Annotated in this window: 48 protein-coding genes (2 of these 48 running past the window's edge); 23 read left to right on the top strand and 25 right to left on the bottom strand. The window is 56.9% G+C overall.

What is annotated here, in order from left to right; genetic code table 11:
- Positions 1–301 carry the beginning of an MFS transporter gene (locus tag OXR61_RS19730; protein ID WP_031280082.1) on the bottom strand. It extends 1,043 nt beyond the left edge of the window, so the window shows 301 of its 1,344 coding nt (coding positions 1–301); it begins with the start codon at positions 299–301; its stop codon lies beyond the left edge, outside the window.
- 317 nt (positions 302–618) lie between these two features.
- On the opposite strand from OXR61_RS19730, the gene OXR61_RS19725 reads away from it, so the two are divergent.
- The 4 genes from OXR61_RS19725 to OXR61_RS19710 all read left to right on the top strand — a co-directional run bounded on the left by OXR61_RS19725 (position 619) and on the right by OXR61_RS19710 (position 5,472).
- Entirely contained in the window at positions 619–2,064 is a 1,446-nt protein-coding gene (locus OXR61_RS19725) for a sugar porter family MFS transporter (RefSeq protein WP_021509386.1), read from the top strand.
- A gap of 147 nt (positions 2,065–2,211) precedes the next feature.
- Positions 2,212–3,033 (top strand): TIM barrel protein, encoded by an 822-nt coding sequence (locus tag OXR61_RS19720; RefSeq protein WP_021509387.1) that lies wholly within the window; start codon positions 2,212–2,214, stop codon positions 3,031–3,033.
- A 31-nt stretch (positions 3,034–3,064) separates the two neighbouring features.
- Complete coding sequence (locus OXR61_RS19715; protein WP_021509388.1) at positions 3,065–4,075, top strand: Gfo/Idh/MocA family oxidoreductase; 1,011 nt, start codon at positions 3,065–3,067, stop codon at positions 4,073–4,075.
- Between the two features lie 158 nt (positions 4,076–4,233).
- Positions 4,234–5,472 (top strand): aromatic amino acid transporter, encoded by a 1,239-nt coding sequence (locus OXR61_RS19710; protein WP_021509389.1) that lies wholly within the window; start codon positions 4,234–4,236, stop codon positions 5,470–5,472.
- A gap of 131 nt (positions 5,473–5,603) precedes the next feature.
- Here OXR61_RS19710 and OXR61_RS19705 read toward each other — a convergent pair whose 3' ends face one another.
- Positions 5,604–6,500 carry an SDR family oxidoreductase gene (locus OXR61_RS19705; protein ID WP_021509390.1) on the bottom strand — a complete coding sequence of 299 codons (897 nt, stop codon included), beginning with the start codon at positions 6,498–6,500 and terminating at the stop codon, positions 5,604–5,606.
- A gap of 99 nt (positions 6,501–6,599) precedes the next feature.
- On the opposite strand from OXR61_RS19705, the gene OXR61_RS19700 reads away from it, so the two are divergent.
- Positions 6,600–7,439, top strand: a complete 840-nt coding sequence (locus OXR61_RS19700) for a helix-turn-helix transcriptional regulator (protein ID WP_021509391.1) — start codon at positions 6,600–6,602, stop codon at positions 7,437–7,439.
- A gap of 187 nt (positions 7,440–7,626) precedes the next feature.
- Here the strand turns inward: OXR61_RS19700 and uraH are convergent, their stop codons facing one another.
- Both uraH and OXR61_RS19690 read right to left on the bottom strand, forming a co-directional pair.
- Positions 7,627–8,040 (bottom strand): hydroxyisourate hydrolase, encoded by a 414-nt coding sequence (uraH, locus tag OXR61_RS19695; protein ID WP_021509392.1) that lies wholly within the window; start codon positions 8,038–8,040, stop codon positions 7,627–7,629.
- Positions 8,041–8,169: 129 nt separating this feature from the next.
- Positions 8,170–9,270, bottom strand: coding sequence for an NADH:flavin oxidoreductase/NADH oxidase (locus OXR61_RS19690; protein WP_021509393.1), 1,101 nt, complete (start codon positions 9,268–9,270; stop codon positions 8,170–8,172).
- A gap of 326 nt (positions 9,271–9,596) precedes the next feature.
- Between OXR61_RS19690 and OXR61_RS19685 the strand changes: the two genes are divergently transcribed.
- Entirely contained in the window at positions 9,597–10,409 is an 813-nt protein-coding gene (locus tag OXR61_RS19685) for a DUF4225 domain-containing protein (RefSeq protein WP_021509394.1), read from the top strand.
- On the opposite strand, the gene OXR61_RS19680 is transcribed toward OXR61_RS19685, so the two are convergent.
- From OXR61_RS19680 to OXR61_RS19665, 4 genes are all read right to left on the bottom strand, one after another.
- Positions 10,393–10,722 (bottom strand): hypothetical protein, encoded by a 330-nt coding sequence (locus OXR61_RS19680; protein WP_021313845.1) that lies wholly within the window; start codon positions 10,720–10,722, stop codon positions 10,393–10,395. The two genes, OXR61_RS19685 and OXR61_RS19680, sit on opposite strands and share 17 nt — an antisense overlap.
- A gap of 158 nt (positions 10,723–10,880) precedes the next feature.
- Entirely contained in the window at positions 10,881–11,141 is a 261-nt protein-coding gene (locus OXR61_RS19675) for a hypothetical protein (protein ID WP_021509395.1), read from the bottom strand.
- Between the two features lie 56 nt (positions 11,142–11,197).
- The gene (locus OXR61_RS19670; RefSeq protein ID WP_021509396.1) at positions 11,198–12,112 is read right to left on the bottom strand and encodes an SDR family oxidoreductase; all 915 of its coding nucleotides are present in this window, start codon (positions 12,110–12,112) and stop codon (positions 11,198–11,200) included.
- Between the two features lie 36 nt (positions 12,113–12,148).
- Positions 12,149–12,886, bottom strand: a complete 738-nt coding sequence (locus OXR61_RS19665; RefSeq protein WP_021509397.1) for an SDR family oxidoreductase — start codon at positions 12,884–12,886, stop codon at positions 12,149–12,151.
- A gap of 119 nt (positions 12,887–13,005) precedes the next feature.
- On the opposite strand from OXR61_RS19665, the gene OXR61_RS19660 reads away from it, so the two are divergent.
- The gene (locus tag OXR61_RS19660) at positions 13,006–13,920 is read left to right on the top strand and encodes a LysR family transcriptional regulator (protein ID WP_021509398.1); all 915 of its coding nucleotides are present in this window, start codon (positions 13,006–13,008) and stop codon (positions 13,918–13,920) included.
- A gap of 42 nt (positions 13,921–13,962) precedes the next feature.
- Here the strand turns inward: OXR61_RS19660 and OXR61_RS19655 are convergent, their stop codons facing one another.
- Positions 13,963–14,610: a hypothetical protein gene (locus OXR61_RS19655; RefSeq protein WP_155519933.1), complete on the bottom strand. Its 648-nt coding sequence runs from the start codon at positions 14,608–14,610 to the stop codon at positions 13,963–13,965.
- A gap of 385 nt (positions 14,611–14,995) precedes the next feature.
- A complete protein-coding gene (locus tag OXR61_RS19650) occupies positions 14,996–15,901 on the bottom strand; it encodes a LysR family transcriptional regulator (RefSeq protein ID WP_021509400.1) in 906 nt (301 codons plus the stop codon).
- 110 nt (positions 15,902–16,011) lie between these two features.
- Here OXR61_RS19650 and OXR61_RS19645 point away from each other — a divergent pair, with 110 nt between their 5' ends.
- Together OXR61_RS19645 and OXR61_RS19640 are read left to right on the top strand one after the other, a co-directional pair.
- On the top strand, positions 16,012–17,040 hold the full coding sequence (locus OXR61_RS19645) for an NAD(P)-dependent alcohol dehydrogenase (RefSeq protein WP_267412523.1): 1,029 nt from the start codon (positions 16,012–16,014) through the stop codon (positions 17,038–17,040).
- A 149-nt stretch (positions 17,041–17,189) separates the two neighbouring features.
- Positions 17,190–18,743 (top strand): sensor domain-containing diguanylate cyclase, encoded by a 1,554-nt coding sequence (locus tag OXR61_RS19640; protein WP_021509402.1) that lies wholly within the window; start codon positions 17,190–17,192, stop codon positions 18,741–18,743.
- Here the strand turns inward: OXR61_RS19640 and OXR61_RS19635 are convergent.
- Both OXR61_RS19635 and OXR61_RS19630 read right to left on the bottom strand, forming a co-directional pair.
- Complete coding sequence (locus tag OXR61_RS19635) at positions 18,740–20,239, bottom strand: UbiD family decarboxylase (RefSeq protein WP_021509403.1); 1,500 nt, start codon at positions 20,237–20,239, stop codon at positions 18,740–18,742. The genes OXR61_RS19640 and OXR61_RS19635 overlap by 4 nt on opposite strands.
- A gap of 10 nt (positions 20,240–20,249) precedes the next feature.
- Positions 20,250–20,843, bottom strand: a complete 594-nt coding sequence (locus tag OXR61_RS19630; protein ID WP_021509404.1) for a UbiX family flavin prenyltransferase — start codon at positions 20,841–20,843, stop codon at positions 20,250–20,252.
- 137 nt (positions 20,844–20,980) lie between these two features.
- Between OXR61_RS19630 and OXR61_RS19625 the strand changes: the two genes are divergently transcribed.
- Positions 20,981–21,883, top strand: a complete 903-nt coding sequence (locus OXR61_RS19625; protein ID WP_021509405.1) for a LysR family transcriptional regulator — start codon at positions 20,981–20,983, stop codon at positions 21,881–21,883.
- A gap of 124 nt (positions 21,884–22,007) precedes the next feature.
- The gene (locus OXR61_RS19620) at positions 22,008–22,928 is read left to right on the top strand and encodes a LysR family transcriptional regulator (RefSeq protein ID WP_021509406.1); all 921 of its coding nucleotides are present in this window, start codon (positions 22,008–22,010) and stop codon (positions 22,926–22,928) included.
- On the opposite strand, the gene OXR61_RS19615 is transcribed toward OXR61_RS19620, so the two are convergent.
- Complete coding sequence (locus OXR61_RS19615) at positions 22,918–24,612, bottom strand: thiamine pyrophosphate-binding protein (protein WP_021509407.1); 1,695 nt, start codon at positions 24,610–24,612, stop codon at positions 22,918–22,920. The two genes, OXR61_RS19620 and OXR61_RS19615, sit on opposite strands and share 11 nt — an antisense overlap.
- A 144-nt stretch (positions 24,613–24,756) precedes the next feature.
- Positions 24,757–25,749: a tyrosine-type recombinase/integrase gene (locus OXR61_RS19610; protein WP_021509408.1), complete on the bottom strand. Its 993-nt coding sequence runs from the start codon at positions 25,747–25,749 to the stop codon at positions 24,757–24,759.
- 622 nt (positions 25,750–26,371) lie between these two features.
- Here OXR61_RS19610 and OXR61_RS19605 point away from each other — a divergent pair.
- From OXR61_RS19605 to OXR61_RS19590, 4 genes are all read left to right on the top strand, one after another.
- Positions 26,372–27,355, top strand: a complete 984-nt coding sequence (locus tag OXR61_RS19605; protein ID WP_267412522.1) for a DUF1852 domain-containing protein — start codon at positions 26,372–26,374, stop codon at positions 27,353–27,355.
- Positions 27,356–27,382: 27 nt separating this feature from the next.
- The gene (locus tag OXR61_RS19600) at positions 27,383–28,411 is read left to right on the top strand and encodes a methionine synthase (protein ID WP_021509410.1); all 1,029 of its coding nucleotides are present in this window, start codon (positions 27,383–27,385) and stop codon (positions 28,409–28,411) included.
- 353 nt (positions 28,412–28,764) lie between these two features.
- Positions 28,765–29,148: a hypothetical protein gene (locus tag OXR61_RS19595; RefSeq protein ID WP_031280087.1), complete on the top strand. Its 384-nt coding sequence runs from the start codon at positions 28,765–28,767 to the stop codon at positions 29,146–29,148.
- Entirely contained in the window at positions 29,141–31,237 is a 2,097-nt protein-coding gene (locus tag OXR61_RS19590; protein WP_021509412.1) for a pyrroloquinoline quinone-dependent dehydrogenase, read from the top strand. The genes OXR61_RS19595 and OXR61_RS19590 overlap by 8 nt, the downstream gene beginning before the upstream one ends.
- A gap of 133 nt (positions 31,238–31,370) precedes the next feature.
- On the opposite strand, the gene malG is transcribed toward OXR61_RS19590, so the two are convergent.
- The 3 genes from malG to malE are packed head-to-tail and all read right to left on the bottom strand — an operon-like array spanning position 31,371 to position 35,052.
- Entirely contained in the window at positions 31,371–32,261 is an 891-nt protein-coding gene (malG, locus tag OXR61_RS19585; RefSeq protein ID WP_021509413.1) for a maltose ABC transporter permease MalG, read from the bottom strand.
- 9 nt (positions 32,262–32,270) lie between these two features.
- Positions 32,271–33,803 carry a maltose ABC transporter permease MalF gene (gene malF / locus OXR61_RS19580; protein ID WP_031280088.1) on the bottom strand — a complete coding sequence of 511 codons (1,533 nt, stop codon included), beginning with the start codon at positions 33,801–33,803 and terminating at the stop codon, positions 32,271–32,273.
- A 58-nt stretch (positions 33,804–33,861) separates the two neighbouring features.
- Positions 33,862–35,052: a maltose/maltodextrin ABC transporter substrate-binding protein MalE gene (gene malE, locus OXR61_RS19575; RefSeq protein ID WP_031280090.1), complete on the bottom strand. Its 1,191-nt coding sequence runs from the start codon at positions 35,050–35,052 to the stop codon at positions 33,862–33,864.
- 361 nt (positions 35,053–35,413) lie between these two features.
- On the opposite strand from malE, the gene malK reads away from it, so the two are divergent.
- From malK to malM, 3 genes are all read left to right on the top strand, one after another.
- The gene (malK, locus tag OXR61_RS19570; protein WP_021509417.1) at positions 35,414–36,523 is read left to right on the top strand and encodes a maltose/maltodextrin ABC transporter ATP-binding protein MalK; all 1,110 of its coding nucleotides are present in this window, start codon (positions 35,414–35,416) and stop codon (positions 36,521–36,523) included.
- Between the two features lie 41 nt (positions 36,524–36,564).
- Entirely contained in the window at positions 36,565–37,866 is a 1,302-nt protein-coding gene (locus OXR61_RS19565) for a maltoporin (RefSeq protein WP_021509418.1), read from the top strand.
- Between the two features lie 106 nt (positions 37,867–37,972).
- Complete coding sequence (gene malM / locus OXR61_RS19560) at positions 37,973–38,890, top strand: maltose operon protein MalM (RefSeq protein ID WP_230857113.1); 918 nt, start codon at positions 37,973–37,975, stop codon at positions 38,888–38,890.
- A gap of 94 nt (positions 38,891–38,984) precedes the next feature.
- On the opposite strand, the gene malQ is transcribed toward malM, so the two are convergent.
- Together malQ and malP are read right to left on the bottom strand one after the other, a co-directional pair.
- Entirely contained in the window at positions 38,985–41,054 is a 2,070-nt protein-coding gene (gene malQ / locus OXR61_RS19555) for a 4-alpha-glucanotransferase (RefSeq protein WP_021509420.1), read from the bottom strand.
- A gap of 8 nt (positions 41,055–41,062) precedes the next feature.
- Positions 41,063–43,465 (bottom strand): maltodextrin phosphorylase, encoded by a 2,403-nt coding sequence (gene malP / locus OXR61_RS19550; protein WP_021509421.1) that lies wholly within the window; start codon positions 43,463–43,465, stop codon positions 41,063–41,065.
- Between the two features lie 276 nt (positions 43,466–43,741).
- Here malP and malT point away from each other — a divergent pair, with 276 nt between their 5' ends.
- The 3 genes from malT (at position 43,742) to OXR61_RS19535 (ending at position 47,098) form a co-directional block, all read left to right on the top strand.
- Positions 43,742–46,444 (top strand): HTH-type transcriptional regulator MalT, encoded by a 2,703-nt coding sequence (malT, locus tag OXR61_RS19545; protein ID WP_021509422.1) that lies wholly within the window; start codon positions 43,742–43,744, stop codon positions 46,442–46,444.
- A 127-nt stretch (positions 46,445–46,571) separates the two neighbouring features.
- Complete coding sequence (gene relB / locus OXR61_RS19540; RefSeq protein WP_021509423.1) at positions 46,572–46,811, top strand: type II toxin-antitoxin system antitoxin RelB; 240 nt, start codon at positions 46,572–46,574, stop codon at positions 46,809–46,811.
- Positions 46,811–47,098 (top strand): type II toxin-antitoxin system RelE/ParE family toxin, encoded by a 288-nt coding sequence (locus tag OXR61_RS19535; protein ID WP_021509424.1) that lies wholly within the window; start codon positions 46,811–46,813, stop codon positions 47,096–47,098. The genes relB and OXR61_RS19535 overlap by 1 nt, the downstream gene beginning before the upstream one ends.
- 118 nt (positions 47,099–47,216) lie before the next feature.
- Here OXR61_RS19535 and OXR61_RS19530 read toward each other — a convergent pair whose 3' ends face one another.
- Together OXR61_RS19530 and OXR61_RS19525 are read right to left on the bottom strand one after the other, a co-directional pair.
- Positions 47,217–48,998, bottom strand: a complete 1,782-nt coding sequence (locus OXR61_RS19530) for a sensor domain-containing phosphodiesterase (protein ID WP_021509425.1) — start codon at positions 48,996–48,998, stop codon at positions 47,217–47,219.
- A 498-nt stretch (positions 48,999–49,496) separates the two neighbouring features.
- A complete protein-coding gene (locus OXR61_RS19525) occupies positions 49,497–50,378 on the bottom strand; it encodes a LysR family transcriptional regulator (RefSeq protein ID WP_021509426.1) in 882 nt (293 codons plus the stop codon).
- A gap of 104 nt (positions 50,379–50,482) precedes the next feature.
- Here OXR61_RS19525 and budA point away from each other — a divergent pair, with 104 nt between their 5' ends.
- A complete protein-coding gene (gene budA, locus OXR61_RS19520) occupies positions 50,483–51,265 on the top strand; it encodes an acetolactate decarboxylase (protein WP_031280091.1) in 783 nt (260 codons plus the stop codon).
- Between the two features lie 14 nt (positions 51,266–51,279).
- Positions 51,280–52,959: an acetolactate synthase AlsS gene (alsS, locus tag OXR61_RS19515; protein ID WP_021509428.1), complete on the top strand. Its 1,680-nt coding sequence runs from the start codon at positions 51,280–51,282 to the stop codon at positions 52,957–52,959.
- Between the two features lie 83 nt (positions 52,960–53,042).
- Here the strand turns inward: alsS and OXR61_RS19510 are convergent, their stop codons facing one another.
- The 4 genes from OXR61_RS19510 to OXR61_RS19495 all read right to left on the bottom strand — a co-directional run.
- Positions 53,043–54,692, bottom strand: a complete 1,650-nt coding sequence (locus OXR61_RS19510; protein WP_031280092.1) for a methyl-accepting chemotaxis protein — start codon at positions 54,690–54,692, stop codon at positions 53,043–53,045.
- 158 nt (positions 54,693–54,850) lie between these two features.
- On the bottom strand, positions 54,851–55,861 hold the full coding sequence (locus OXR61_RS19505) for a helix-turn-helix domain-containing protein (RefSeq protein ID WP_021509430.1): 1,011 nt from the start codon (positions 55,859–55,861) through the stop codon (positions 54,851–54,853).
- A 271-nt stretch (positions 55,862–56,132) separates the two neighbouring features.
- Positions 56,133–57,251 carry an FAD-binding oxidoreductase gene (locus OXR61_RS19500; RefSeq protein ID WP_021509431.1) on the bottom strand — a complete coding sequence of 373 codons (1,119 nt, stop codon included), beginning with the start codon at positions 57,249–57,251 and terminating at the stop codon, positions 56,133–56,135.
- A 33-nt stretch (positions 57,252–57,284) separates the two neighbouring features.
- On the bottom strand, positions 57,285–57,671 hold the end of the coding sequence (locus OXR61_RS19495) for a Gfo/Idh/MocA family oxidoreductase (protein ID WP_021509432.1). It continues 687 nt past the right edge of the window; the window shows 387 of its 1,074 coding nt (coding positions 688–1,074); its start codon lies off the right edge, out of view; its stop codon occupies positions 57,285–57,287.

The following is a 57,671-nucleotide window of genomic DNA, read 5'->3' as shown; positions in this document are numbered from 1 at the left end:
TGGTCGCCACCAGCGCTTTTTTGCGTCCCACTTTGTCGCCGATGTGCCCAAACACCATGCCGCCAATAGGACGTGCGAGGAAGCCAACCGCATAAGTGGCGAAGGCAGCGAGTGTGCTGACCAGCGGATCGTGGCTGGGAAAGAACAGATGGCCAAAGAATAGTACCGCTGCCGTACCGTAAGCGAAAAAGTCGTAATACTCTGCCGCCGTGCCTATCGCCGAGGCGCTGGCGACGCGGCGAATCAATGATTTAGGGTGAGCTTCAGCGGTATCAGATTGAGCAACAGTTGAAGAGGCCATGACAAATCCTGAAGAGGTGAAAGAGCGACTACCATACAAGAAGGTTTGTGCAGTTGTTGCGCGATTGATCACAAAGCGTGGCGACTCCCGGCGTAAAGGGGCCGATCTGCTGTGCTTCCATAACCACCTCGCCCAATCTCCATTCTCCTTATTTCGGCTGATGTAAATCCATCAAAATAAACCGGTCAAAAGGCTTGAACTCACAATTTGAAAAGCAGGTTTCAAATATAAATTAACATGAAATAAAAATGCCGATAGCCTGGACGCGCTGCTTTGTTCTGACGCTTTTCCTAACGCATTTTTTACCAGGAGGTATTATGGAAAAAGAACTTTATCTCTCCACCAACACCGCGTCCGGCCCCAACAGCACAACAAAAACCGAACCCTTCGTAAAAGTCATCGCGCTGGTGGCGACACTCGGCGGGCTGCTGTTTGGTTACGATACCGGCGTGGTATCCGGTGCGCTGCTCTTCATGCGGAGTGATTTGCATCTCACGCCGTTCACTACCGGGCTGGTGACCAGTTCACTGTTGTTCGGCGCTGCCTTTGGCGCGCTGCTGGCAGGGCACTTCGCGGATGCCCTCGGGCGCCGCAAAATCATCATCACGCTGGCCTTTATTTTTGCCCTCGGCGCGGTCGGCTCTGCCTTCGCACCTGATGTGGTGACGATGATTGCGTCACGCCTGTTTCTTGGTATTGCCATTGGCGGGGCGGCTGCCACCGTGCCGGTGTATATCGCGGAAATTGCCCCGGCGAATAAACGCGGTCAACTGGTGACGCTGCAGGAGCTGATGATTGTCTCTGGCCAGCTGCTGGCCTATGTCTCCAATGCGACCTTCAATGAAATCTGGGGTGGCGAACATACCTGGCGCTGGATGCTGGCCATCTCCACCGTACCCGCCGTGCTGTTGTGGATCGGGATGATCTTTATGCCGGAAAGTCCACGCTGGCACGTCATGCGCGGCAACACCGCTGGCGCGCGCAGGGTGCTGGAGAAAACCCGGGCGGCGGAGGACGTAGAGTGGGAACTGGAGGAGATCGAAGAGACCATCGAAGAGCATCGCCAGCAAGGCAAAGGTCGCCTGCGTGACCTGCGCACGCCATGGTTGCGCAAAGTGTTTTTACTGGGAATTGGCATTGCCGCCATCCAGCAGCTGACCGGTGTGAACACCATCATGTACTACGCGCCAACCATGCTCACTGCTACCGGCCTGAGCAACGATGCGGCGTTGTTCGCCACCATCGCCAACGGCGTGATCTCGGTAATCATGACGCTGGTGGGGATCGTGATAATCGGTAAGGTTGGTCGTCGTCCGCTGGTTCTGATAGGGCAGATGGGCTGTACCGCCTGCCTGTTCTTTATCGCCACGGTGTGCCTGCTAATGCCGGAGTATCACGCCGGTGGTGCGGTTAATCTGCTGCGTGCCTATCTGGTACTGGCCGGAATGCTGATGTTTTTATGTTTTCAGCAGGGCGCGCTGTCACCGGTCACCTGGTTGCTGCTGTCGGAAATCTTCCCGGCGCGCATGCGCGGCATTTGCATGGGCGGTGCCGTTTTTGCCTTGTGGATTGCCAACTTCGCCATTTCCATGGCCTTCCCGCTGTTGCTGGCCGCCTTTGGCCTGGCTGGCGCTTTCCTGACTTTCGCTGTGATCGGGATCGGCGGCGCCCTGTTTGTACTGCGCGCTATCCCGGAAACCAAAGGGCGCAGCCTGGAACAGGTCGAACACTATTTCTATGAACTGTATGACGGCAAAGGCTAAATGTGAGGGCGATCAGATTGCGCTCAGGCTGATGTAAATCACTCAAAGAAGCCGCAGAGCGGGCAAAAAAGATAACTTACTATCAGGGCATGTCAGTACCTTGCAGCAAACAGAACCTTACCCAGTGATTATTATCCAGGAAAGATCATGACCTACAAAATAAGCAGTGACCGATTCTGTGTTAACCGTAAAATTGCCCCTCATCTCAGCATGGCGGAATTCTTCGCGCTGGTGGAACAGCTGGGATTAAATAAAGTTGAAATACGCAATGATATGAAAAGCGGCAGCGTGACCGACGGCGCAGGCGGTGAGGAAGTGCGTCGCCTGGCAGCGCAGCATCAGCTTGAGATCGAAACCATCAACGCGGTGTATCCCTTCAACCAGTTAGATGATGCGGTGCTGGAAAAAACGCGCGCGCTGTTAGCCGATGCGCGCGCCACCGGGGCGAAAGCGCTGGTGCTCTGTCCGCTCAATGATGGGACGCCGGTGAGTAATGAGCAAACCGTACAGGCGCTGCAAATCCTGGCGCCGCTGTTTGCCGAATATGGTGTTGCCGGGCTGGTTGAACCGCTCGGTTTTCCGCAGAGCTCACTGCGCTCCGCCGCGCTGGCGCAGCAGCTTATCGCTCAGGCCGGCGTGCCGTTTAACATCGTGCTGGATACCTTCCATCATCACCTGTACGAAGGCGCCGAACAGGATTTTGCCGGTGGCGTAGACGTGAATCACATCGGCCTGGTGCATCTCTCTGGCGTAACGGATGCGCGCCCGACTCATCAACTCACCGACGAAGAGCGCATCATGCTGAGCGCGGATGACCTGCTGAAATCCCGCGAGCAGGTGCAGCGCCTGGAAGAGATGGGCTATCGCGGTGTTTATGCTTTCGAGCCGTTTTCTTCGGTGATGGAGAGCTGGAGTGCCGAGGATATTGCGCGTGAAATCCGCAGCAGCATTGACTATCTCAATCACTAACCAATCCGGCATTTTGCTGAAGGAACCTCGCATGACACTCAATATTGGTGTAATCGGCACTGGCGCTATCGGCCGTGAACACATTCGTCGTTGCAGCCAGGTGCTGCAGCATGCGCGCGTGGTCGCGCTTAATGATATCAATCGCAGCAGCTGTGAGCAGGTGATTAGCGAGCTCGGCTTGCAGGCGGAGATTTACGACAACGCGCACGATTTAATCGCCGCGCCGGAGGTGCAGGCCATTCTGGTTACCTCGTGGGGCCCGACGCATGAAGAGTTTGTGCTGGCAGCCATCAAAGCCGGCAAAGCGGTATTCTGCGAGAAGCCACTGGCAGTGACCGCGCAGGGCTGTATGAATATTGTCGAAGCGGAAATTGCCGCAGGCAAAAAACTGGTGCAGGTGGGTTTTATGCGACCGTACGACAGCGGCTATCGCGCGCTGAAAGCAGTTATCGACGGCGGCACCCTGGGTGAGCCACTGATGCTGCACTGCGCGCATCGCAATCCGGCGGTCGGCGATGCTTACACCACCGATATGGCGATCACCGATACGCTGATCCATGAACTCGACGTGCTGCGCTGGCTGCTGAACGATGATTATGTCAGCGCGCAGGTGATTTACCCACGCAAGACCCGCCACGCGTCATCGCACCTGAAAGATCCGCAGATTGTGCTGCTGGAAACCGCGAAGGGTATCCGCATTGATGTCGAGATCTTCGTGAACTGTGCCTATGGTTACGACATTCAGTGTGAGGTGGTTGGCGAGAGCGGCATTGCCCGCCTGCCTGAACCGATGTCGGTGCAAACCCGCCATGCGGCGCAGCTCTCCACCGGCATTCTGACCGACTGGAAAAAGCGTTTTATCGCTGCGTATGACGTTGAGCTGCAGGATTTCATTAACAACGTGCTGTCGGGCAAAATGACAGGCCCGTCGGCGTGGGACGGCTATGCCGCCGCCGTGGCGGCCGATGCCTGTGTTGCGGCACAGAACAACGGTGACATTGTCCCGATTACCATGCCGCCACGTCCGGCTTTTTATCGTTAATCCCGCCACATCGCGGCTGGCGCACCCTAACCGGTGCGCCTTTATGTGACATTGTCACCTGTTGACAGCTGTCTTCCCGTCAGTGACCGCCCGCGCCTCACATTTGTTAGCAATCCCGTGTATCATCGCCGCCTTTATGCTGTGCAAGGAAAAGTGTAATGACGGAGAGCGTAATGGCGCGCCGCCAGCCCTCGGTATGGTGGGGCGCCATGATCATCTGTGGGACGGTAGTGGGCGCCGGTATGTTTACGTTGCCGATCGTGATGGCCGGAGCGTGGTTTGGCTGGGCGCTGCTGATGCTGGGCATAAGCTGGGGCGCAATGCTGCTCTCCGGGCTGCTGTTTATGCGTGTCAGCCTGCATTATCCGCCAGGCGCGGGCTACGATACGCTGACGCGCGATTTGCTTGGGCGCGGCTGGGCCAGCATCAATGGCCTTAGCATCCTGTTTGTGCTGGGCATTCTCACCTACGCTTATATTTCAGCCAGCGGTCCGGTTTACCAGCACTCGCTGAATCAGCTTGGCGTGCCGCTCTCAACCGCCGGGGCCAAAGTCGCGCTGACGTTGTGTGTCGCCGCCGTGGTGTGGCTCGGCACCACCGGCGTCAGTCGTTTGATGACGTTCTGCGTGCTGGCAAAAATCCTGCTATTGATTTTGCTGTTCGGCGGACTGTTAACCCAGGTTGACGTGCCCTCGCTGTTCGCCGCCGCCGCGCCGGGAGACAGCTACTGGCCTTACGCACTGGGCGTGCTGCCGTTCTGTCTGGCCTCTTTTGGCTATCACGGTAACATCACCGGGCTGGTGAGTTATTATCAGCGCCGCGAGTCGCCGGTGACACGCGCGCTGGTGCTGGGCACGCTGATGTCGCTGGCGCTGTACCTGTTTTGGATTGTCTGCACCATGGGGAATTTGCCGCGCGCCGCGTTTCCTGACATCGTGCAGCAGGGTGGAGATATTGCCGCGCTGATGGCCGCGCTGCGCGATCATCTGCACGTGCGCGCGTTGTCGCTGATGATGTCGGTGTTCTCTCATTTTGCGGTGATAGCCTCGTTTCTCGGCGTGACGGCAGGCCTGTTTGATTTCATCGCCGACCGCCTCGGCTGGGGGCATTCCCCGCGCGCGCGGCTGCAAACCGCCTGCCTGACATTTTTGCCGCCGCTGCTCGCTTCGCTGTGGTGGCCACATGGCTTCGTCGCCGCCATCGGTTTTGCCGGCCTGTTTGCCACGCTGTGGGCGGTGATTATTCCGGCGCTGCTGGCGCGGCGTGCGCAACAGCGCTTTGCCGATCGGCCGCGTACGTCACTGGCGATTGGTCTGGTGCTGCTTTTCGGCGCGCTGAATGTACTGGCATGGACGCTGAGCTGGCTGGGTGTATTACCGCAATTTGCTGCGGCCTGAGTGGCGTGAGCCATGGGGTTCAGAGGTGAGGCTGCACTATTCGTATCGTAGCGGCGCGATTTATCGCGCTAATCTGGCCACCGCGCCGTTGTAAATTGCGCGTTGAATTGCGCCGCTACCTGGCGCTGGGGCTACGACTGGGTTGAATAATTCACTCTGCTTAAATCAGCGATAAGACCCGGTCCGTTGGGCTGCCAGTTGAGCTGCTGCCGCGTCCAGGCACCGCTGGCACGCAGATCCAGCCTGGCGAAAGCGGCGAACCAGCCGAAATGCTCCGCGGCCTGATCGGCTTTCAGCGAAACGGCAGGAATACCCAGCCCTGCTGCCACGGTTTCAGCAATCAGCCGTGAGGCAATGCTTTCCTCTGCTACCGCATGATACCGTTTGCCGCGTTCGCCTTGCTCAAGCACTTTTACGTACAGCCCGGCGACGTCATCAACGTGTGCCGCGCACCAGGCGTTTTCACCTCCGCCGATATAAGCTGCCGCGCCTTTCTCCCTGGCAAGAGCGATGTAATAGCTGATTAATCCCTGACGTTCGGTGTTGTGAACCTGAGGTAAACGCACCACACGTAGATCGATTCCCGATTCAAGGAGCTTAGTACCTTCCAGCTCCGAGGCGACGCGTGGGTTAGGGTGTGCCGGGTTGAAATTCTGCTCAAGAGCGGGCTGGCCGCTGCCGTCATCACCCATTCCAGTACCAGAAGTGATGAGCAGCGGACGCTGACTGCCCTGCAACACAGAGCCAATCGCGCGAATAACGCGGCGGTCTTTTTCGCAATTATCGACAAAACGACTGAAATCATGATCGAAAGCGGTATGGATCACCGCATCACATTGGTCAATGCCAGCAATCCACGCCTGGGGATCTTCCAGCGTACCGCGCTGGGCTGTCGCGCCCTTATCGTTTAACTGCTGAGCTGCTTCTTCTGAACGTACAAGACCGGTCACCTGATGGCCGCGAGCCAGCAGGGCCGATACAACGCGTGAGCCGATAAAGCCCGTCGCACCCGTTATAAAAATACGCATAGCCTGTCTCCTGAGTGATTTAGTGCGACAGCGTAAGCGCGGATCTTTTACTATTAAAGTAGTGAGGTTATCAGGGTATAAACATTAACAGGGTGATTTATGACGCTGCTTTCTGAAAATCCGCTGGGTGAGTTTTTAAGGGCACGCCGTCTGGCAATTGACCCGGCTTCGTTTGGTTTTTTGCCCGGCCGCCGCCGTACACCGGGCCTGCGCCGCGAAGAAGTTGCCCAGCTCGCGAATATCAGCCCGACCTGGTACACCTGGCTCGAGCAGGGCCGCGGGGGAGCCCCCTCGCGTGAGGTACTGAACCGCATTGCTGCCGGACTGCGGCTTACGTCTCCCGAGCGCGATCATCTGTTTATCCTCGCGTTTGGGCATCCGCCAGAAAACCGGGTAAGTCGTTCCGACAGCATAACCCCACGGCTGCAACGCGTACTGGAAAGCCTGACGATTCCGGCGATTATTAAAACCGCCACCTGGGATGTGGTGGCATGGAATCACCCGGCGACGGTTGTGCTGAAGGATTACGGGCAACTTCCGCCCGCGCGGCGCAATATTCTGCGCCTGCTGTTTACCGATCAGGAAGCGCGGGGGATGCAAGACGACTGGGAGGGCGTTGCCCGTCTCATCGTCAACGCCTTTCGGGCGGATGCCGCGCGCCTGGGGGCTTCAGAGGAAATTGATCGACTGGTTGAGGAGCTATCCGCTCAAAGTGCTGATTTCGCCCGCCTGTGGCGTAACAACGATGTGGCCGGGCATGGCGAAGGGTTTAAGGTGCTGCATCATCCGCAAATGGGGACGATTGCCCTGGAGTTCTCGACCTTTTCTGTTGAAGGCAGGCCGGATTTAACGATGATGCTCTTTAACCCGGCAACCGATGAAAGCAGAGCGAAAACAGAGCGCTGGATTTCACAGAACCCAGCGCAGCGCGAAAGCTGAGTCAGGCAGTTTTTAATGCGTCAGCCAGCACGCTATAGCAATCACACCAGTCGAAAAAAACAGGCTTACCCGGAAATGGGCAGGAGAAACGAAATAGAGGTTCTCCTGCCTGATTCAATCGCTTAACGAGGCAACGGTTCAACAAAACGTACTGGTATAAATATACCGTCCGCAGCGCCTTTTTTGCTTAGTTGCCGCGATAGGTGGAGTAGCCGTACTGGCTGAGCAGCAGTGGAATATGGTAGTGCTGATCGGCATTATCCAGGTTGAACATCACCGGGATTTCCGGGAAGAAGGTCGGCTGAGCGTTTTTTTTGTAATAGTCACCGGTTTTAAAAATGACGCGGTAAATCCCGGTCTGCGCCTTCTGGCCCGCCGGGTAAAGCGCCGGAATACGCCCCTGTTCGTTGGTGGTGCCCTGCGCCAGTTTCACCCACTCGTCACCCTGTTTCTTATCCAGCTCGACCTCAATACCTGCGGTCGGTACGCCGGTTTGCAGATTCAGCACATGCACGCTCAGTGGATTTTTCATCTCAGCGGCCAGGCCGCTCACGCTGAAAGCACAGAGCGCGCCGCCCAGTAAATAATGCTGCAATTTCATCTCATCTTCCTTTTGGTTAATTGGCCGGGAAAGCATAAGACGAAAACAGTGCGGTCGCGCACAATGGGCTGAAATCTGTGAAATTTCCCAGAGCAGAACCGGCAACCGGGCGGCTGCCGGTCAGGGAAGCTACTGGTTGCTGATCAGGGTGCCTTTCAGGCCGTGCGGTTCGGAACGCAGATACTGAGGCGGCGCTTTGGCCTGCGCGCCCAGTTCGGCGGCGGCGTGCCATGGCCAGCGTGGGTCATACAGCACCGCGCGTGCCAGCGCGATCAAATCGGCATCCTGCTCCTGCAGCGCCTGCTCGGCCTGTTTCGGTTCGGTAATCAGCCCCACGCCAATCACCGGAATCGAGACCTGCTGGCGAATCTCGCGGGCGAACGGCAACTGATAACCAGGGCCCACGCTGATTTGCTGCTGCGGTGCCAGGCCCCCGCTGGAGACGTGAATGTAGGCGCAGCCTGCGGCTTCGAGCTGCTGGCTGAAAACAATCGATTGCTGATTATCCCAGCCGCCCTCGATCCAGTCGGTGGCAGACAGCCGCACGCCAACCGGGATTTCCGCCGGCAGCGCAGCACGCAGCGCCTTAAACACCTCAAGCGGGAAACGCAGACGGTTCTCTAATGAGCCGCCATATTCATCGCCACGCTGGTTGCTGAGCGGCGACAGAAACTGGTGCAGCAAATAGCCGTGCGCAGCATGCAGTTCGACCAACTGAATGCCGATGCGTACCGCGCGCAGGGCGCTATCGACAAAAGCCTGTTTCAGCTGCGCCAGATCCTGTTTGCTGAGTGCGGCCGGCGGACGCTCATCCTGTCCAAACGGCTGCGCAGACGGCGCGACGGTCTGCCAGCCGCCGTGTTCCTCAGAGAGCTGCGCACCGCCTTGCCATGGCGCAGCACAGGACGCTTTGCGCCCGGCGTGACCCAACTGAATGCCAATCGGCAGGGTAGCGTAGCGCCGCACGTCCTGCAGCACGCTGGCCAGCGCGGCTTCTGTCGCGTCGTCCCATAACCCCAGGTCGCCCGGCGTGATACGGCCAATGGCTTCCACCGCCGTCGCCTCGATAATCAGCAGTCCCGCGCCGGAGAGCGCCAGCTGGCCGAGATGAATGCGGTGCCAGGCCGTTGCCTGACCTTCTTCCGCTGAGTATTGGCACATCGGTGCAATCACAATGCGATTTTCCAGCGACAACTCGCCAAGCTGCGTCGCGCTAAACAGTAAACTCATGCATACCTCATATCCGCACGTTAATGACTCCCTACAGCATAGGAGCTGCAGCCGGATTTGCAGCAATGCCAGATGTAAGCGGCAATGACATGCATTAATTACAACATACTCTTAGTGATTGATGTAATGGCGCCGCGTTCGGCTAACGTGCCGGTAAGGCTGACTAGCGCCTTCTATTCAAACCGGGGGCTGAGGTTTAACAGAACGCAAGCTAACGCTAAGGGATTCTGGACAGGCGTAAACCTGGCGGTCCAAAATAACTTCTCATGTTAAGAGGGATCTGATTAAGTATTATCGAATCATCGGCTAATCAAAGGAACTGTGAAATGGATGAAGCACTACTCGCAATGATGCGTTCAAATGGGCGCAACAGGGCCTGGGCAGAATCGATGGTCAATCTTGAGGCCCGTAAGCTGATTGAAACGGCTAACCGTGAAGCCGGGTTTCACATCAGGGATGGACTTACACGACTCCAGTTTGTGCAGGAAATAAGGGATGTGATTGAAGAGCAGTTCTCGATTGCCCGGCGCGCAAAGTCTGATGAAGAGTGCATGGCCTGCGTAAAAAATCTCAGGGCAGAGACCGAAAATCTTGCAGAGCAGGGACAAATGCTGCGCAGGAATACTGCGAAACTTTACGCCAAAGTGGAGTTCGTCCGGGAAAATAACAAAATTGTCGGTTATGTGATTTCTGCTGTGAATGTAGTGCTTTCGGGCGCAGAAATAGCTTTAGGAACAACGCTACTGGCTAGCGCTAATCCATTGGGTGTGCTGGCTGGCGCAATACTCGTTGTGGATGGATTCAATGGCCTTAGTAAAGAATTTAGCCATCAGGTACTTCATGATTCTTCATCTGAAGGGTTCGCTGCCAATGCTGCTATGTCTACGGCTGAATTTATGGGTTTTAGTTCTAAAAGTGGATTAGGCGTATATAAATCAATCTCACTTATTGCTAACGCTTACAGCATCTTAGGCTTAATAAGAAAGCCTGGAGCATGGAGGCTATTTCGCTATATGCCCATCGATTATTACAGGAAAGTCAGTACGTTAAGTCGGCCAAAACTAACCATGAAAATTGTTGGATACGGCGTGAAGGCCAAAGTTATTTTTGATCTGATGACAATTACAGATCGCCCTTAATCCCGGAAGCATGTTTTTTATACCGCCAGGCTTTAAAGGCGAGTTTGGCGGGCGTCAAACACCAGATAAAAGGTAACCCTACAATTAACGCAAAAGCCAGAGAGAGAGTGTTATTTTTTGTAGATAAAACAGATGTAAAAATCAGGATTAAAAAAGCAATAATAGTTATCCACTTAGCTACATTGAATCGTTTTGCTAAATCCTGAACCACTTCATCAAGAGTTCCCCCAAAATTTTCCACATTGCTTTTGATTTTCTGGATATCTTTATGACTGAAGCCGGACTCCAGCAGTGATTCTTCGCTAATTTTCATGGATTTCATCCTTAAAATTCACCATAACATCACCGGTAAGTTTACCCGAAAACAGGCGATAAATCGCCATCTGCGAATCATGTTTCGATGTTAGTTAACTTAACTTTAAAACAGCAGCTTACGTCATTAGTCATGCTTGCTGGTTACTTGTAATCAATTTACCAGAGAAGCAGCACAAAACCGGCAGCGATGACCGGCGGCAGCAACACGTACGGCAGTACGGACAATTCTTCACTGAACGCATAGCCGGCTTTGTTGATACCTGTCCACATGTTGATGAATGCGATTATCACCCAGACGGCGATGCAACTTTTCGTGGTTAACTCACTGGGAAAGGGGCCTAAATGCCAGAGCCATCCAAAAGTCAGGAAGATGCCAAATAGTGCAAAACCACAGATAAGGGTGACAACGGTGTGCATTTCCGGCGCTCCTGTTTGGTAAAGCGACCGGCGAGCGATCCCGCCGGTCACGCCTGTTACCCTTCACACGACGGTGCTTTCGCTGGCGTCAGAAGATCGGACAATCCAACCCGATGTAGCATTTCGGCGCGCAAACGGTCGATGATCGCAAAGCCGATATTCGCGCCGTCTTCGGACGGATCGTTATGCACACGAAATGGACGCGTACCAAACGGCATACCGACAACATCGGCAATCTGTGCTGCAACGCGCGCGGGATCGGCATCTTCCGGCACTATCTCCGCAAAGGCCTTTTGCACAACATCTCCGAATCCGGCATAAGGACCTGCTTCATATTCCGCGACACGTCCGGTGTCGGCAGGACTTCCTGAATGGGCAAAATGGTTGGTCCCTTTGGTAAAGGCTCCCGGCACGATGATTGTTGTCTCAATGCCGAATCGGCTGAGCTCGCGCGCATACTGAACGGCAAGCGTATCCATCGCCGCTTTGGCGGCAAAGTAAGGGGCCAGATAGGGCGGCGTGCCGCCGGTTACGCTGGAACTGGAAATCCAGACCAGCAGGCCTTCACGGCGGGAGCGCATATGCGGCAGTAGGGCCCGGTTGACGCGCTGCGTTCCCAGCACGTTAACGTCATACTGCTGGGCGAACTGCTCTGGCGGGAAGGCTTCGGCCGGCCCGAACATCATGTGGCCAGCATTGTGTACCACCACATCGAGCTTGCCGGCGTCGGATATTACCGTTTCAATGGCAGCATCAACCGATATGTCGCTCTGAACATCAAGTTCCAGCGGGCGTAGGTCAATTCCCTCCCGCGTGGAGAGTTCGCTTAACTGGCGGACATTTGCGGCATTACGACCCGCAATATCCCGCATTGATGCATAAACGGTATGGCCAGCACGAGCCAGCGCTTCGGCGGTCAGGCGACCGAAGCCGCTTGACGATCCGGTCACAAGGATAATCTTCTGAGACATAACAGTACTCCTTTGACTCAATCTGCAGTTTGCGGCTCAGACCATTCCGCCATTGGCGCGCAGGATCTGTCCGTTCATCCAGCTGCCCTGTGGTCCGGCGAGAAAAGAAACGACACTGGCGATATCCTCAGGCGTGCCGAGACGCTCCAGCGGATTCATGTTGGACATGCGCGCGATCAGTTCATCGCTTTTCCCGTTGAGGAAGAGGTCGGTCGCAGTCGGACCGGGCGCGACGGCATTGACGGTGATGCTGCGTCCGCGCATCTCTTTGGACATGATGGTTGTCAGTGTTTCGACGGCCGCCTTGGTCGCGGCATAGACGCCATAATTCTCAAGCTTAAGCCCGACAACCGACGTGGAGAAGTTGATGATGCGCCCGCCAGAACGCAGGCGGTTTGCCGCTTCGCGCAGGGTGTTAAACGTTCCCTTCAGATTGATGTCGATCTGCTTGCTAAAACTCTGATCGTCGGCGCTGGCCAGCGGAGACAGCATCATTACGCCGGCATTATTGACGAGCACATCAATAGCGCCAAACGCAGATTCGGCTAAATCGAACATGCGTTTGACCTGGATGGCATCAGCAACGTCCGCCTGCGCGGTGATGGCTCTGCCACCGGCGACTTCGATCTCCTCAACCACGGCGGCAGCGGCCTCTGCGTTGCCGGCATAGTTCACCACGATGGCAAAGCCGTCCGCAGCAAGCTGCCTGGCAATGGCGGCACCAATTCCGCGGGATGCACCGGTTACGATTGCTACTTTCTCTGAAGTGGACATAGATATTCTCCGATTTTCGCGCGGTATCGCGCCTGAACACGGAGAAAATCTAGCACTGTATCATTTCCGGATAATCAGTCATTATCTGGCATAAGAATCCGATAGTGACGAACAATATCATGGACAGAATTGATACGATGCGAGTTTTCACGCGTGTGGTAGCGCGCCGCAGCTTCACAAGGGCGGCGGAAGACCTCGGCCTGCCACGCTCGACCGTAACGGACGCGATTAAGCAACTTGAGTCGCGCCTGGGCATTAAGCTACTGGAACGCACCACGCGTCACGTCAGCCCGACGCTGGACGGTGAAGCCTACTACAAGCGCTGCGTTTCTATACTGGACGATATCGAGGATGCCGAGGGCGCGTTTGCCGGCGCCCGGCCGAAGGGATTGCTGCGTGTCGATGTTCATGGCTCGCTGGCAAGACATTTTGTTCTGCCGCACCTACCTTGTTTCCTCGAAGCTTATCCTGATATCGAAATCTATCTGAGCGAGGGTGACCGGCTGGTCGATCTGGTGCGTGAGGGAATTGATTGTGTTTTGCGTGTCGGAACGCCGCAGGACAGCGATATGATCGCACGGTGCGTCGCCACGCTGGAAGAGGTCACGGTCGCTTCGCCCGGTTATGTCTCCCGGTTCGGACTTCCGTCGGATCCGGATGAACTGCATTCCGGCCACAGGATGATCGGATTCCGCACCACGGGCAGTAGCGGCATCCTGCCGCTGGTATTCAGGGTGGACGGCAAGCGCATCACCACGACGATCAAAACTTCAATTACGGTTAATGCGGCTGATACCTTTGTATCCGTGGCGCGCATGGGACTCGGCATCATCCAGGTGCCGCGTTATCACGTGGAAGATGATCTGAAGACGGGGACGCTCGTCGAATTGCTCAAAGCCTTTCCACCTGAACCGTCTCCCGTCTCTGTCCTGTATCCGCGTAACCGACAGCTATCACCCAGAGTCAGGGTCTTCATCGAATGGCTAAAAGAACTCTTCCTGCAGCACGACCTGGATAGCAATGCCGGCAAGTGATCTGTGTGAAAATCGAAAACGGTGCAGAGACGGCTGGCGCCGTCACAGATTACACAGATATTGATAGAGCTCCGCGTCCCGCTGATCTGGCGTAAAGCGCGGGCAGCTGTGGCACTGCTGGCTCAGCGTGCGGTAGTGCTGCAGTAAACCAAGTTCACGCAGCATGCGCAGCCAGCCCATCGGGCCATAACATTGCTGCTCATAAATTTTGTCGCGGATACTTTTCACGTCCACGCGCAGCAGCGTGGCGTTAAGGTCACTGTAATCCGGGTGCTTTTTGGTGCCGCCGACCTGTTTGAACAGGAAATTGCGCTCGTAAAACGCAGCAACCTTCTCTTTAACCTGAATAAAGATGTCATCCACCTGTTCAATAAAAATGGTGTAGATCATGATTTTCAGGTACAGCATAAACACAATATTTTCACTGTCTGCCTGATAGCGTACCGACAGCGTGCCAAGCTCTACCACTTTGCGCTTTTCCAGCTGCAGGGCGGCCATCTCTTCACGAAAAAGTTTGCTGCATGGCAGACGGTTATTGTGATTGGCGATGACACTTAGCGTGCCGAGGATATCCTGGCCTTTGCGGGCGAGAAACAGCGTGCTTTCCGGATTCAGCAGCCCTTCGTTATAGAGAAAAATTGAGCGTTTTTCCTTAACGATGCCACTGCGCCGGTACTGTTCATTGGTCACCTCCATCCCTTTAAGGAAGTCAATCAATCCGCTTGCCGGTGTAATGCTAATGCGCTGATCGATACCATTAAGTATCCTGCACATTCTGTGGGTTCTTTTTGTCAGTACGCCATCAGAGATAGCGCTGCTAATCACTGATTTTCTTGTTAAATGCACTGTAATCCTCAACCAGTCCACATTAAAATTTCGCTAATATAATAAATATAATTTAATGATTGAATAAATTTTTGCTGCAAATTTAGATCGCCTTAAAAGCGTGGCGGTAGCGGATAAGGCGCGTTGCAGGGGAGAAAGTACCGGCGGTAACAACCGGAACGACAGCAGGGTTAATGATTAGCGTGATTTAATATTCGTGGCGGGACCAGCAGCATGGCGCTTGCTGATTTCAACGCCTCGTCGCGACAAAGGATTTTAACTGGTCAATAAACGCTCTCAGCGAGGCCGACATATGGGGATTGTTAACGTAATAGAGATGAAGTCCTGAAAATACCGCAGACCACTCGCTCAGCACCTGCCTGAGTTCGCCGCGTTCAATCCAGGGTTGTGCGAACTGATCGCTGATATAGGCCAGCCCGGTTCCTTTTAACGCCGCGTCGAGCACAAAATCCGTTTCGTTGGCGGTGACAATGCTTTCAACATTCACGCTGTGCGCCCCTTCCGGCCCCTGAAATTCCCAACGTTGCAGCACCCCGGTATCGGCCCAGCGATAGGTCAGGCATTGATGCTGGCGCAATTCCTGCGGATGTTGTGGCTCGGGATGGCGTGAAAAGTAGTCCGGGGAACCGACCACAATCATCCGCATGTCGGGCGCCAGCCGCACGGCAATCATATCCTGCTGCACGAGTTGTCCCGATCTGATGCCGGCATCGAATCCCTCGCCGACAATGTCTGTGAGGCTGTCATCAATGACCACATCGAGAGAGACATGCGGATAGTTCTCCCTGAATAACGGCAGCAGGGGAGCAATCAACATGCGGGCAGCAATACGCGGCAGATTGATGCGAACCCGTCCACGCGGCTCGTCCTGACAGGCACCGACGTCCCTGACGGCCGAGGCGATCTCTGCCATAGCCGGCATCAGGCGATTGAGCAGGGCCTGTCCTGCTTCCGTCGGCGCCACGCTGCGGGTGGTCCGGTTGAGTAACCGGCTACCCAAACGCTCCTCGAGCGCGCGGATGGTATGACTCAGCGCGGAGGGCGACACACCCAGGCGCTGCGCCGCCCGTCTGAAACTGCGTTCCTCCGCGACACAAACAAATGCCCGGAGTTCGCTATATTCGCTGCCTTTCATTGTTGCTTCCCGGCTCAACTACCTGTGTCGATTATAGCGTATTGTTATTCATAATCAGAAGCCGGAGACTAACAACACCAACAAAATTAATGACCTGGAAGGGCTTAACGATGACAAAACACATGCGGCGCTGGGAAACAGACGCCATCGGGCGCGATAACCTCGAACTGAGAACGGTCGCAATGCCGGTTCCGGGCCCGCAGCAGGTGCTGGTGAAGGTTGAAGCCGTCGCCCTGAATCACCGGGACAAGATGGTAATTGAGAATGGCCGGGGCCTGCCGCTTGCGTTTCCTTTTACACCGGGGTCCGATCTGGCCGGCGTCGTTGTTGGCCAGGGGGAAGGTGTCAGCCGCTTCAGCATCGGTGACCGGGTTATTTCAACGTTTACGCCCGACTGGATCGACGGTGTGCGTCCCGGCGATGCGCGCACACCGGCCTATAAAACGCTGGGCGGCTATTATCCCGGCGTGCTGGCTGAATATGTGGTTATGCCGGAAGCGTGGCTGGTTACCGCCCCCACGACGCTTAACCCGATTCAGGCTGCCACATTGCCCTGTGCCGGTCTCACCGCCTGGTTTGCGCTGGTCGAACGTGCCGGCGTGCAGGCTGGCGATATTGTACTGATTCCCAGTACCGGCGGGGTTGCCCTGTTTGGTTTGCAGATTGCCAAAGCGCATGGCGCGCAGGTGATCGTCTCCGGCAGAGCCAGCAACGCCGACCGGACGAAAGCGCTGGGTGCCGACCATTATGTGGATCGCCACCGGGAAGACTGGATGGAAGAAATTTACCGCATCACCGCCAATCACGGCGCCGATCATATCCTTGAAGTCATCGGTGGCGATCATCTGGGGAAATCCGTGCAGCTGGCGGCGGTCGGTGGGCACATCTGTCAGATCGGTGCGCTTGAGGGCTTTGACTTTAGCTCACCGGCGATGCCGCTGATGATGAAAGACGTGACCCTTCATGGTATCGGCACCGGTAGCCGTCGCGCACTCACACGCCTGATTCGTGCCGTTGATCGGACCGGCATAAAGCCGGTGATCGACTCAGTGTACGCGTTTTCTGACCTGCCATCAGCGCTGGACCATCTGGACCGGGGGCCTTTCGGCAAGGTAGTCATCACGCTGAGCAGCGAGTGAGACGCGCGCTGATCGCTGGCGATTTATGCAAAATACAACTGTCGTCCAGCGGCCATCGCCACGCCTGACATCATTACCGCCTTTAATCCTGAAAATCCCGTCGCTGATTATGTGCTTAACTTAGCGTTGACACGGCAACAGGGTGAAACATGACGTTTAAAAGGAAAAATGAAGCGGCAATCATTTCAGGTTCCTCGCTGCTGCGCAGTATTTTGCTGTCCGGCGGATTGCTGATATGCGCGATCATTGCGCTCACCCTGTGGACGCTGCGGGAAGACTGGCACGGCGCGGTGCGCCAGACGGAAGAGATGGCGGTCAATCTTTCCCTGTCACAGTCACGTCAGGCGGAAGATACCGTGCTCCAGACCGAACTGGCCCTGCGTGAAGTGCAGCGCGACCTGCAGGCGCAGCCGCTGGAAAAACTCAACGCCGCCAATCTGAGCCAGATTATGCGCGATCTGCAAAGCCGTCTGCCGCAGCTGCATGGGCTGTTTTACTATGATGAGCAGGGCCGCTGGATCGCCACCTCCACGCGCAGCGTGCCGGTGGGCACCAACAACTCTGACCGTGAATATTTCCGCTATCATCGCAACAACAGCCGTGACAGTTTGCACATTGGCCCGGTGATTCGCAGCCGCAGCACTGGCGATCTGGTTATTCCGGTTTCCCTGCGCGTCAGCGATGCCGCGCGTGATTTCAAAGGCATCCTGTTAGCCACCATTAAGGTGGATTATTTCCGCCGTTTTTACAGTTACTACGAACTGGGGCCGCGCGACGTGCTGGTACTGATGCTGGCAGACAGCACGGTGCTTTATGCCCGTCCGATGCCCGACAGCTATATCGGCAAAAGTCTCTCCGCCAGCCATCTGTTCCAGCAGATGCTGGTGAAAGCCGATCGCGGCAGCGGCGAGTGGAACGCGGCGCTGGATGGCCAGGTGCGCATCTTCGGCTTCGCCAGCTCAGAACGCTATCCGCTGGTCGTCGCGGCGGGTTATGACAAGCGCAATCTGTATCTGCGCTGGGTGAAAGGAAGACTGCAGGATATTTCCCTGAACGTGGCGCTGCTGGTCGCGATTATCCTGCTGGGACTGTTTGTCATTCGTCAGGCTCGGCATAGCCAGCATTATCAGGAAGCGCTGCTCAAACTAAAAAACGACCTCGCCGATGCCAATCACCATCTGGATCAGCTGGCGTTTTTTGATGGGCTGACCGGTCTGGCTAACCGCAGACAGTTTGACCGCTTTTTGCAGAATGCTTTGCATCATCTGCGGGAAAAATCAGCACCGGTGTCGCTGATTCTGATGGATATTGACTACTTCAAACACTACAACGATCGCTACGGGCACGTGGCAGGCGATCACTGTTTACGCCAGGTGGCCGACGCGCTTAAACGCCTCAAGCTGCGGCAGAGCGACATGGTCGCGCGCTATGGCGGCGAGGAGTTTGCCATCATCCTCGCCGGTGCCGATCAGAATGCGGCGCTGAATATTGCGCGTCAGGCAGTACAGGCGATTGCTGACCTGCATCTGCCTCACGCCTCTTCCGCACTGCCCGACGCGCAGGTGACGCTCAGCGCGGGCTGTGCGACCACCTGGCATGACGATCAGGCCGGCAACCTGATCGAGCATGCTGATGCGGCGTTGTACCAGGCCAAGCATAGCGGACGCAATCAGGCGCAGGCCTGGCGGGCAGTGAGTGATTAACGGTTAAAACCAGGAATGAAGCGTGAAACATCGACTTCCATAAACTGCGAGCGCTGGAAGTTGTGTTTCAGGTCATACGGCACCGTACAGTCAAAAATGGTTTTACAGGTAATGCCATGGGCGCGAATCGAGTTGCTGAAGGCCGGATCCTGTGACGGATCGAGCGGGTGACAGCGCACGCCGGGAATAAAGATGGTATCCGCGTCGCCCTGATAACGCGTGGTCATCGCCCAAATCACGTCATTTAAATCGAACACATCAACATCCTCATCGACCAGGAACACGTGCTTCAGCTCTGAAAAGGCCGAGAAAGCCAGCAGGGCAGCCTGACGCTGTCGTCCCTCATCCTGCGGGCCGCGCTTATTGATTTGCAGCACCGCAACATATTTCCCGGTGCCTGGCGAAGGGCAATGTACATTCTTCACCAGACCCGGTAACGCACGCTCAACCATATCGAGAATGCTGGCTTCGGTCGGGATTCCGGCCAGATTGGTGTGCTCGTCGCTCGGTCCGATGCAGGTTTGCAGGATGGGATTTTTGCGGTGCGTCACGGCTTTGACTTTAATCACCGGCACTGCCGCCTGCGCTTCACCTGTATAACCCGGGAATTCCGGCATCGCTTTACCGCTATGGGTATGCTGATCTTCCTGTACGCGATAATCCGGCACCAGTTCACCCTCAATCACGATCTCTGCATGGGCAATGGCGCGGGCATCAACGGCGACCCCCTTAACCAGCTCAACCGCCCGACCGCGCAGACCCCCGGCTATCGCCAGCTCATCAAAACCGAGCGGTGTAGTCGGCGGCTCGAAGCAGGCGCCAATTTCGATGGCCGGATCGACGCCAATACTGATGGTAATCGGCAACGCTTTGCCCGCCTGCTCAGCCTTAATGCGGAACTGATCAAGATGGCGGCCCGGCACAAAGTACATCGAGATCTCATCTTTGCCCTGCACGCACAAGCGGTGAATAGTGACGTCGTGTTCGCCGGTTTCCGGATCGGCGGCATAACACATCCCCATGGTGAAATAGGGGCCGGCATCTTCAGGCGTGTTGGTTGGCGCGGGCAGCAGACGGCGGATATCAAAACCGTCGTCCGTGGCGAGGTGCACCACTTCCTGACAAACCGCCTGCTGCTGGCTTATTTCCACCGGTGCAATGGCGTTGTGTACCGATGAACGCAGCAAATGCGCCAGCTTTTCTTTCGGTACTCCTAACAGGCGCGCCACGCGCTGCCGTGAGGCCAGCAAACCAATCAGTACGCGAAAGTTGTCGTAACCTTTGATGTGATTAAACACCATCGCCGGTCCGGTCTGCGTGGGACGCATCACGGTACCGCCCGCGCCAACGTAACGATAGACACCGGACAGTTCCGCTTCGGGATTCACCGGTTCATCAGTCTCAATATACTCACCATCAAATTGTTTCAGCAGTTCGATGGCAGAGCGCAGATCGTAAACCTCACTGCTGTGCGAAGAGGGAGATGTGTTTGACATAGGCTGTTCCTTAGTTTGAGAGTGTCTGGTCATCACTGGCGGGATGCAAACCCTGCCAGCGCGTGGCGCCAGCAGTGTCGATGCCAAGCTGATCCAGCACGCGACCCACGATATGATTTTCCACATCGGCAATCGTGGCCGGATGGTTGTACCAGGCCGGCACAGGGGGAATCAGGCTGACGCCCATGCGTGACAGCGCCAGCATGTTTTCCAGATGAATGGTGTTGAGCGGGGTTTCTCGCGGTACCAGAATCAGTTTGCGCTGCTCTTTCAGGACGACATCCGCCGCGCGGCCAATCAGCCCTTCCGCATACCCGCTGCGGATACCGGCCAGCGTTTTCATGCTGCAGGGAATAATCACCATCCCGTCGGTGACAAATGAGCCCGAAGAGATAGTCGCGGCCTGGTCACCGGCGGGATGAAACACATCGGCCAGCTGTTTGATTTCATTGAGAGAACAGTTGGTTTCATGTTCCAGCGTCACTTTTCCCCAGCGTGACAAAATGAGATGCGTTTCGATGTGCGGAATGTCCGCCAGCTGCCGTAGTAATCGCAGCGCGAGTGGGGCACCGGTGGCGCCGGTTACGCCGACAATGATGCGCATAAGGCCTCCTGTGAAAGGCAAAAATTTTCCGGCGCGCTCCTGCCGTCGCCGTCCTGCTGCCAAAGATAATGCGCTCGCTAATCAGGGGCTAATTGGTATTATGCTTTTATTAATAACGAATCCTTATCAGGTGTGGCATGGATTACCGTAAGCTGCGTTCTTTTCTGGCACTCGCCGATACGCTGCATTTCGCACGGGCGGCGGCGGCGGTTAACCTCACGCAACCGGCGTTGTCTCAGCATATTCAGGCGCTGGAGCAGCAGTGGGGCGTGAAGTTATTTGCGCGCGACAAGCGTAAGGTGAGTCTGACGCGCGAAGGCGCATTGCTGCTCGGGGAAGTCCAGCAGACGGTGCAGCGTGTGGAGCATCTGCAGGACACGATTAAGCAGGTGGCCGCCGGACGACGCGGCATGTTACGCATTGGCTATGTGGGCACGTCCATGCTGGAGCCGGCGCTGGTCAAAATTATCCGCGCCTTCAGACGTGATTTTCCCCAGATCGCGCTGCAACCCGAGGAGTACAGCGTCAACCAACAGCTAAGCCTGCTGGAGAGCGGCGATTTGGATATCGGCATCCTGCGCGGGCCGCTGCCGGAACGTCGTCAGATTAGCCGGCAAATTCTGCATCAAACCTCGCTGTGTGCGGTGCTGGCCGACGACCATCCGCTGGCGCAGCAGGCCTGCGTCTCGCTGGCTGATTTGGTAGCGGAGCCGCTGATTTTGCAGGAAGATCCGGAAGGCATCGGGCTGGGTGGCGCGGTGCTTAATCTCTATGCCGCCGCCAGGCAGATTCCCGCCAGCGTGCTCCGCGCGCGCGATGTGGCCACCGCCGTTGACCTCGCTGCGCTGGGGCTGGGCGTGACCTTCATCCCCCACGCCCCGGAGAGATTTTTGCGGCAGGATGTGGCACTACTGTCGCTGGCACAGCAGGATGTCACGACGGCACTCTACCTGTGCTGGAAAACCGGCGCGGCCAACCCGGAGATCCGGCGCTTTGCCGGGTACGCGCAGTCGCACTATGGTGAGGAACCCGCTGCGTAATCAGCCGGGCATTCCAGCCTCAGCGGCGTTATGGGGATCTGGCTGGCGAATTGCTATGCCATATCGGCTAAATTGTGATTCACTGACGTAATCTATTGTCAGATTATGCGTGAGAAGCGCAGTCATGAAGCCAACACTGAATCAGCTAATGAGTTTTTGTACCGTGGCAGAAGTGGGGAATATAGGCCGGGCAGCAGAAAAGCTGAATATTTCGCAGCCACCGCTAAGCAGACAAATAGCCCAGCTCGAACGCGATGTGGGTGCGAAACTGTTTACCCGTAATGCCAAAGGCATGAAACTTACCTTTGCCGGCGAGCAATTCCTGAAAGATGCTTACGCTGTATTAAGAATGATGCAGCAGGCGTGTAGTAATGTGCAGGCTGTTTCAGAAGGGCAAATGGGATTAATTAAGCTGGGCGCAACCATGTACGCATCGTACAGTGTGGTGCCGCAACTGGTCATGAAACATAGAATGAATTACCCCAGTATTGATCTGCAATTTCAGGAAATGATCCCGACCGGGTTAAACGCTGCGCTGGAGGATGGGCGGCTGGACGTTGCGATTAGCTTTTCGGAAGTCACCAGCTCCGCGATTAACTCGCTGGTGTTATTGCGTGAACCGTTAATTGTCGCGCTTCCTGCGGATCATCCCCAGGCCAATGTTGAAAATTTCACCCTTGAAACGCTGGCCAATGACCCGTTTATCATTGTGCCTCGCCCTATGTCGCCGCTGCTTTATGACAGAATTTTTAATCAATGCCTTAAAGCCGGTTTTAGTCCACATATTGGCGTTGAGGTTTCCGTCCAGCAAACCATCGTTAATTTCGTCGCTCATGGATTAGGGGTGGCCATCATTCCGGCAAGTATGGCGACGGCGCAGATAAGAGGCATTAATTATCGGAAAATTGCGGACGCAAATACCATCGAAAATATCCTGATGTGGTCTTCTAATAATAAAAATCCAGCGCTGGAACACTTTGTTAACCAATGCCGTGCCCTCGCAGAGGAGTTAAGCACGGCATCGGATACCCGCATCAGTTCTTAGCAATCACGATTTCGATCAGGCTGGGTTTACCGCTGGCGATAGCCTCTTCGACAGCCGCAGCGATCTGTGAAGCCACCTCAATCTTACGCGTTTTCAGCCCCAGCGCGGTGCCAAGTGCCTGATAATCAATCACAGGATCTACCAAATCCATGGCGATAAAACGATTGGTTTGCGCCGAGGTATAATCATCTTTAGACCGCATAAAGTTCTTAAGAACATTATATTCAGTATTGTTCATCACAATAAAGGTTACCGGCAATTGCTCATGGGCGGCGGTCCACAGCGACTGAGGCGAATACATTGCCGCACCATCCCCAACAAAACAGACAACAGGGGCTTTGCCCAGTCCGAGGGAATATCCCACTGCAGCTGGCATGCCCCAGCCCAGACCGCCACCGCGCATAAAAGCATATTGATCTGATCTGTTACTCGACAGCGATCTACGCAGCGATTGAGAGGTCGCAATGGCCTCGTCAACAATTGTAATATCCGGACCAATAGCGCGCGCAGCCTCAAATGCGGCAATCAATGGCGTGATCTTCGTGGCGGACTGCTGCTCTTGTACCGACTGTAATAAGTTCTCTTTAGTTTGTTCGAACTGTGCTGCCGCAGCCGCGAAACGACGCTGATAATCCGGGCGATTATGCGCGGTAGCCTCTTTCAGCTCAGGTAGCAGCACCGCCAGCGATAATTTAATATCGCCGAGAGTTGAGAGCTCGCTACGATAAGTTCGTCCCAAATCGCCGGCATCGGCTGAGAGCTGGAACACTTTACAATGCTCCGGCACGGCACGCCCCTCGGTGTAGAGGATGGTGATGAGCGATTTACCGCCGAGCGCAAAGATTGCATCGTATTGATCAAGCGCTTTGGCAATGTCCGTCGCCTGAGTAGAGAGATTGCCTCGCCACAGAGGATGCGCGGTGGGATACGGAATCCGATTCGGCCAGGTTGAGCCATAAACGTCAGCGGCCAGCAACTCAGCCAGTGCCACAACTTCCGCAGCCGCGCCGCTTTGATGAATCTCATCGCCGGCAATAATCGCGACCTTGCCGGGGGTGAAGGCGGCTAATTTTTTGGCTAACAGCGGCAGTGAACCTGCGACCGCTTTACGATCAACGTTAGACGGCGCGCCGATGTCGACGGAGCTCATGGCTTCCATCACATCCATCGGTAAAGAGAGAAAAACCGGGCCTTTAGGCGCAGCGTCCGCATCATGGAAAGCACGGCGAACCAGGATTGGCAGCTGGTCAACGCTGGTGACTTCCTTCGACCATTTGGAAAAAATCTTACCCATACTCACTAAATCCCCCAGCAGCAGGGGATCGGTGATGCTGTGGCGTAAATCCTGCTGGCCAGCAGTCACTACTAATGGCGTTTGCGAGCAAACCGCATTGTGCAGATTCCCCATGCCGTGTCCCAGACCGCCGGCCGTGTGCAGATTGAGAAAACCGGGCTTACCGGCGGCCTGCGCGTAACCATCGGCCATCGCAACCGCACTGGCTTCCTGCAAGGCAAGCACATAGTTGATGTTGGGATTTCTGAGCAGGGCGTCCATGAACGGTAATTCAGTCGTACCTGGGTTACCGAACACATACTCAACGCCTTCGCTCTCTAACACTTCCAGCAGGACATCACCACCGCGGCGTACCGGGGTGTCGTTTAATTTTGCAATGGGTTTATTCATCGTTGTTCACCTCTGACTATCGGTTAATAATCCGCCAGTTTCCGGGCTGAATTTATCTTAGAAGCAGGGTGAGCGTTGATTCCAATACTAAGATTGGCCTGTTTGATACCCTAAAAGGTATGGCTATGAAGCAAAGCCGCGTGATTAAAGGTGCCCATTCATCAAATCCACCATCGCCCCGGCATGCGCATCAACGTGGCGAATATAGCGCATCACCGTTTCCGGCTTCTTCCAGGTGCCTTCCTGCATGATCTGCGCGGTGCTGTACTTATTCCTGGCCATATCAATGGCGGCACCGACCCGGGTGCTATGTCCCGACCAGCCGCGATAGCGATTCTTATTGGGTTGCACGCCGGTGCCCGGTCCCGCTTCACGCCAGGCGCGGACGAAAATATCCTCCAGCGCGCGGGTCGAGAGCGGTTTATCGCAGACAATCTGCGCCTGATTAGCGCGGTGCACCGGGCCAAAAATGAACGCGTCGGGTTCAGCGATCAACCCGGATGCCACCAGCCATTCGGTCAGCCGTTGTGATGAGAGATCACCGAGTGCCTTAATCAGTCCCCCGGTCATCACAATGGTTTTGGTCCAGGCAACATCGAGAATGATACGGCCATCGGCCGAGCGCGAAATGTCACGCACCCGCAGGCGGCTCAGCTCACTGATGCGTAATAACGTGGCGTAAGCCACATGCAAAAATGCCAGATCGCGCTGCTGTTGCAGGCGGTCAGAGCCCGCCCAGCGCTGATCCAGCTTAAGTAAATCCCGAATGCGAAAGGGGATGGCCTGACCGGCACGTTCACCGGCTATCACTGCGCTACGATTGATTTTTTTCACGGCGCGGAACACCAGCGGCGAAACATTGGGCGGCACCAGTCCGGCGTTACGGTGTAACATGGAAATCAGTGCAGCATGAGTTGCGATTGTCGAAGAGGCGCGTCCCGATGCCTGAAGCCACAGCAGGTAATCACGCAGATCGGCAGGATCCATCGGTAAAAATTGCCGGCCATGTTCAGTCGCCCAGCGGCTGCCGATCCGCATAACGCTCAGCAACTGTCGCCACGTGTTATCAGAAAACGCCTCTTTATCACTGACAAATTCTCTCAGGCGTTCAGCAATATCCTCATCAGCACTGTGCATCAGGGCCGGCCTAGCAGTAATCCCGGGCAGGGTGTCCGTTTTACTCATTAATTTATGACGTCGCTACGTGAATTCTGTGCATGTAGCAGGGTCATCACCCGCCAGATTTAACGTAGCGGTGCCGGTTTTTTATGCACGGCGTGGCACTGACACACTGCATCATGTTAACCAAAGGTGATGATCCTGCGGATCCTGACTTCATATAATGCCAATTATATAAAGTCAGCTATTCTAACCGCTGAAAATCTGGATGGACAGCGCTAAAGGGGATGGAAAACTCGATGGTGAAGTTTTTTCAACTGACAAACGCGCCGTCAGCTGACAGGCTAAGGATGGACAATGTGATAGCGCAGATTAGCGCCTGATTTTGCAGGTTTTTTGCGCAAGCGCGACCTATTTTACTTCAGCGCGAGGCTGGTGCAGGCAACATGAAGTTAGCTCATCTTGCTTTGAAATTTAATCACTTTTCCTCACGCGGGGACTCTGGCATAACTAAGGTCATGTTAAATATTTTCGACAATATGACCACTGCTGAATTTGCAATCCTGTAAACGATTTGGAAAATCCTGCAAAGGAGAGACCCGCTTCAGGTTGCAAGCAGAAATCAGGATGCCCGCTCGCGATGAAAAATGATTTTACCTTTAGTATAAAAAGCACGCGCTTCGATGAGAATTACAATCCCTCCAAAGATACGCGCATTACCACCAATTTTGCCAACCTGGCGCGCGGCAGCAATCGTGAAGAGAATCTGCGCAACGCGCTGATCATGATGAACAACCGTTTCAATTCGCTGGCGAACTGGGACAACCCAAAAGGCGATCGCTATGCGGTTGAACTGGATATCATTTCTGTAGAGATGAATCTGGGTGCTGGCGGCGAGGGCAAAAGCTTTCCGGCGATTGAGATCCTGAAAACCAATATTGTTGATAAAAAAACCAGTGAGCGCATTGAAGGGATCACCGGCAACAACTTCTCTTCATACGTGCGTGATTATGATTTCAGCGTTCTGCTGTCCGAGCATAATAAAGGCCGTTCTGGTTTCAGTATTCCGGATGACTTCGGCGTGCTGCACGGCAATATTTTCCGCCATTTTGTCAACTCAGAGACGTATAAAGCCAAATTCCGCAAAGCGCCGGTCATTTGCCTCAGCGTCTCCAGTAAAAATATCTACCGTCGTACCGGTAACCAGCATCCGGTGCTGGGCATTGAGTATCAGCAAAATGAATCTTCATTGACCGATCTCTATTTTGCCAAAATGGGACTCAGGGCGCGCTATTTCATGCCGGCCAACAGCGTGGCGCCGTTCGCCTTCTACTTCGCCGGTGATTTGCTGAGTGATTACAGTAACCTGGAGCTGATCAGCACCATCAGTACCATGGAAACCTTCCAGAAAATTTACCGCCCGGAGATTTACAATGCGAACTCACCGGCGGGCATTGAATATCAGCCAGACCTGTATCACCAGGATCACTCGCTGACCAAAATTGTTTACGATCGCGAAGAGCGTACCCGCCTGGCGATTGAGCAGGGTAAATTTACCGAAGAGCAGTTTATTAAGCCTTACCACAGCATTCTGAAACAGTGGTCTGATCATTTCGCTCTTTGATTAACGAATAAATAAGGTTATTGATTAATGAAAACATTATTACCGACGTCAACCGCTGGCAGCTTACCAAAACCTTCCTGGCTGGCGCAGCCAGAGACATTATGGTCGCCGTGGAAATTGCAGGGCGATGAGCTGATTCAGGGCAAGCAGGACGCACTGCGTTTATGTCTGGACGACCAGCAGCAGGCCGGTATTGATATCGTCAGCGACGGTGAGCAAACGCGCCAGCACTTCGTCACCACCTTTATCGAACACCTTAACGGCGTTGACTTTGAAAATCGCAAAACGGTGCGCATCCGTAATCGCTATGATGCCAGCGTACCCGGCGTGGTGGGCGAAGTGAGCCGGCAGAAACCGGTCTTTGTCGATGATGCTAAATACCTGCGTCAGCTGACGCAGCGTCCAATCAAATGGGCGTTGCCTGGCCCGATGACCATGATCGACACGCTGTATGACGATCACTATAAAAGCCGTGAGAAGCTGGCCTGGGAATTCGCTAAAATTCTCAACCAGGAAGCGCGCGAATTAGAAGCCGCTGGCGTTGATATTATTCAGTTCGACGAGCCCGCGTTTAACGTCTTTTTCGACGAGGTGAATGACTGGGGCATTGCCGCTCTGGAAAGAGCCATTGAAGGCCTTAAATGTGAAACCGCAGTGCACATTTGCTACGGCTACGGCATCAAAGCCAACACCGACTGGAAAAAAACGCTGGGCACTGAATGGCGTCAGTATGAAGAGATCTTCCCGAAACTGCAGAGTTCCGGCATTGATATTGTATCGCTTGAGTGTCAGAACTCACGCGTGCCGATGGATTTGATTGAACTGATTCGTGGTAAAAAAGTCATGGTTGGCGCGATTGATGTCGCCACCAACACCATCGAAACACCGGAAGAAGTGGCTGCCACGCTGCGTAAAGCGCTGCAGTTTGTTGATGCCGATAAACTTTATCCAAGCACCAACTGTGGCATGACGCCACTGTCACGTCATGTGGCTTACGGCAAGCTGCAGGCATTAAGTGCCGGCGCAGAGATTGTGCGCAAAGAACTGCAGGGCTAATGCGTAACGCTTTATTTGTCACTAACTCAGTCCGCAGGGTTTAAATACCCTGCGGACTGAGCGTTTGTGATCAACATCCTTGCCGTGCCGCCTGTCTGGCCTCGCTAAATTATCCTTTATAAATACACGCTCCGACCATTACAAATTCCCCATTTTTATCTGATTCCTGCTCTGCATCTACTCCGGCGGGCAGCCTGAATATCATCGTCTATACTCAGCAACGCGAAGTGATATATGCCGCTGCTTTTCACGCTGCGCTGGCGTTAATTTGATTAGCCCGCGCGAACAACAGCCGCATTGACTCATCAGTACACGCTGTTTTCCGTGCTTTCATCCTTAAGGGACTTCCTGGTATGTTGCAATCTCAATCCTCCCGTTTGGGCAGTTTACTGCTGCTGCTGGCGGCACTCATCGGCTTTGCCGTCGCGCTGTATGCCTGGCTCACGCCACTCACCGGTGTCACCGGCACCATTGGCGCGCTGGGCGTCGCTATTGCCAGCGTCGTGCTGGCGGTGCTGACCTTCCTGCTGCGCGCGGCAACCGGCCGTGCCGGGCGCATTTTCCTGATAGTCATTACGCTGCTGCTGTTATGCGCGATCGGTTTTGCTGCCGCGCTGCTGCATCAGGGGATCATTACGCTGGCAATGGTCATCGGGCTGATGGGTCTGATTATGCTGGCGCGCAACCCGGCGCATCGCGTTCGCCACGCCACCGCACAAGGAGCTAACCGTGCATAATGAAAAATACGTTCCGCTGCTCAAAGTCGGCATGACTGCCCTGGCGCTGCTGATGGCACCTGCCACGCTACGCGCCGAAGATAAAGCCGCTGAGGCGTCGATGGGTACGCAGGAGAAACTCAACGTGGATGCGGCCGATCAGCAGGCACCCGGCACCACGCACGCCACCGATGATGTCTCCAGCGGCAAGCGCGACGGCGAGAAAGTGGCCTCTGCCAGCCAGCCGGCCACGCCGCTGGTGCCCTCCACGGCGACGTGGGACAGTTTTCACGGCCAGCTCAACGCGCAGAAATACAGCCCGCTGAAACAAATCACCGCCGACAACGTCAGCAAGCTGAAAAAAATCTGGGAGTTTCACACCGGTGACGTTTCGGATGGCAAGGGCGACACGCCGGCGACCGTCTGGTCCGCCACGCCAATTTTTGCCAACGATACGCTGTACATCGGCACGCCATTTGATCGGCTGATTGCGCTGGATCCGGGCACCGGCAAGGAGAAGTGGCACTACGATACTAAATCGCCACGTCAGGCGCTGACCCAGCCGGTACTGAAAAATCGTGGCGTCTCTTACTGGCAGGCGAAAAATCCGCAGGCGGGTCAGGCCTGCCAGAAAATCGTTTATATGGGCACCGTTGACGGCAAGCTGTACGCACTGGATGCCGATTCCGGCAAGCCGTGCGAAAACTTTGCAGATAAAGGCGTGCTCAACGTCAACCAGTGGAATACGGTTAACGCTAAATTCCCGCTGTCCCTGCTCCAGCCGCCGACGGTGGTGGGTGATCACCTGATCGTTGGCTGGGCGGGCAAAGACTGGGCTTACGCAGAAGCGCCGCCGGGCACGGTGTTTTCAATCAACGCGCAGACCGGGGCACGTGAATGGACTTTTGACGCCATCCCGGCCAGCATTCGCCAGCGCACCGGTACGGCTAACGTCTGGACCCACATGTCGGCCGACGAAGCGCATGGCCTGGTTTATCTGCCGGTGTCATCACCTTCGCCAAACTACTGGGGCGGCAACCGCGTCGCTCCAATTCCGCTCGGCACCTCCACGACTGCGCTGGATGTAAATACCGGCAAAGTGGTGTGGTCGCGACAGTGGGTGCATCATGATGTGTGGGATTACGACATCAACTCAGCACCCACGCTGATGGACATTACCGTGAACGGGAAGCAGATTCCGGCGCTGATTCAGGCCACCAAGCAGGGTTTCCTGTTTGTGGTCAATCGCCTGACCGGTGAAGATGTCTGGCCGATTGAGGAGCGTCCGGTGCCGCAGGGCGATGGTTCAGTGCAGGGCGAGAAACTGTCGCCAACCCAGCCATTCCCGACCAAACCGGCACCGCTGCTGGATCAATCCAAAAAACCGGCGATCTGGAAGCTGGCCGATATTGTTGGCGCCGGTCAGTGCTCACGCCTGTGGGACAAGCTGAGCTATGACGGCATGTACACACCACCAACCACCCAAGGCGAAGGCGCACTGACCTATCCGGACAGCGCGGGCGGCGTGCAATGGGGCGGCGTGGCGTTCGATCCGCAAAAACAGATCGCCATCGTGAATACTTCGCACATCGTGCAATACGTGAAGCTTTACAGCCGCGCCGATTACGACAAGGCCGATAACGGCTCGGGTAACGAGAGTGGTTTCGCCCCGCAGGAAGGCGCGCCTTACGGCCTGCGCCTGATGGTGGCGAATAACTGGCTAGGCATGCCGTGCTGGCAGCCGCCGTTTGGCGAGATTGTTGCGCTCGATATGCACACCGGTGATGTGAAATGGCGTCGACCGGTCGGCGCGTCGCAGCAGTACGGCTTCTTCATGCCGGAAAGCTGGGGCTCGCCAACCATTGGCGGTCCGGCAGTCACCGCCGGCGGCGTGATCTTTATCGGTGCCTCAATGGATGCCAAAGTACGCGCCTATTCACTGGATAGCGGCGAAGAGCTGTGGTCCGATCAGGTTGAAGCGCCCGCAGTTGCCAACCCCTCGGTGTATGAATACAAAGGCCGGCAGTATGTTGCCTTTGTCGCCGGTGGTAACACCATCCTGAAGGATCAGGTGGGCGATCAGGTGGTGGTTTACGCACTGCCGGAATAACCCAGCGCAGTAAACCAACAAAGTGGGGCCACGGTGCCCCACTTTTTTATGCCTGCAATAAAAACGGCGGCCATTGGCCGCCAAAACCTCAACAGGTGGTTGCCGTTGAGGAAGCAGTGGTACTGATGAATCTTTACCCTTTTACACCGCCCGCCGTCAGTCCGCTCACCAGCCAGCGCTGCGCCAGTAAAAACACCAGCGTGATGGGAATGGCGGACAGCACGGCCGCCGCGGCGAAATCGCCCCACAGATAGTTCTGCGGATTAAGATACTGCTGCATCCCTACCGCGAGGGTATAGCTGTTGACGTCGCGCAGCAGCAGCGAGGCGACCGGTACTTCGGTGACCGCAGCGATAAACGCCAGGATAAACACCACCGCGAGGATTGGCACCGAAAGCGGCAGCAATACCAGACGAAACGCCTGCCACGGCGTGGCACCATCCAGCGCCGCCGCTTCCTCCAGCGAACTATCAATGGTTTCGAAATAGCCCTTAATGGTCCAGACGTGCAGCGCGATGCCGCCCAGATAGGCGAAGATCACGCCGCCGTGGGTATTGAGGCCGAGAAACGGCAGATATTGCCCCAGCCGGTCAAACAGCGCATAAAGCGCCACCAGCGACAGCACCGCCGGGAACATCTGAAAAATCAGCATGCCCTTTAGCAAACTGGCGCGACCGGCGAAGCGCATGCGGGCAAACGCATAGGCGCAGGTGGTCGAGAGTGCCACAATCCCCAGTGCACTAATGGCGGCGATCTTCACCGAATTCCACAGCCACAGCAGCACCGGGAAGGGCGGCGGCGTCACGCGACCATCGGCATGGGTGACGCTGAACCCGAGCGCCAGCCGCCAGTGTTCCCATGAAATCTGTTCCGGGATCAGACTGCCGGTGGCGAAATTGCCGCTGCGTAGCGAGATGGCAATCACCATCAGCAGCGGGAACAGAATTGCCGCGATAAACAGCAGCAGCAGCAGATGCGTCAGCAGCAGACGCAGCTTCTGCGATTTCGGTTGTACCATGGCCATAACGCCTCCTTAATCAAACTTCATGCGTAGCGCTTTCAGGTTAATCACCGCCAGCGCACCGACCAGCAGGAAGATCAGCGTGGCGATGGCTGCCGCCAGGCCGAAGTCCTGACCGCCGCCGCCTTCAAAGGCGATGCGCCAGGTGTAGTTGACCAGCAGATCGGTGTAGCCCGCCGGCGTAGTGGTGCCGAGTCGATCGGGGCCACCATTAGTCAGCAGCTGCACCAGCACGAAGTTGTTGAAGTTAAAAGCAAAGCTGGCGATCATCAGCGGCAGTAGCGGTTTCAGCAGCAGCGGCAGTGTAATCAAAAAGAAATTCTGCAGCGGCCCGGCGCCATCCATCGCGGACGCTTCATACAGATCGTCCGGGATCGCCTTGAGCAAGCCCATGCACAGGATCATCATGTAGGGATAACCCAGCCAGGTATTGACGATCACCAGCATGGCGCGCGCCAGCGTCGGATCGCTGAACCACGCTGGCTTGAAGCCAAACAGCGCATTGAGCATGACGTTGATTTCGCCAAAACTCTGGTTAAACAGCCCCTTAAAAATCAGTATCGAAATGAATGCCGGTACCGCGTAGGGAAGAATCAGCATCACGCGATAGATGGCCTTGCCCCGCAGCGCTTCCCACTGCACCAGACACGCCAGCACCATGCCCACCGCGACCGTCAGCAGCACGGTCAACAGCGAAAACAGCAGCGTCCAGCCAAATATCGCCAGGAACGGTTTCTGAATGCCTTCGTCGGTGAACACGCGGGCAAAGTTTTTCCAGCCTGCGCCAACGGTAAAGCCGGGGCTGAGCTGTTCGCTGGCCCAGCTGCCATCTGCATTGATCTGCTGATAGAACCCCGTGTCCCGGTTGGCCTGATAGCGGGCGCCGTTTTGCTGATTTCTCAGCTGTTCCGGTGCGTCCAGCACGTACAGCGGCCGCGTGCCGGAAAACTGGCGCAGCGAACTCATCACCAGCTCGCGACCGTCCGGCAGTCGGGCAGTTAACTGACTCAGCGCCTGACGGTTTTGGGTGATGGTTTTTAAGCTGGCGCGCGCGGTGGCGGGCAGCGCGGCTGGCGTGAGGCTGAGCTGCTGTTCACCACCCAGCGTAAACGGCGCAGACAGAAAGCTGTTTTCGCCTGTGCTGAGCGCCAGCTGCCAGCGATCGCCCTGCGAATAGAGCGCGAAGTTCATCGCGTCCCCGGCCTGATACTGGCGACTCAGCAGCACCTGCTGCGCGCGCGCCTCACTGAGCTGATTGGTGCTGCTGTAGTTGGTGAAGGCAATGGCGACGGTACAGGCCAGTGGAAACAGGACGAATAGCGCCATGCCGGCCAGTCCCGGATACACATAGCGCCAGGCATAGGCGCGCCGGTTGGTGTAAATCCACAGGCCTGCCGCGCTGACTACCAGCGTGACCAGCGCAAACAGGTATTCACCCTGAGCATACATTAGCACCAGAAGGTAGCCGACCAGCAGACAGCCGATCCCGACCAGCAGGCTGCGCAGCACCAGGCTGTGCCGTCTCTTTTGCGGTATTCCTGACATGATACGGTGTTCCTTAACAGCCAGTGGCGAGCCGACAGCCGTCGGCTCCGTAACAGCATTACTTATTGAGACGCGCCTGCGCATCCTTCAGCGCCGCATCGACGTTTTGACGACCACTCAGCGCATTCAGCGTCGCGGTGCGCATCGCATACCAGAAGGCCGCCATCTGCGGGATGTTAGGCATGATGTCGCCATTACGCGCATTGCTCATGGTGGCGGCGATGCGCGCGTCTTTCTCCAGCGTTTGCTGGAATGACTTCAGGGTGACCGCGCCCAGCGGCTTGTCCTTGTTAACCGCGTTGAGACCGGCGTCAGTCAGCAGGTAATTTTCCAGAAACTCTTTGGCCAGCTCTTTATTAGGACTGGCCGCGTTGATGCCCGCGCTCAGTACGCCGACAAAGGTTTTGGTCGGCTTGCCGTTCAGCGTCGGTAACAGCGTAACGCCGTAGTTGATGCCGCTTTTGTCGATATTGCTCCACGCCCACGGACCGTTGATGGTCATCGCGGTTTGTCCTTTATTGAAGGCCGCTTCGGCAATCGAATAGTCGGTATCGGCATTAAGGATTTTGGCTTTCACCTGATCGACGAGGAACTGCATGCCTGCTTTCGCGCCGGCGTTGTCGACGCCGGTATCTTTCACGTCATAGCCGCTATCGGTCTTTTTGAAAGCATAGGCGCCACCGGCGGCCAGCAGCGGCCAGGTGAAATAGGGTTCCTGCAGGTTAAACATGATGGCGCTCTTGCCTTTGGCGCGCAGCTGCTTATCCAGCGCCGCCATCTCTTCCCAGCTTTTCGGCGGGGTGGGCAGCAGATCTTTGTTGTAAATCAGCGATAGCGACTCCACAGACACCGGATAGCCAATCAGTTTGCCGTTGAAGCGCACCGCATCCCAGGTAAACGGAAACAGTTTTTGCTGGAAGTTTTGATCCGGTGTGACTTCGGCCAGCAGTCCTGACTGGGCATAGCCGCCAAAGCGATCGTGCGCCCAGAAGATGATGTCCGGCCCGTCACCCGTCGCGGCGACCTGCGGATATTTCTCTTCCATTTTGTCAGGATGTTCAACCGTCACGCTGATACCGGTGTCCTGCTCGAATTTTTTGCCTACCTCGGCGAGGCCGTTATAGCCCTTATCACCGTTGATCCAGATGACCAGTTTACCTTCTTCAATTTTGGCCACGGCCGAAGCCGAAAACAGTACGGCCGTAAGGGCGGAAAGGGCCAGAACGCGTGCGCCGGTTTTCATTGTCATAACTCCATCCTGTTAGCGGAAGCGGAAATCATCAGTGGCATCATTGTGCGGCGTTATGCCATTTCCTCATCCTCCTGCGCTCTACGCCCAACGGCACTAAGCCGTGATCGCGCTTGCAAAACAGCGCCTTAATACGCGCTGGCGCACACTATTGACGCGTCAGCTCTGCGTGACAGCTCACAAAATTGCCGTGAACGTCGCGCCGGCGCGGCTGGCGTACGTGTACTCCTCCTCCCGCCTCATCCCCCAGTAAAAACCCACACGGTGGAGGATGTTGCGCCGTCTGCCCCTGCCCATAGTGGTCGCCGGAGTCTGCCTGCGGTGCTGCAGGCAAGCATGAGCCTGCGAAGAGGAAAGCATCATGGCGAGCGTTGCGTTACACCATGTCACCAAGGCCTGGGGCGATACCGAGGTATCAAAAGACATCAATCTGGAGATCGGCGAAGGGGAATTTGTGGTGTTCGTCGGTCCATCCGGCTGCGGCAAATCAACGCTGTTACGCATGATCGCCGGCCTGGAAACCATCACTCGCGGCGATCTGCTGATTGGCGGTCAGCGTATGAACGATGTTCCGCCCGCTGAGCGCGGTATCGGCATGGTGTTTCAGTCTTACGCCCTTTATCCCCACCTTTCGGTGGCCGAAAACATGTCGTTTGGCCTGAAGCTGGCTGGCGTAAAGCGCGCTGAAATTCAGCAGCGCGTCAATCAGGTTGCGGAGGTGTTACAGCTGGCGCACCTGCTGGAACGGCGGCCCAAAGCCCTATCGGGCGGACAGCGGCAGCGCGTGGCCATCGGGCGCACGCTGGTGGCCGAACCGCGTGTGTTTCTGCTCGACGAGCCATTGTCCAATCTTGATGCCGCGCTGCGCGTACAGATGCGCATTGAAATCTCACGCCTGCACAAGCGCCTGAAGCGCACCATGATTTACGTTACGCACGATCAAATCGAAGCGATGACGCTGGCCGACAAGATCGTGGTGCTGGACGCCGGTCGCATCGCCCAGGTCGGTAAGCCGCTCGAACTCTATCACTATCCCGCTAACCGCTTCGTTGCCGGCTTTATCGGCTCGCCGCGCATGAATTTTCTGCCCGTCAAAGTGACCGCCACCGCCATCGATCAGGTGCAGGTGCGTTTGCCCAACGATCAGCTTGTATGGCTGCCGGTGGAGAGCGCCGGCGTCCAGATCGGCAGCAACATGTCGCTGGGTATTCGTCCGGAACATCTGCTCTCCAGCGACATCGCCGATGTCACGCTGGAGGGCGAAGTGCAGGTGGTTGAGCAGCTCGGCCACGAGACGCAAATCCATATCCAGATCCCCGCCATTCGTCAGAACCTGGTGTACCGCCAGGAGGACGTGGTGCTGGTAGAAGAGGGCGCCCTGATGGGTATTGGCCTGCCGCCGGAGCGTTGTCACCTGTTCCGCGAGGACGGGAGCGCCTGCCGCAGGCTGCATCAGGAACCCGGTGTTTAGCCCTGCAAAACAATAAAAGCAATGACCTCAGGAGATAGAAAATGTTAACTCTGCGCAAACTTCCCGTCGCGATTGCCATCGCAGCGGGTACGCTCTCCGCTCAAGCCATGGCGGTCGATTTTACGGGTTACGCCCGTTCGGGTATCGGCTGGACCGGCAGCGGCGGCGAGCAACAGTGCTTTCAGGCTACCGGCGCGCAAAGCAAATACCGTCTGGGCAACGAATGTGAAACCTATGCTGAACTGAAACTGGGCCAGGAAGTGTGGAAAGAGGGCGATAAAAGTTTCTATTTCGATACTAACGTCGCCTATTCCGTCTCCCAGCAGAATGACTGGGAAGCGACCTCACCGGCCTTCCGTGAAGCCAACGTGAAAGGAAAAAACCTGATCGATGCGCTGCCGGGTTCCACCATCTGGGCCGGTAAACGCTTTTATCAGCGTCACGATGTTCACATGATCGACTTCTACTACTGGGATATCTCCGGTCCGGGCGCCGGTCTGGAAGATGTCGATCTCGGGTTTGGTAAGCTCTCGTTCGCCGCGACGCGCTCTTCTGAAGCGGGCGGCTCTTACACCTTCTCCAGTGACCAGATCCGTGATTACGCCACCAGTACCGCCAATGACGTTTTTGATGTGCGTCTCGCCGGCATGGAAACTAACCCCAATGGCGTGCTGGAACTGGGTGTCGACTATGGCCGCGCCAACGCGCGTGACGGTTATCGCTTAGATGACGGCGCGTCGAAAGATGGCTGGATGTTCACCGCGGAACACACGCAGAGCATGCTGAAAGGCTACAACAAGTTTGTGCTGCAGTACGCCACTGATGCGCTGACCTCGCAGGGCAAAGGCCTGCCACAGGGCAGCAACATCAATAACAACGGCAAGATGTACCGCATCCTCGATCACGGTGCGATCTCGCTGGCCGATCGCTGGGATCTGATGTACGTGGCGATGTACCAGAACGTCGATCTGGATAACAACCGCGGAACCGAGTGGTACACCGTCGGCGTACGTCCTATGTACAAATGGACGCCGATCATGAGCACCCTGCTGGAAGTCGGCTATGACAACGTTAAGTCCCAGCAGGTCAGCGAACGCAACGGCCAGTACAAAATTACCCTGGCGCAGCAGTGGCAGGCTGGCGATAGCATCTGGTCACGTCCGGCGCTGCGCCTGTTCGCCACCTACGCCAAATGGGATGAGAAGTGGGGCTACAGCAAAGACGCCTCCGGCGATATCACGTCGCTGGCCGCGGCGGACAGCAGCGGCAACGGTCTGTTCACCAACAGCCGTGGCGACAATGATGAGTGGACCTTTGGCGCTCAGATGGAAATCTGGTGGTAAGGCGCTGCGCAGGTTAAGCAAACATCCGCCGTGCGTCAGACGCACGGCGTTTTCGGACAGCGGCGGCCATTGCCTGGTCCACGCCTGTCTGACAGCTTGTTGGGATATCACAATGCAAAAACATCTTATCGCCTTCTGCCTGAGCAGCGCGCTGCTGACCGGCGTCATTATGCCAGTCCAGGCCGACATCAATCTGGTACCGCAGGATCTTTCCGCGGCGCCGTCCATTCCCACCGCGCGGCTGCAGCAGCTCAGCTGGCAGCCGGTAGATGCTTCGCGTGCACAAACCACCACGCTGACACAAAGCGCAACGCCGCTGGATGTACGTGGCGTGACAGGAGCCATCGCGGCTTACAGCCTGCCTGCCAACCAGGGCGAGCTGACGGTTACGCTAAGCAGCGAGGTGGTACACAATCAGGTCTTTGCCCCTAATGTGCTGGTACTGGACGAAAACCTGCAGCCGGCCGCGTGGTTTCCGAGCCGCTTCTTTAGCTATCAGCAGCCCGGCGTGATGAGCGCCGATCGGCTGGAAGGGGTGATGAAGCTGACGCCGGTGCCGGGCCAGCAGAAGATCTATTTGCTGGTGTTCACCACCGACCAGGATTTAACCCAGACCACCACGCTGCTGGATCCGGCCAAAGCTTATGCCAAAGGCACTGGCCATGCGGTACCGGATATTCCCGATCCGGTGGCGCGTCACAGTCGCGACGGCAAAATCAAACTGAAAGTGGCAACCAGTTCCGGCTCCTCGATTCTGGTCGGCCCGCTGTTTGGCTCAGCCGCGCCTGCCGCTGTCACCGTTGGCAGCACCCGGCCGGCCATGGCCGCCACAGCGGCGCACGCGCCAGCGCCTGAACCGGCACCGCTGGTGAATGAGACGGAAAGCTATTTCAATCAGAGCATTCGTCAGGCGGTGCAACAGGGCAATATCGATAAAGCGCTGAAGCTGCTGGATGAAGCGGAGCGTCTGGGATCAACATCGGCGCGGCAAACCTTTATCAGCAGTGTTAAAGGCAAGGGGTGAAGCTACCCCGACAGTGCTGAGTTGCCCCACCTGGTGCGCTTCGGCGCACCTTTTTTATGGCACTCCGACCTGCACGGAGCAGGCCGGTTTCGTGCTACTTACGCTGACGCTGACGTGATTGTACCGCCGTCAGCAATACATCGATTCTGTCATCCTCCGCCATCGCTTCCAGCGTTACGCTGAGCTTACGTCGCCAGTTGGGATACTGATCGACGGTGCCCGGCACGTTGACCGGCAGTGCCATATCCAGCCACTCTTCCGGCTGCAAACCGAGCAGCGCACACTGGCTGCGGGCCAGATAGCGATGGATCGCCTGACTAAGCTGATGACTCATGCGGACGCTGGCCCGCCGGAAGCGGCGGCGCGGCGGCAGATCACCGCTGCGCAACAGCGTACGCAGCAACGCCTGTTTAGCCAGGCGCCGATCGCGATACAGGCCAGCGAGAATCGCCCGATCGGGGTAAAGCCCCAGCGCACTGCCCAGCCGCAAATCGTCACTTTGCCACCAGCCGCGCAGCGTCGGCATATCATGGGTGGTGGTAACGGCCATCGCCTGACGCGGCCACGTCGCTGGCGCGCGGAAGTGGCGCTGCGATTCCTGCTCAAAGTAGAGCACTTTGTAGGAGTACACACCGGCGTCGCGCAGTTTATCAATGATGGCTTCCGGCACGGTGCCCAGATCCTCGCCAATCACCATGCAACGATGGCGCTGGCTCTCCAGTGCCAGAATCGCCAGCAAATCATCCACCGGATAGTGCACATAGGCACCGTGCGCCGCGCTTTCGTCCTTCGGTATCCACCATAAACGCAGCAGCGCCATCACATGGTCAATGCGCAGTGCGCCGCAGTCGCGCATGCTGGCGCGCAGCAGGGCGATCCATGGTTCATAGCCGCGCGCGGCCATCACCTGCGGGTCCATCGGCGGCAGTCCCCAGTTCTGACCGAGTGGACCGAGGATATCCGGCGGTGCGCCAACGCTGGCGTCCAGGCAGTAAAGCTGCCGATCGCGCCAGGTTTCCGCGCCATCCGCCGACACGCCCACCGCCAGGTCGCGATACAGCCCGATCGCCATCTGCTGCTGCTGACACAGCTGCCAGCAGGCGGCAAATTGCTCTGCCGCCAGCCACTGCAGCCACATGTAGAAACGCACCTCGTCGCTGTGCTCAATGCGAAACGCCAGCACTGCCGCACTGTTGGCCTGCTGCCATTCGGCCGGCCAGTGTTGCCAGCCATAACCCGTGCCATCCTGGGCGCTGCGCGCCGCGTGCAGCGCATCAAACAGCCCCTGATGCAGCAGGCTGTCGCCCCCGGCACGCACAAACTCCGCAAACGCCTGCGCCTGTGCATCATCTGCCGTGCGCCGGCGAAACTGCTGCCAGGCAAGCCGCAGTCCCTGCAACTTAAGCCGGGTGACGGCAGTGTAATCCACCCACGCGGCGTCACGCGCTGCCCGAATCGCCTGCTGCGTCTCCTCAGCTTGCCACCAGGCCTGCGCCGCGTCGCTGAGGCCAAAATCGGCCACGGCGCTCACGTCGATATAGAGGATGTTGAGCCAGCGCCGGGAAGAGGGACTGTAAGGGCTGGCGCTTTCCGGTGCGGCAGGAAACAGCGCGTGCAGCGGATTGAGCCCGACAAACGCGCCGCCGCGCCGCGCGGTTTCAGCGATCATCTGCCGCAGATCGCCGAAATCCCCGATGCCCCAGTTAGCCGCAGAGCGCAGCGTATACAGCTGAATACAGCTGCCCCACAGCGATTCGCCCGCCAGCAGTTCCGCAGGTTCGTAGCAGCGGCGGGGTGCCACTACAATCCGGCAACAGTGACACTGTAACTCCTGGGTCAATGTCAGCTGGTGATAACCGGCGGGCAACGCGGGCAACACCAATGCTTCACCCGGCTGGCAGCGCCCGGACCAGCTTTCGCCGCTTTCGCTCGTCAGCTGCCAGTCTGCGTCGGCGCTGAGCACCGGTGTCAGACTCAGTGGCTGTCCGACATAAAAAATCACCACCGGCGGCAGCGGTGCGGAGCCGTTCACAGGCGCCTGCATCAGCGCAGCGAGACGCTGATGAGTAAGAGCAGAAATCTGCCGCGGTTTTCCGTGCGCATCAATATATTCCGCAGCAATAAGCGCGTCAGCACGGCGATCAAGAGCATCTTTGGGTTTCATGGCGTTCCTTAGCGGCTGGCCTGCCAGATACGTTGCTGATAGTCACGAATGGCGCGATCGGCACTGAACATGCCGCAACGCGCGGTATTGAGGATTGCGGCGCGCGTCCAGGCCTCAGGATCGGCCCACAGCGCTTCAACCTGCTGCTGCGCGTTGAGATAGTGGCGAAAATCAGCCAGTACCAGATAAGGATCGCCGCCTTGCGCGCCCAGGCTGTTGACCAGATCGCTAAACGCCGTGCGGTCGCCGTTACTGAAGGTGCCATCTTCCAGCGCGGTCAGCGCGCGATCCAGCTGCGCGTCCTTACTGCGCCAGTTCAATGGCGAGTAACCGGCCTGTTTCAGCGCGCTGACCTGCTCTACGGTATGGCCAAAGATAAAGATATTCTCTTCACCCACCTGCTGCGCGATTTCAACGTTGGCCCCATCCAGCGTACCGATGGTAAGTGCGCCGTTCAGCGCCAGCTTCATATTGCCGGTACCGGATGCTTCTTTGCCCGCAGTCGAGATCTGTTCCGAGAGATCGGCGGCCGGGATCAGGCGCTCGGCAACCGACACGTTGTAATCAGGGATAAAAACAATTTTCAGCCGGTCGCCGACGCGCGCATCGTGGTTGATGGTTTCCGCCACTTTATTGATGGCGAAGATGATGTTTTTTGCCAGCGCATAACCCGGCGCCGCTTTGGCACCAAACAGCATCACGCGCGGAGCCAGATTGGCCTGCGGATCGCTCACCAGCGTTTGCCACAGCGCAATCATGTGCAGCAGCATCAGGTGCTGTCGTTTGTATTCGTGCAGCCGCTTGATCTGGACGTCAAACAGCGCATCAGGCTGCACCGCAATGCCGGTTCGGGCGGCGATCCACTGCGTCAGCGCCTGCTTATTGCGCTGCTTAATGGCGCGATATTCGGCGCGGAAGGCGGCATCATCAGCGAACGGCGTCAGATCCTGCAGCGCATCGAGATCGTTAAGCCACGGACGCAGCAGCGTTTTGTTGATCAGCGCCGCCAGCGCCGGATTGCACTGGTTGATCCAGCGACGCGGCGTGATGCCGTTGGTGACATTGTGGAACTTCTCCGGCCACAGCGCGTGATACTCGGGGAACAGGTCCTGTACCACCAGCCGCGAGTGCAGCGCCGCCACGCCGTTCACTGCAAAGCTGCCGACCACGCACAGATTTGCCATGCGCAGTTGCTGATCGTGCACCAGCGCCAGTTTTGACCAGATCGCCTGATTACCCGGCCAGCGCGCCTCAACCTGCTGTTTTAGCTGCGCATTGAGCGTATTGATGATCATCAGATGGCGCGGCAGCAGGCTACGCACCAGGCGCAGGTTCCAGCACTCCAGCGCTTCCGGCATCAGCGTGTGGTTGGTATAGGCGAAGGTGCGCTGAGTAATGCGCCAGGCGTCCTGCCAGCTGAGCCGGTGCTCATCCAGCAGCAGGCGCAACAGCTCCGGGATGGCCAGCGTCGGATGCGTATCGTTCAGCTGGATCACTTCATAATCCGCTAACGTTTCGATGGCTCGCCCCGCGGCCTGATGACGGCGCAGAATATCCGCCAGCGTGCAGGCACACTGGAAATACTGCTGCATCAGACGCAGCTTTTTGCCGGCCTGATGGTTGTCATTCGGGTAGAGCACTTTGGTCAGTTTTTCCGCCTCAATGCCTTGCTGTTCTGCACGCAGAAAATCGCCGTTATTGAAACGCTGGAGATCAAACGGTCGGGCATGCTTTGCCTGCCACAGACGCAAGGGCTGCGTGATGCCGTTGCGGAAACCAACCACCGGCAGATCCCAGGCTTCACCCTGCACAACAAAAGCAGGCTGCCAGTGCGTCACGCCGTCAATGGTGGTCACGCTGCCGCCCAGTCCGACCTGCACGTCAAGCGCCGCGTTGTGGCGAAACCAGGGATAACGATCGCGCTGCCAGTCATCCGGCTGTTCGTGCTGCGCGCCCCCGACAAAATGCTGGCGAAACAGGCCGTACTGGTAGTTCAGGCCATAGCCGATAGCAGGCTGGCCGGTGGTCGCCATCGCATCGAGAAAACAGGCGGCCAGCCGTCCCAGACCGCCGTTGCCCAGTGCCGGATCGGTTTCACGCTCCAGCACGTCACTCAGCGTCACTCCAGCTGCGGCCAGCGTCGCTTTGACGCCGTCGTACCAGCCGAGATTCAGCAGATTGTTGCCGGTCAGCCTGCCCAGCAGAAACTCCATCGACAGATAATTAACGTGGCGCTGTCCGCCAGCGGCCGGCTGCGCCGGTATATCCGCCAGCAGTTCGGCCAGCGCGCCGCTCAGCGCGTGCCACCACTGGTCGGGGCTCATTTCCTGCGCATCCGGCAGGCCAAAACGTTGCCACTGGCGCACCAGCGCGGCAGAAAAACGGTCAGGGTCAAATGTGGGCAGTGCCATAGGGAAACTCCAGTCGAATAAATAGGGTTTCAGGCAGTGTGACGCTGCCGCCAGGCGGCTACCTCCTCCTGTAAAAAATTCCACGGGGAGGACAGGGAGGGTGGAGAGGCTGAGGTAAATCTGAAAGCGCGGCAGGAGTGTGATAACACTCGCTTTTGTAAAGCGTAACTAATCAGTTCGCTTGCATTCAGTAACCGAATCTCCGAACGTGTATGACTATTAATTACGAAGCGTAAAAAAATGATGCGCTGAACGTTAACGGAGAAGCGTGCGCCCATGTTGATACCCTCAAAACTGAGTCGTCCCGTTCGTCCTGAAAGCACGGTTACCCGCGATCGTCTGCTGCAAAAGCTCAGCGCAGCGGCGAATTACCGGCTGGTGCTGATTGCCAGCCCGGCGGGCTACGGCAAAACCACGCTGGTATCGCAGTGGGCGGCTGATAAAAGCGAGCTGGGCTGGTATTCATTAGACGAGGGCGACAATCAGCCGGAGCGCTTCGCCGATTACCTGATCGCCGCGCTGCAGCAGGCTACCCGCGGCGCATGCAGCCGCAGCGAGACGCTGGCGCAAAAGCGTCAGTACGTGAACCTCAATGCGCTGTTCGCCCAGCTGTTTAATGAGCTGGCCGCGTGGCAGCAGCCGCTGTGGCTGATCATCGATGATTATCATCACATCACCAATCCTGCCGTGCATGAAGCGATGCGCTTTTTCCTGCGCCATCAGCCGGATAACCTGACGCTGGTAGTGCTGTCCCGCAATCTGCCGCAGTTGGGTATTGCTAATCTGCGCGTGCGTGAACAACTGCTGGAGCTGGGCAGCCAGCAGCTGGCCTTCACCCATCAGGAGGCGAAACAGTTCTTCGACTGCCGCCTGAGTGCGCCGCTCGCGCCGGATGAGAGCAACCGTCTGTGTGATGATGTAGCAGGCTGGGCGACCGCGTTACAGCTGATCGCACTGTCCACCCGTCAGGGCGCGGCATCGGCGCAGGACTCCGCACGCCGGCTCTCCGGCATTAATGCCAGCCACCTTTCTGATTATCTGGTCGAGGAAGTGCTGGATAACGTCGATGCCGCCACGCGCCATTTTTTGCTGAAGAGCGCGTTATTGCAGTCGATGAATGATGCGCTGGTCGCCTGCGTGACCGGTGAAGACAACGGGCGCATGCGGCTGGAAGAAATTGAACGTCAGGGGCTGTTTATTCAGCGCATGGATGATTCAGGGCAGTGGTTCAGCTATCACCCGCTGTTCGGCAGCTTTTTGCGTCAGCGCTGCGAATGGGAGCTGGCCAGCGAGCTGCCGGCCATTCACCGCGCGGCTGCGCAAAGCTGGATGGCGCAGGGTTTTCCCGGCGAGGCGATTCATCATGCGCTGGCGTCCGGCGATACCGATATGCTGCGTGACGTGCTGCTGCAGCACGCGTGGACGCTGTTCAACCGCAGTGAACTGGCGCTACTGGAGCAGTCGCTGAATGCGCTGCCGTGGCGCACGCTGCTGACCAGCCCGAAACTGGTACTGCTGCAGGCCTGGCTGATGCAGAGCCAGCATCGCTTTTCCGAAGTTAACCGGCTGCTGGCACGCTTTGAGGAAGGCTGCGACTGCGAAATTGACGCCGCGCTGCAGGGTGAATTCAATGCGGTGCGCGCGCAGGTAGCCATCAATCACGGCAACGCCGACGAAGCAGAGCGGCTGGCACGGCTGGCGCTGGAAACGCTGCCGGAAACGCGTCGCTACAGCCGCATTGTGGCCACTTCAGTGCACGGCGAAGTGATGCATTGCAAAGGCGATCTGACCAACTCGCTGGCGCTGATGCGGCAAACCGAACAGATGGCGCGCCGCGATGAAGCCTGGCACTACGCGCTGTGGAGTTTGATTCAGCAGAGCGAAATCCTGTTCGCGCAGGGCTTTTTACAGTCAGCGTGGGAGATTCAGGAAAAAGCGTTTGTGCTGGTGAGTGAACAGCATCTGGCGAACATCCCGCTGCACGAGTTTTTACTGCGCATCCGTGCGCAGCTGATGTGGGCGTGGGGCCGGCTGGATGAGGCCGAACACGCCGCGCGCGCGGGCATCAAAGTCCTGAAAGGCTATCCGCCCCAGCAGCAAATCCAGTGCCTTGGGCTATTGATTCAGTGCTCGCTGGCACGCGGCAATCTGGATAATGCGCGCAGCTATCTTAGCCGGCTGGAAAACCTGATGAATAACGGCGTGCTGCACAGCGACTGGATTGCCAACGCCGACAAAGTGCGGCTGATCTACTGGCAGATGACGGGCGATGCGCAGAGTGCCAGCCACTGGATGCGCCATACCGATAAACCCGCCTTTGCCAACAATCATTTTTTGCAGGGCCAGTGGCGCAATGTGGCGCGGGCGCAGATCCTGCTGGGCAATCTCAGCCAGGCCGAAGTGATCCTCGATGAGCTGAATGAAAATGCGCATGCGCTGCGGCTGATGAGTGATTTAAACCGTAACCTGCTGCTGCTGAATCAAATCTACTGGCAAACCGCGCGCAAAGCGGAGGCGCAGAAGGCGCTGATCGAAGCGCTGAAGCTGGCACGCAGCACCGGCTTCGTCAGCCACTTCGTGATTGAGGGCGAAATGATGGCGCAGCAGCTGCGCCAGTTAATTCAGCTCAATACGCTGAGCGAACTCGATCAGCATCGGGCCCGGCGCATTCTCAGTGAGATCAACAAGTATCACCGGCATAAGTTTGCCCATTTCGATGAGGGCTTCGTCAGCCGGCTGTTGAACCACCCGGATGTGCCGGAGCTGATTCGCACCAGTCCGCTGACCCAGCGCGAATGGCAGGTGCTGGGGTTGATCTACTCCGGCTACAGCAACGATCAGATCGCCGGCGAGCTGGACGTCGCGGCAACCACCATCAAAACCCATATCCGTAATCTGTACCAGAAGCTGGGCGTCACCCATCGCGCCGAAGCGATGCACCAGGCGCAGTCAATGCTGAAACTGATGGGCTACGTTTAAGGCAGAAGTCGTGTGGCGGTGGATCTCATTACCTCGCAGAGCGCGTATAACGCTGGGCATGACTTGATATATGCATGAGGGAGTGAAATACTTGTAATGACATTTGTATGTACAAGAGGTGTAGGACATGGGCAGCATCAACCTGCGTATTGATGATGAACTCAAAGCACGTTCTTACGCTGCGCTTGAAAAAATGGGGGTGACTCCCTCTGAAGCGCTTCGTCTCATGCTTGAGTATATCGCCGAAAATGAACGTTTACCGTTCAAACAGACACTGCTGAGCGACGAAGATGCTGAGCTGGTCGAAATAGTGAAAGAGCGGCTTCGCAAGCCTAAGCCAGTTCGTGTGACGCTGGATGACCTTTGATGGCCTATTTTCTGGATTTTGACGAGCGGGCACTAAAGGAATGGCGAAAGCTGGGCTCGACGGTACGTGAACAATTAAAAAAAAAGCTGGCTGAAGTACTTGAGGCACCCCGTATTGAAGCGAACAAGCTTCGCGGTATGCCTGACTGCTACAAAATAAAGCTCAGGTCTTCAGGTTATCGCCTTGTCTATCAGGTGATAGACGAGAAGGTGGTGGTTTTCGTGATTTCGGTTGGTAAAAGAGAACGCGCGGAGGTTTATAACGAGGCCGTGAAGCGCATTCTCTAAAACTAAGCCGGGTATTTCTGTTTCACCTTTAAAGTATCATTCTGCTTTAAGCTAACAGAGTCATCGTATCGCCACTGAATCTGCTCCAGACGCTCCCCGGCGTACACTGAACCACACCTCAGCGTTGTGCCGCGAGCTGGCGCGTCAGCCACGCATCCAGTTCGCTTTCCGGCAGCGGGCGCGCATAGAAGTAACCCTGCGCCTGATCGCAGCCGTACTCCGCCAGCGCAGCAACGGTGTCGACATTCTCTACGCCTTCAGCCAGTACGGTGTAATCCAGCTGTTTCAGCATGGTAATGATGCTGCGCGCGATAATCCGCGACGCGGTATCTGAGGCAATTTCGCTGATCAGCGCGCGATCAAGCTTGATTACATCCAGCGGCATCCGTCGCAGATAGCCGATATTGCTGTAGCCGGTGCCAAAGTCATCCAGCGAGATGCCAAACCCACGCAGCTTCAGCATCTCCAGCCCCTGTAGCGCGGCGGGACTGTTAATAATCTGCTCGGTCTCCAGACATTCAATGCCCAGCAGCGAGGTCGGCAGGCGGGCCTGCAGCATTTTCATTTCCAGCGCATCGGCAAAACCGGGATCTGAGAAGTCGCGACTGCTGATATTGATGGTCACCGGCAGCTGGAGGGGGCTGTGCTGCAGGCGTTTTAACCTGGCGATCGCCTTGTCGGTCACCCAGCTGGTTAAGGTGCTGAGCAGCTCGGTCTGTTCCGCCAGCGGGATAAACAGATCGGGAGCGAGTTCGCCGCGCTGCGGATGCCGCCAGCGCACCAGTGCCTCCAGGCCAACGGGCCGGCCACTGTTCAGGCAGATCTTCGGCTGGAACGCCAGCCACAGGCCCTGATCCTGTTGCAGTGCCGCAGCCAGATCGTTCATCAACAGAAAGTCCTGAGTGCGGCGCTGATCGGCTACCAGGCTGAAGCTCATGGCGGGCACCCGGTTGCCAATCGCCTCATGCAGGGCACTTACCGCCCGGCGCAGCACTTCCTGCGCGCGAAGTTCTGCTGGAATGAAAATGACCTCGCCGGTAAAGCAGGTGAGGGCGACAGAGATGCCCGCGTCCAAATCCGCGCTGATCCCTGCCAGGTTTTCTGCCACCGATGCGGCGGTCAGCGGGCTGTTATCCATGGTGAGAATCGCAAAGCGCCCGGTGGCGACGGTATAAATGATGTCGTCTGCACCAGGCTGCAGGCGCAAAGGCAGTAACGTGGTGACGTGCTTCAGCAGGCTTTCCACCGGCCCCATGCCCATGGAGCGCGCCAGTTCATAGGCGCGCGGCATATCAATGCAGTCGATCAGGATCAGCCGCTGCGGCGTACGGTCCCCGATGGAGGCCAGCCGCTGCAGGTCACGAATCAGGCGCTGGCGGTTAGGCAGTGCCGTGACCGGATCGGTGAAGCCGGCACAGTGCCACGCTTCGAGGAAGGACATCACCAGATCGGCCAGCAGCTGTAATACCTTCACCTGATCAGCGCTGAACGGGTGTGGCGCCACGTCCGTGACGCACAGCGTGCCCAGCACATAGCCATCGCGATGCCTGAGCGGCACACCGGCGTAAAAGCGGATAAAAGGGGCACCGATGATCAGCGGATGTCGGGCAAAACGCGCATCCAGCAGGGTGTCGGAGATAACTACCGCGCCGTCACTGTCCACGGCGTGGCGGCACAGCGAGTCGTCACGGGACGAGTGCTTCAACGCAAAATTATGGGCGGCGCAGATATGCTGATGTTCATCATCCAGAACGGAGACAAAGCTACCTGGAATACCCAGTGCCTGACTGGTCAGCCGGACAAAGTTTTGTAATACGTCGTCGCGGCTTTCGTCGCGACTGCGCAGCGCTTTCAATGCCCGCGCACGGCGATCGTCGTCACCGTTGAAATTCATCAGCATAATTTCCTCCGCGCCGGCCTGGTTCCGGTGCGAAATTTAACAGCAAAAAGTACAGTGTGCGGCCTGCAACACCCTGCCGCTGGCGTGGTTAATAAGCGTAAATATTATAATGGTCTTTCTCATGGTAGGCTTAACACCGGCATCTGTCATTTTTATTTTCTTTAACGAAATTTTTAAGCAGCGACGATTCTGATAATTTATCGTATTATTTTTATCAGCCTGGCAATAACAGGTTACCTGACCTCTCTGCTAACTCTAATTAAGTAGAAGGTGCAGGTATTAGACATTGCCAATGAAGACGTTATTAATTTCTGGCAGGGATGAGTCGCGTAATAATGCTGGCTTTCTAATAATTGATGAGCAAAATAATAGTATCGCTGCGTATTATTATCCTGATAAAAAACGCACCTGTCGGTATATTTATCATACTGGCTAATGTTATATAAACGTATTGTTCAGTCCGCACTGTCACCGCAGACAGCAGATTTCCCTCTCAAATTATTCCCCGTTAATCAAACTCAGCAGGTGTAACACCGTTTTGGCCGGATGATTACGCCGCAAGGCGAAGGCAATGTCGGTGAACAGCGTATTGTTTTCAATGTCACGAAATACCAGCTGTGGATTGTTGACGCAGCACAGCGAAGCCGGCACCAGCGCAATCCCGCAGCCTGCGCCCACCATGCCGAGCGAGGAGGTAATCTGCGGAGCCTGCTGAAAGCGTGTTGCATCAAAGCCGGCGCGCAGACAGGCACTGACGATTAATTCGTACAGGCTGGGCGCCACCTCGCGCGGGAAAATAATCAGTGATTCTTCGGCCAGCTGCGTTAGCGCAACACTTTGCTGCTGGCTGAGCGCATGGCTGGCCGGCAGCGCCACTTTCATCTCCTCGGTAGCGATCACTTTCAGGTTAAACGCCTTACTGCTCTCACACGGCAGACGAATGAACGCCGCATCCAGCAAACCTTCCCCTAAGTCCTGCATCAGCAGCGCCATGTTCTCTTCCCGGGTGATGAGCTCCATCGCCGGGTAGCGCGTTTTGAAGGCGCGAATCAGATCAAACACCGGCGCGCCAAACGCCACCGAGCTGGCAAAACCCAGTGACATCTGGCCGCTCATGCCGCGCGCCACGCCGCGCGCCTTTTCCAGCGCCATATCGGCCAGCTGCACAATCGCTATCGCATCGGGCAGAAACGCGCGGCCCGCATCGGTCAGTTCCACGCCGCGCGTCAGGCGCTTCAGCAGCGGCGTGCCGATCTCGTGCTCCAGCCGCTGGATTTGCTGGCTGAGCGGCGGCTGCGACATGCCCAGCAACTCGGCGGCGCGGGTAAAGTGCTGCGTTTCAGCAACGGCAACGAAATAACGCAGGTGGCGAAGTTCCATATCAAAAACGTCTCGAAGTTGGCAGTTTTCACTATTGGATTCTGTGAGCCATGTAGCCCACCATGATATTAACACGGCTTAACTATCTGATTGTGAGGCAGCAAATGTGTAACTTTGTATCTGATTGTTCATGCGAAGATCAGCTAAAGGCATCCGTCACTCAACTGGGACAGCAATCACCAGAAAAGGTTATCTATCAGACCTCCCTGATGAGTGCGCTGCTCAACGGCGTCTATGACGGTTCTACCACCGTCGCGCAGCTGTTGCAGAAGGGCGATTTTGGCCTCGGCACGTTTAATCAGCTGGATGGTGAACTGGTGGCATTTGACCGGCAGGTTTATCAGCTGCGCGCCGATGGCAGCGCCAGCCCGGCCCGGCCTGAACAACAAACCCCGTTCGCCGTGATGACCTTCTTTAAACCGGAACATCAGCACCGCTTTGCGCATACCGCCACGCGCGATGACGTCCATCAGGTGATTGATCGCATCATCACCTCCGATAACCATTTCTGCGCGCTGCGCCTGAGCGGCCGCTTTGCCTCGGTGCAGACGCGCACCGTGCCCTGCCAGTGCCGCCCGTATCGCTCGATGCCGGAAGTGCTCGGCAATCAGCCCACCTTCGATTTTCGCCAGCGCGACGGTGAGCTGATTGGATTCCGCACGCCGCAATATATGCAGGGTATTAACGTCGCCGGCTATCACGAGCACTTCATTACCGACGATCGTCAGGGCGGCGGGCATATCCTCGATTATGTGCTGGAGCAGGGCACGCTGACGTTTGGTGCCATCAGCAAGCTGGTGGTCGACCTGCCGCAGGATCGCGAGTTTTTACAGGCCGATCTCAATCCACAGGATCTGGATGCCGCGATCCGTTCCGTCGAAAGTTAATCGCAGAGGTGATCATGAAACAGCTTAAAACCCAGACGCTGTGGAACAGTGGCGCAGACCTGGTTGTCGCTCAGCTGGAAGCGCAGGGGGTAAACCATATTTTTGGCATTCCCGGCGCCAAAATCGACAAGGTATTTGATTCGCTGGTGGATTCTTCCATTCAGCTGATTCCGGTGCGTCATGAGGCTAACGCGGCTTTTATGGCCGCGGCAATGGGCCGCCTGACCGGCCACGCCGGCGTAGCGCTGGTGACTTCCGGGCCCGGCTGCTCAAACCTGGTGACCGGCATGGCCACCGCCACCAGCGAAGGCGATCCGGTGGTGGCGATCGGCGGGGCGGTTAAGCGCTCCGACAGTGCCAAACAGGTGCATCAAAGTATGGATACGGTGGCGATGTTTCGCCCGGTGACCAAATTTGCCGTAGAAGTCACTGATGCCTCGGCGCTCGCGGAGTGCGTATCGAACGCGTTCCGCCATGCCGAAAACGGGCGCGGCGGCGCATCGTTCCTCAGTCTGCCGCAGGACATTGTTGACCAGCCGGTGTCAGGCAGCCTGTTACAGCGTTCAGGACACATCACGCTGGGCGCTGCGCCCGACGCGCTGGTGAATGCCGTAAGCCGCGAGATTGCGCGGGCGAAAAATCCGGTGATTCTGCTGGGCCTGATGGCCAGCCAGCCGGAGAACAGCGCAGCGATTCATGAACTGCTGAGCAAAAGCCGTATTCCGGTGACCAGCACCTATCAGGCGGCGGGCGCGGTGCGGCAGGAGCATTTCTCACGCTTTGCCGGCCGGGTTGGCCTGTTTAACAATCAGGCCGGTGACCGCTTGCTCCAGCAGGCGGATTTGATTATCACCATTGGTTACAGCCCGGTCGAGTATGAACCGGCCATGTGGAACAGCAGCAACGCCTTGCTGGTGCACATCGACGTGCTGCCCGCCGAGACCGATAACCACTATCAACCCGACGCTGAGCTGGTAGGTGATATCGCCGGGACAGTGCGCAAAATCGCCGCGCAAATCACGTCACCGCTGCAGCTCAGCGACGCTGCCGCCACCATTCTGCAGGATCGTCAGCAACAGCGTCAGCTGCTGGCGATGCAGGGTGCCAGCCTCGATCAGTTCGCCCTGCATCCACTGCGTATCGTCCGGGCGATGCAGGACATCATTAACAGTGACGTCAGCCTGACGGTCGACATGGGCAGTTTTCATATCTGGATTGCCCGTTATCTTTACAGCTTCCGGGCACGGCAAATCATGATTTCCAACGGGCAGCAAACCATGGGCGTGGCGCTGCCGTGGGCGATTGGCGCCTGGCTGGTCGATCCGTCCCGTAAAGTGGTGTCGGTGTCGGGCGACGGCGGCTTTCTGCAATCCAGCATGGAGCTGGAAACCGCCGTCAGGTTAAAGGCCAATATTCTGCACATCATCTGGGTCGACAATGGCTATAACATGGTGGCGATTCAGGAAGAGAAGAAATACCAGCGCGTGTCCGGTGTGAACTTCGGGCCGGTGGATTTCAAAGCTTACGCGCAGGCGTTTGGTGCCGCTGGATTTTCGGTGAACAGCGCAGCTGAACTGGAACCCACGTTGCGGCGGGCGATGGAGGTGGAAGGACCGGCTGTGGTCGCCATCCCGGTAGATTACAGCGATAACCCGCTGTTGATGGGGCAGCTGCACCTCAGCCAACTGCTGTGAGCGGAGGCGAAGCCGGACCGGCCGTGAACATCACGGCGGTCCGGAACAATAACGCAATTTACGGTCTGGCCGGGCGGATGGGGTTAAAAGCTCTGCCAGTCCGCATCCATGCCATGCCCGGCGGCCACCGGCACGGCAGCCGGACGTTTCTGCGCGGAGACCGTTTTCGGGCGCTCAGCAGGTCGCGCGGACCCGGCCAGTGAAAACTGATTCACCAGGCCGGACAGGGTTTGCGCCTGATCCTGCAATGACGCGGATGCGGCAGAGGCCTCCTCTACCAGCGCCGCATTCTGCTGCGTCACATCATCCATCTGATTGATCGCCAGGTGCACCTGCGAGATGCCGGTGTTTTGCTCTTCCGCAGCCGCCGCAATTTCGCTGACCAAATCATTCACCTGGCGGAACGCGGTTTTCAGTCCGGCCATGTTCTCTTCCACCACTTCGGCCTGTACCGCACCAGATTCCACCAGGCTGTATGAGGTATCAATAAGCTGTTTGATCTCCCTGGCTGCCTGGGTCGAACGCTGCGAGAGGTTGCGCACTTCACCCGCGACCACCGCAAAGCCCTTTCCGTGTTCGCCGGCGCGCGCCGCTTCGACGGCAGCGTTAAGCGCCAGAATATTGGTCTGGAAGGCAATGCCTTCGATCAGCGTGACAATTTCGGTGATTTTTTTCGAGCTGGAGCGGATCTCCGCCATGGTGCTGAGCATATTGCCCAGCGACACCGCGCTGGCGTCTGAAAGTTCTGTCGCGTTACCGGCCAGACGATTAGCCTGCCGGGTATTGTCGGCCGTCTGACGCACGGTTTCGCTCAGTTCCGCCATACTGGCCGCCGTCTGTTCCAGCGAGGCGGCCTGCTGTTCCGTCCGCGAGGAGAGATCTTCGTTGCCGGCGGCGATTTGTGCCGACGCAGAACTGACAGCGTGAGAAGCGGTACTGACCTGCGCCAGCGCGCTGCCAACCCGGTCAAGTAGCTGGTTAAAGGCGCGGGCCATGTTGCCGACTTCGTCTTTTTTGCTGTCATCGGCGGTGACGCTCAGGTCAAGGCTGCTGCCAACGTGATCCATCACCTGCCCAATTGCTTTCAGGCTGTGACGAATGCGCATCAGGGTTAACGCGGTGAGCGTACCCAGTAACAGCAGTGTCAGCGTGACCCCGGCACTCAATCCCCAGAATGTGCGGTGATAGATCTCCTGGTTCACCACGCGCAAGCCGTCACCCAGCGACAAATTAAGCGCCATCTGCTGGCGATAATCATTTTTTAACTGACTGATGGCGCCGCCAATACCGCTTTCGGCTTCCAGCATGCCGAGCGTGACGTCATCCTGATGAGCATGCGAAGCAGCCAGAAACGCCGGCAACCGTGATTCAACCACGCGCAGCGTCGCCAGGCCTTTAATGGTCATCTGCTTATCTTCGTCGCTGGAGATATCATTGGCTAAATAATATTCTGCCAGCGTTTTAATGTCGGCCAGGCGCTGAGCGATTTCTTTCTCGACCGGCGGCATACGCGCATTGTCAGTCTGGCTTTGATGTTTATACAGGGAGAGCGACAGTTTATTGCTGCGATCGATCAGTTCGGACAGATCGCGAATAGAGGGAATCGCATTGACCTGAACATATTCAAAGCGCTCCTGAAAACCGCCTAACAGTCGCACAGAAATAATGCCCGTCACCACCAGTGAAGCTGAGAGTAAAATGAAAGCCAGGGTAAGTCTTTGAGTAATATTCATCATATTGTTACCTGGTAAAAAGTTAAAAGGAATAAAGCGACAACCCACCGTACATCGGCAGGACCTCACAAAAGGTTATTTCAAAAATTATGAATAAATTAACTTTTCAGGATCATTAATTTTGAAGTAATTAAATAACTTTCAAAATGCGTGACGTATTATTTTGCGCTAATTAACTGCTTCTTACGGTGGGCTATCCACTCACGATACTGGGCCGGCGTCATCGCCATCACCTGATGGAAGGCTTTACGAAAGGCGGTATCTTCGCTGTAACCGCACTGCAAGGCGGTCTGACGCACGCTGACGTCGGTGCTGGCCAGAATGGTACAGGCCAGTTCAATGCGGATGCGGGTAATAAACTCTTTTGGCGTCTCCTGCGACAGGGCTTTCATTCTGCGCTGCAGGGTGCGCCCGGTAACGTTGAGTGCGGCTGCCAGTTGCGCGGCATTGATGGCGGGATTTTCCAGGCGGATGATCTCCTGCGCCCGCACCAGAAACGGCGTGCTGCTTTTCCCCGCACCCGGCGAGCCGGGAAGGTGGGTGTGCAGCACAGGGTTATCGGCCAGCGACATCTCCCGGGTGAGATCCGCCACCGCCTTGCCGGCGCTTTTTTCAATGATATACAGGGCCAGCGATATCCATGAAAAACAGCCACCGCTGGTAATGACGCGCTCGTCTTCCTCCAGCGTTTTGCCTTTCGCCAGTCGCGCCTGCGGATAGCGCGCCTGCAGCATATGGCTGACCCACCAGGTGGTGGTAAAGGAACGGTTATTCAGCAAACCCGCCTCGCCAAGGATCACGCCACCGGTGCCCGCAGCAGCAACCCAGACACCCTGCTGATAGAGTTTGTTAAACCAGCCGGCAGCCTGACGGATACTGTCGAGGTTAATCGGTTGCAGGTCGGGCCCCAGCAACATGCCGGGCGCAATCACCACATCAACCGCACCAGTCCCCTGAAATGAGCTGTCGATGTGAATCAGGCGGCCTTCCGTATCCCACACCGGGTCACCGTTGGCGCTGACAATCAGCGTTTCAAAAGCTTTATCGGGAAAGCGTGCGGCGTGCACGGGGGAAGAGGCAATCGCTTTGTTGGTTATCCAGAAAAGGTCGGTCATTCCGGCAACGGCGGACAGTACGCTGCCTTCCAGGGCGAGTATGGCGATACGCATAAGGGGTTTCCTGTGTTCAGATTGTCGTGATTTGCGTGAAAAATGTGACATTTTCCGCCGCTGAAGCTTTGTGGCCTCAATAGCGGACTCTTAGTTTATCTGGCCCTGGCGGTTGTCATCGGAAAAGAAACCGGCAATACGCGGATATCAGACCAGCAGGGAAGCGAAAAGGGCGCGTGGATGAAGCGATGGGATCGGGCAAATGAGAGGTGTGTGACAGACAACAGGGCGCGTAGCCAGCGCCACTATCATTGTGGCGCTGGTCCTGACATTAGCTGAATCTTTCCGGGCGGAAGGTCGCCAGCATCGGGTGTTTAACGCCGGTGAGTATCTCCTGCGTCAGTATCTCACCGAGGATCAATGCCAGCGTGGCACCGGAATGGGTGAAGACAACAAAACAGCCGGGAACCTGCTGCAGCTCACCGACCACCGGTTCGCCATCGCCAGGAATCGGTTTGAGACCGATTTTCCAGCTGCTGGCTTTCAGCGGCGCGCCGTCAGCGATCAGGTTACCTGCTTCCGCCATCAGCTGGTTAATGACTGCGGTATCAATGCTGTACTGCCCGTCGGCCTGCGCGACGATGTGCTCTTCATACCAGTCGTGATCGACGGCGATGGTGTTGCCGGGATTAGGCCGGACCGCCGCGCGCGGCGTATTCATTACCACCTGCAGCCGGTGATCGCCGGGCTGGCTGGTCACCAGCATAGAGACCGGAGAACCGTTGGGGATGTGCACGCCGAGCGGGGCAACCACTTCCGGCGTCCACGGGCCACACGCTACCAGTACGCGATCGGCCAGCAGCTCACCGCGTTTTTCGCTGCGAATGCCGCTGGCCCGGCCGTCTTTGGTGATCACGCTGGCTTTACCGGCGTGCTCAACGATCTCTCCGCCCAGCGCGCGCAATGCCTGAACCAGATGCTCAACCAGATGCGGCAGGCTGACCCAGCCTTCACCGGGGTTGGCAATCGCCACCTGACTCAGACTGGCCGGATTCACCTGCGCATCGACATCACCGACCGTGGCGCGATTGATCAGCTTTGAGTCGTAGCCCTGCGCTTTTTCATAGTGATGACGCGCTTTGGTGCCCGCGTCATCGTCTGCGGCCCAGTAAATTGCGCCATCGAAGCGCAGCCAGTCGAGCTGCGGATGGCGGGCAAACAGCGTGCGATAGCGGTCAATGCCCGCCATGCGCAGCGCATGGTAAGGCTGCGAACGTTCGCCCGCGGAGTTGAGCCAGGAGAGGGATCGACCGGTGGCGCCGGAGCAGAGTGCCGCTTCCGTCACCAGCGTGACCTGCGCGCCCGCCTGCGCCAGTTGCCAGGCGGTTGAGACGCCGAGGATGCCGCCACCCAGCACGATAACGGTTTTTGCCACGGTTTTGTCAGACATCATTCATTCCTTCTGTTAAAAAATGTTCGCCCTTCAGGCAATACGTACGCGATGCTGCCGATGGAGCTGCTCAATAAGCTGTAAAACGCCGAGCGCTTCATGCGCATCAACCGGCGGCGGCCCGCCATGTAACAGCGCGTTGGCTAACAGCTGATAGAAAGCGGGGTAGTCGCCACGTTCAATCGGCACCGTTGTGGTTGCCCCGACCGTGCCGGCCCGGGCAACGTTTTCTGCCGGCGTGACGCCGTACTGGCTATCGCCGGGCGACATGCCAGCCGCCAGCTGCGGCTCCTGATTGTCCAGCCCCCAGTGGGTGAAAGCGCCTTTGCTGCCCAGCAGGTGAAAGCGCGGCGCATTCAGTGCCGCCTGGCCATTCATCCACAGCAGCGAGCGCACGCCGTTGTGGTGCAGCAATGAGAC

Source organism: Pantoea sp. GM_Pan_4 (genome assembly GCF_026541005.1).
Classification (GTDB): Bacteria; Pseudomonadota; Gammaproteobacteria; order Enterobacterales; family Enterobacteriaceae; genus Pantoea; species Pantoea dispersa.
The sequence above is the reverse complement of the archived record's forward strand: the minus strand, read 5'-3'. Positions and strand labels throughout refer to the sequence as shown.

Bases quoted from the DNA above. Each gene is read 5' to 3' on its own strand.
- budA (WP_031280091.1), top strand. From the start codon at position 50,483: ATGTGTAACTTTGTATCTGATTGTTCATGCGAAGATCAGCTAAAGGCA.
- malG (WP_021509413.1), bottom strand. From the start codon at position 32,261: ATGGCCATGGTACAACCGAAATCGCAGAAGCTGCGTCTGCTGCTGACG.
- alsS (WP_021509428.1), top strand. From the start codon at position 51,280: ATGAAACAGCTTAAAACCCAGACGCTGTGGAACAGTGGCGCAGACCTG.
- OXR61_RS19670 (WP_021509396.1), bottom strand. From the start codon at position 12,112: ATGTCTCAGAAGATTATCCTTGTGACCGGATCGTCAAGCGGCTTCGGT.
- OXR61_RS19630 (WP_021509404.1), bottom strand. From the start codon at position 20,843: ATGCGCATCATTGTCGGCGTAACCGGCGCCACCGGTGCCCCACTCGCG.
- OXR61_RS19625 (WP_021509405.1), top strand. From the start codon at position 20,981: ATGGATTACCGTAAGCTGCGTTCTTTTCTGGCACTCGCCGATACGCTG.
- malP (WP_021509421.1), bottom strand. From the start codon at position 43,465: ATGGCACTGCCCACATTTGACCCTGACCGTTTTTCTGCCGCGCTGGTG.
- OXR61_RS19710 (WP_021509389.1), top strand. From the start codon at position 4,234: ATGACGGAGAGCGTAATGGCGCGCCGCCAGCCCTCGGTATGGTGGGGC.
- OXR61_RS19600 (WP_021509410.1), top strand. From the start codon at position 27,383: ATGAAAACATTATTACCGACGTCAACCGCTGGCAGCTTACCAAAACCT.
- OXR61_RS19595 (WP_031280087.1), top strand. From the start codon at position 28,765: ATGTTGCAATCTCAATCCTCCCGTTTGGGCAGTTTACTGCTGCTGCTG.
- OXR61_RS19525 (WP_021509426.1), bottom strand. From the start codon at position 50,378: ATGGAACTTCGCCACCTGCGTTATTTCGTTGCCGTTGCTGAAACGCAG.
- OXR61_RS19635 (WP_021509403.1), bottom strand. From the start codon at position 20,239: ATGTCAAACACATCTCCCTCTTCGCACAGCAGTGAGGTTTACGATCTG.
- OXR61_RS19690 (WP_021509393.1), bottom strand. From the start codon at position 9,270: ATGAGTTTACTGTTTAGCGCGACGCAGCTTGGCGAGTTGTCGCTGGAA.
- malQ (WP_021509420.1), bottom strand. From the start codon at position 41,054: ATGAAACCCAAAGATGCTCTTGATCGCCGTGCTGACGCGCTTATTGCT.
- OXR61_RS19505 (WP_021509430.1), bottom strand. From the start codon at position 55,861: ATGCGTATCGCCATACTCGCCCTGGAAGGCAGCGTACTGTCCGCCGTT.
- uraH (WP_021509392.1), bottom strand. From the start codon at position 8,040: ATGAAATTGCAGCATTATTTACTGGGCGGCGCGCTCTGTGCTTTCAGC.
- OXR61_RS19645 (WP_267412523.1), top strand. From the start codon at position 16,012: ATGACAAAACACATGCGGCGCTGGGAAACAGACGCCATCGGGCGCGAT.
- OXR61_RS19650 (WP_021509400.1), bottom strand. From the start codon at position 15,901: ATGAAAGGCAGCGAATATAGCGAACTCCGGGCATTTGTTTGTGTCGCG.
- malF (WP_031280088.1), bottom strand. From the start codon at position 33,803: ATGTCAGGAATACCGCAAAAGAGACGGCACAGCCTGGTGCTGCGCAGC.
- OXR61_RS19705 (WP_021509390.1), bottom strand. From the start codon at position 6,500: ATGCGTATTTTTATAACGGGTGCGACGGGCTTTATCGGCTCACGCGTT.
- OXR61_RS19660 (WP_021509398.1), top strand. From the start codon at position 13,006: ATGGACAGAATTGATACGATGCGAGTTTTCACGCGTGTGGTAGCGCGC.
- OXR61_RS19680 (WP_021313845.1), bottom strand. From the start codon at position 10,722: ATGAAAATTAGCGAAGAATCACTGCTGGAGTCCGGCTTCAGTCATAAA.
- OXR61_RS19700 (WP_021509391.1), top strand. From the start codon at position 6,600: ATGACGCTGCTTTCTGAAAATCCGCTGGGTGAGTTTTTAAGGGCACGC.
- OXR61_RS19610 (WP_021509408.1), bottom strand. From the start codon at position 25,749: ATGCACAGTGCTGATGAGGATATTGCTGAACGCCTGAGAGAATTTGTC.
- OXR61_RS19510 (WP_031280092.1), bottom strand. From the start codon at position 54,692: ATGAATATTACTCAAAGACTTACCCTGGCTTTCATTTTACTCTCAGCT.
- OXR61_RS19685 (WP_021509394.1), top strand. From the start codon at position 9,597: ATGGATGAAGCACTACTCGCAATGATGCGTTCAAATGGGCGCAACAGG.
- OXR61_RS19535 (WP_021509424.1), top strand. From the start codon at position 46,811: ATGGCCTATTTTCTGGATTTTGACGAGCGGGCACTAAAGGAATGGCGA.
- OXR61_RS19530 (WP_021509425.1), bottom strand. From the start codon at position 48,998: ATGCTGATGAATTTCAACGGTGACGACGATCGCCGTGCGCGGGCATTG.
- OXR61_RS19615 (WP_021509407.1), bottom strand. From the start codon at position 24,612: ATGAATAAACCCATTGCAAAATTAAACGACACCCCGGTACGCCGCGGT.
- malK (WP_021509417.1), top strand. From the start codon at position 35,414: ATGGCGAGCGTTGCGTTACACCATGTCACCAAGGCCTGGGGCGATACC.
- OXR61_RS19620 (WP_021509406.1), top strand. From the start codon at position 22,008: ATGAAGCCAACACTGAATCAGCTAATGAGTTTTTGTACCGTGGCAGAA.
- OXR61_RS19665 (WP_021509397.1), bottom strand. From the start codon at position 12,886: ATGTCCACTTCAGAGAAAGTAGCAATCGTAACCGGTGCATCCCGCGGA.
- OXR61_RS19605 (WP_267412522.1), top strand. From the start codon at position 26,372: ATGAAAAATGATTTTACCTTTAGTATAAAAAGCACGCGCTTCGATGAG.
- OXR61_RS19500 (WP_021509431.1), bottom strand. From the start codon at position 57,251: ATGTCTGACAAAACCGTGGCAAAAACCGTTATCGTGCTGGGTGGCGGC.
- OXR61_RS19565 (WP_021509418.1), top strand. From the start codon at position 36,565: ATGTTAACTCTGCGCAAACTTCCCGTCGCGATTGCCATCGCAGCGGGT.
- OXR61_RS19675 (WP_021509395.1), bottom strand. From the start codon at position 11,141: ATGCACACCGTTGTCACCCTTATCTGTGGTTTTGCACTATTTGGCATC.
- OXR61_RS19640 (WP_021509402.1), top strand. From the start codon at position 17,190: ATGACGTTTAAAAGGAAAAATGAAGCGGCAATCATTTCAGGTTCCTCG.
- OXR61_RS19715 (WP_021509388.1), top strand. From the start codon at position 3,065: ATGACACTCAATATTGGTGTAATCGGCACTGGCGCTATCGGCCGTGAA.
- malT (WP_021509422.1), top strand. From the start codon at position 43,742: ATGTTGATACCCTCAAAACTGAGTCGTCCCGTTCGTCCTGAAAGCACG.
- relB (WP_021509423.1), top strand. From the start codon at position 46,572: ATGGGCAGCATCAACCTGCGTATTGATGATGAACTCAAAGCACGTTCT.
- malE (WP_031280090.1), bottom strand. From the start codon at position 35,052: ATGACAATGAAAACCGGCGCACGCGTTCTGGCCCTTTCCGCCCTTACG.
- OXR61_RS19725 (WP_021509386.1), top strand. From the start codon at position 619: ATGGAAAAAGAACTTTATCTCTCCACCAACACCGCGTCCGGCCCCAAC.
- OXR61_RS19720 (WP_021509387.1), top strand. From the start codon at position 2,212: ATGACCTACAAAATAAGCAGTGACCGATTCTGTGTTAACCGTAAAATT.